This window comes from Corynebacterium sp. ES2730-CONJ, assembly GCF_024834055.1.
Classification (GTDB): domain Bacteria; phylum Actinomycetota; class Actinomycetes; order Mycobacteriales; family Mycobacteriaceae; genus Corynebacterium.
The window spans coordinates 1-56,443 of the sequence record NZ_JANUXZ010000003.1; the positions used below are offsets into that span (position 1 = coordinate 1).

Genomic DNA, 56,443 nt, shown 5'->3' on the forward strand with positions numbered 1-56,443 from the left:
GCGCTGATGGTACTGCAAACGGGAGTTTGTGGGAGAGTAAGTCACCGCCGACCTAAAACTTAAGATGGTGGGGAGGGGTTGTGTGTAGGCTGTGTGCTTGTGCGCATCCCCTCCCCCTTTTTTTTGTCTCATATACCCGTAATCGGTTCCGGGTTGCTTACCATTTCTGGCGCAGGACTATTTTGTCCTTGAAATAGGCTAGAAGATTCCAGATGGTTAGTGTCGATACGGGCAGGATGCGGAGTAACTAACTCGCGGTTATTGTAGTCACCATTTTGCCGACTCCTAGGGGCCCAGGAGTAATAGATCCAGGGAATAAACGCCTAATTGCTCGGTGGAGAGTATACTCTCTACCGGCTCGGGATATAGAGCTGTGCAGCCGGCTTTAGATCTCAAGGGAGTTAATCGACAGCTATAATAAATGGTCCAAAAACTTCCTGTATTCTCCAGCATGGCGCCGTCAGCTCGGGGGGCTTGGGATCCGGATAATTTGGTAGACCTAGATCTAGCGGCTTGATGCTGTACCTAGTTCAAGTGGTCCCGATTCTTTCCTGCAACTAATACCTAAGCGGGGGGCACCCATATCTCCAATAGGGTGGCTATGAAAGCTCTAACTCGAGCAAATTTCTCGGGGTAGCTTGAACGTCTTCAAGACGGTGAAGATTTTCTTCCAAGACTCTCCATTGTTCCTCAGGGATTGCTGCTCTAGCGCGCGCAATTACCTCCCGGTCCGGTGTCCCCCATGTAATAGGCACAGGGGAGACTTCGCCCCATGCATCCTTTGCGTATACATCTTTGCGTCCACTCACCGCTACCGCAGGAACTTTCTCACCGATCTTTCGGGTGTGGTCCCCCAATCCAGTAACGGTGCGCGTAGCTAATGCCCATTGTGGTGGCTGGGTATCGAGTGCGCTTAAATTAACGAGGGCTAAAAGGACGCAGTCACGTGGATTAACCTCCGCGATCATAGCGGCGCACAGTTCGTAGCTATTATAAAGTTTCTCGGCGCTGCCAATAGCTCTAGGTAGAACGAAAACGAGCACTGCGTTCATAGCCGCTAGAGCACCTAAAACGATCTTGGCCACGACTGCGTAACCACCAAGATTTATATAGTCAACCACGAATATTAGGCTTATCAGGAGTACGACGGCTAATAGAGCCGCTTTGATTAATCGCGATCCATCGCGCAGCAGCTCGTTATGTTTGCGGGCATACTGTTCGTCGACGCTAAACGAGAATTTTTGCATCTTTATCCTTCTTTCCGTGGTGCAATCTGAGGCAAGAGCTCATCGAGGTCTTGAAGATCGACTATCCGGTAGGCGTAGCCTTGTTCTGCTAAGAAGCGTTGCCGATTCGCCGCGTACTCGGCGTCAATACTGTCACGACTGACAACTGTATAGAAGTGCACCGATTGCTTGTTTGCCTTAGGTCTGAGCAACCGCCCTAAACGCTGCGCCTCTTCTTGACGGGATCCGAAGGTACCCGAGACCTGAATCGCCACCTGGGCGGCAGGAAGGTCGATAGAGAAATTCGCAACTTTGCTCACCACAAGTGTTGGCACTTTCCCTTCGCGAAATTGCTGGAATAGTTCCTCTCGTCGGCTCGTGCGGGTACGCCCGTCAATGAGCGGCGCTCCGAGTTTCTCACTGAGCTCCTCAAGCTGCTCGACGAAAGCGCCGATAATTAAGGCTGGATCCCCAGCGTGGAAATCAAGAATTTTTCGCACCGCTGAGGTTTTGCTCTCCGAGCACGCTGCGAGGCGGTAGCGCTCCCTAGTTTCGGCGATAGCGTAGCTCATCTTCTCATCGTGCGTCATGGTACTTCTGACCTCAATGCACTCTGCGCTCGCGATGAACCCCTGCATTTCAAGGTCTTTCCAAGGGGCATCATAGCGCTTGGGTCCGATCAGTGAAAAGACATCGCTCTCGCGCCCGTCTTCTCTAATTAGTGTTGCTGTGAGGCCGAGGCGACGCCGTGATTGCAGATTGGAAGTCATACGGAAAACCGGGGCAGGAAGCAGGTGGACCTCATCGTAGATGATGAGGCCCCAGTCTCGGCTATCGAAGAGTTCGAGAGCCCGATACTCGCCCTTGGATTTGCGTGTCACCACCTGGTACGTGGCTATGGTGACGGGTCGAATCTCTTTCTTTTCCCCGGAATACTCACCGATCTCCGCCTCAGTAAGAGAGGTCTTCGCCAGCAGCTCGTCGCGCCATTGCCTCCCTGCAAGGGTGTTAGTGACCAAAATAAGGGTGGTCACTTGCGCCTTAGCCATAGCCGCGGCACCTACGATGGTTTTCCCCGAACCACAAGGTAACACTACGACACCTGAGCCCCCGTTATAAAAGGCGGCTGCGGCCATCTTCTGATAATCGCGGATATTCCAATCGCCGGTCTGTAGCGTGATGGGGTGACTTTCCCCGTCTATATATCCGGCAAGATCTTCGGCCGGCCACCCGATTTTAATGAGCTCTTGCTTCAAGCGCCCGCGCTCGGAAGGGTGGACGGCAATAGTTTCTGAATCAATACGGCTCCCCAGCATTGGTGCGATATTCTTATGCCGCGTGATCTCCGTCAGCACGCTAAGATCTTCAGACTCAAGTATGAGACCGTGAGCGGGATGATCGAGGATCCGCACGCGCCCGTAACGAGCCATTGTTTCAGCTATATCGATCAGGAGTGCTTGAGGGATCGGAAAACGCGAGTAGCTATCGAGGACGTCGATAAGCTGCTCAGCGTCGAATCCTGCGGCACGGGCATTCCACAGGGCAAGGGGCGTTATGCGATAGGTGTGGATATGTTCAGGGGCGCGCTCGAGTTCGGCGAATGGGGCAAGGGCAGCCCGAGCAACATCGGCGTTAGGGTGGTCAATTTCGAGTAGAACTGTTTTGTCTGACTGGACAATAAGGGGGCCCGATCCGTTAGTCATCCGTTTTTCCTTCGCTGTGTATGATCTGCGCTGCACTGAGGCGATGAGCGGGGATACGAATTAGCTCCCCGGTAACTTTCTCAATGGCTGAGATATGACCCGCGGTCATCGCAATGGGGCTCATTTCTTGAGAGTGCTGGATACCTGCAGCATCGACATAGCTAAGTATAAGGTCTAATTTATGGCGAATCGCTTTGTGAACCACGCTTATTGATGCCTCCCCGGACCCGATAGAGTGCGAGGGCGGAGAAGCCTTCAGTGCCTGGAGTGCTTTGAGGATGGAATCCTCACTGAGACTAGGTGTTGATCGTGGAGCCGGAGGGGTTTCCTGGCGTTCACGCTGAGGCCTGATATCGACGCTTAAACCGTGGTAATCCTCGGCTACGGCGTGGTAGCCATCCGCCCGTAAGGCTGCAATAACGTGGGCTAGCGGCGCTGACGATACCGCGACTGTGGGTGCTATCTGCCTGAGGCTGAGCCTTTTGATACTTGGGCTGGCAATAATCTGAGAAAGGAGCACAGCATCGTCGATGCGGAGATAACTGGTGGCCACCCCGCCACGGATCTGCCCATGGGTGCGGGAAATATCATCGATGAGAAATTCGATTACTGAGGGTAGCTCCCCGACAAGGTGAGTCGTGAAGAAATTCCTGATATCAGCGGCGCTGCGCCCAGCGTCGAAGCCTCGACGCAGAGAGGATTCCGAGATTCTATATACACTAGCAAGCCCTGGGGATTCGAGGTCAGCATAAAGGTTAATAGAGCGGTGCACCGTTGATTCGAGAGGACCCGGGGCGAGCAAAGTGAGATCGCTATTAGGAATGAGATAGCTGATTTCCTGAGGCGTGAGCGCGACAAGGAGCTCAGCGAAGTTCTTGTCAATGCTGCGAAGCGCAGGAGCAGCGAAGTAGAATCCGTCACTGTGGATGAGAGCCCCCATCGAAAGGCCTTCGTTAATGAGCTCATCGATAAACTGATCATCGTAGGCAAGCTGTTGATAAGGATGGCGAAAAGTTAATTCCGCTGAGATATGTGCTCGAGTTAATCCGGTATCGCCAAAGAGCTTAAAAAATTGCCGTCGTAATGGGGGAAGCTTTTCATCCCAAGTTTCTTCGCTATTGAGGCGGATTGATTGTCCCTTATCATCTTTAGTGCCTGCTATCCAGTGTTGCAAGGCCCCTGCCCGCCACCAGCCCTGCCAGATCATCTCCCACTGAGTGGCCAAGGGCGATTCGAGGAATTCTGCGCAGCGCTCGGTATTGGCCAATTCCAAACCACCCTCCTCGTTGTGGTGGGTGACAACAAGGCGTGCCCCAAAAAGAAGAGCCACGACGGTATTCACAATGCCTTGACTCGTGTGGAGGATGTGAGTCAGTTGTTGTTCACCGCGTACTCCTAATCCGCGATTTTTTAATAGCGCAACGGGTGTGGTGTCTAGGTACTCCACTGTATGGCGACATAATCGTACGATATCAAGAGCGGTTGCAACCGCCTGTTCCGCTAGCTGAGAGTCGAGTTTAGGCTGTGAGTGACTGTTGGGGGAGCTTAGGGGTATAAACCGGTGACCTGCGAGAATCTGGCGCACATAGGTAGGCAAAGCCACTGTAGTATCATCTCGCCGCACCAATAGACCGTCGGCGATTAGGCGGGGTATTGGTTTGGATTGATCGGCATGAGGGTGCGCATCGCGGGTTGTTCCCGTAGCCTGCGGAGCCGCGAGGGCTGTGAGGATCTTCAGCGATATGTGATCAAGAGCCGACACTTTAAGAGCCGTTGTCGCGAAATCATCGCTATCTTTTTCTGCCAGAACGCGAACCACAGGGTGAAGATAGTCAGCCACGGACTCCGCTAGGGCTATGCCGTTAGCAGTGGGGATTACTAAAAGATAGCTGCTGAGGGTATCAATGAGCTCAGAGAGAGACCAAGACCCTTCGATATAAGGGCTTAGTAAGTTTTTCATATCCTCTTCGGGTACCGCGTGAAGATCGCCTCCTAAAGTATCCAAAGCCTCGAGAACTGCGATCTCGCGCGCGTTGAGCTGGAAGAGTGCGCGCACAATACTCTGTTTAAGTCTCAAACGGCCAGCCAGAGAATGAATATGTGGGGGTGTCGGAAAGAGAATATCGGGGCGGTTGGAAAAAAGAACACTCAACTCATCATCGTCGAGGGAGGTGAGATACTCTTCAAGAGATGGTGGTGTGGGGGTGGCAGAATTCATGGTGAAATCCAATTGTAGCTGTTGAAAAGGTGCGGTTTTGGTGAAGATTTGCCAAAATGAGAAGTATGTCAAATATGGAGAAAAAAGGTTATGTTGATCCAGGTTGGCCCACCGAGGTTCCAGGCGGCGGCCACTATGTAACGGATATTATCGCGAAATTTGCTGGTGCCAACAGTCCGTTCGGCGATATTGAGTTTCCTGTTCCAGCCGAGCAGACCGGCTACGTTCATCCTTATACGCGTATCAACAAATAGTATTTCCCAGCAGAAAAGGGCCCGACCGCTCAATAAGCAGTCGTGCCCTTTTTTTGTGGCTACATCGAGCTCCTAGAAGATGGAGTGAATGAGCTCACGGTTAGCGCTATAGAAGGCGTTGAGGTCTACGCGGAAGGAGTAGTAGAGAGCTTCGATCTGCGGGGGAACAGTGAGACCAAATTCTGCGAGGCGAGCCACGATGAGGTTATAGAGTGCGTCAACTGGTAAGGATTCCGCGTTTTGGCCGTCGCGCTCAGCCGCGAATTCTGCTTGGGCTACAGCTTCTTGGACTACAGCTGGAGCATCCGCCACGATAGTGCGGGGGGTAGGAGCTGCGTTGAGTCCTAGGCGAGACGAGCAGGAGGGCCACGCACCCCAGCCTTGGCCGGCGAGCACGCGCTCAGCGACCGCGATTTGCTGCTCACGGGTTGCTTGGTAGGCGTAGGGGGCGAACTCGCCGCCACCATAACCACTCCAGGTCGATGGGGAGAATTGCAGCCCCCCGTGGTAACCGTTGCCGGTATTAATGGACCAATTGCCTCCAGCTTCGCATTGGGCTAGTCGATCCCAGTCGGAGTCAGGAGCAGCATTGGCTGCGGGAGCGAAGATGACGGTGGTTGCTCCTACTACTGCGGCTCCAGCGGCTAATTTCTTCAGCGGTGTAGCGGTCTTGCGGGCATGTTTCGCCATGAGTTTCTGGGTATCCTCTCAGTGGCCACCGGTTGTGGGGAGAAAGCGGTTAGCTTACTCCTGATACTGGCTGTTGATTTTCGAGCCAGTACTTCCCTTGGTGTGCTTGCAATGTCATTAAAGTGGTCATGATCCCCAATGAGGATCAGCTGTCTTTTTGGTCCTCTGAGCGTAGATTTCTCTCCATAAGGCATTTCGATGATCCAAGCAAAGACCAAGGGAGTGGTGGAGATCATCGAAGAATTGATGAGTATACATCGTACTTATGTTTGGAAAAACCAGAGCTGCAAAGGTTCTGGTCAATCAGCCTAGCGTATTTATAACGAAATTGTCACGTTTTACTGTTTACTTTTTCTCGTAGGTGGCCTCGGGTGGACTATCGTGGCTTGTAGGCAGCACTTTTCGGGTAAGTCGTGGCGAGAGTTAGGTAGTCGCAATATTTGTTGCTGATTCGTTATCTTGGGGCCACTACAGCTCTCTCCTTTAGGGGGTTAGCGTCAGGCTTCAGCCTTCGCTAGAATAGTATCTTTCGTCTATCTATTTTGACCCTCGCAGATTAGACTGAAGAACCAGTGTCCCGCGGAGGCGGCTGAGCTTAAAAAATTTAGGAAGGAATGAGTGTCATGCCTATTGGCAAGATCAAATGGTACGACCCCGAACGAGGTTTTGGCTTTGTATCCAACCCGGGATCTGAAGACGTTTTCGTTAGCCAAGCTGTTCTTCCAGATGGCGTCACTGAACTTCACCGCGGTCAGCGAATCGAATTCGATTTTGCATCTGGCAAAAAGGGCCCGCAAGCCCTCCGCGTCGCTATTATTGATCCACCTCGCGTACACGCAAAGCCGCAGCGCGTTGAGCGTAAGCACTCCGCCGAGGAGCTGGGATCCGTGGTCGCTGATCTCGTGAATCTCCTTGACGGTAAGGTGTTGCCGCAATTAACTGCGGGTCACTATCCTGACCGTAAAGAGGGCAAGCGTATTGCTGAGATTCTGCGAGCTGTCGCTGCTGAGCTCGATATCTAGCATTGAGATCTAATCTCACAGAGCCCGTCTGATCTTTAGGAGGCGGGCTTTTTCGTTGCGCCAACAGACCAAACCACGCTCAGCGGAGTTTCAGCTCCGTCGGCGTCGCGGCCGATGAGTACGGATTTAATCTCCACTACTAATAGCTCGGCATCACTATTGGTTGTGGGGATTTCGATATGCTTCTTTTCGTAGGGGCCGAAGTAGAATTCACTGTTGTGGGCTGGGTCGTCGTAGATACTCAAGACTGTCCAGTCATGGTCGTATATATCTCGAGGTACGTCAACAACCAGCTCGTTAGCGGCGCTAAGATCTTTGAGAGTGGGGCTGTCTTCTCGGCAGGGCTCTCCAAGTTCGCATACGCTATACGGGGGAACTTCGAAGCGCTCGCTTCCCAGTTGAGCCTGTATTTTGAGGTCCTCCGGCGCAGTACCGGGGCGGTTATTCCACCAATTTTGAAAGGCTATTGAGGTGATGAGAACCACGAGAACCGCCACACCAAGCCCCGCTACCTGAACAATGGTTTTTTTCGTCTTTGGGCGCATATTTTTTAAATCCTCCTAGGCTGGCTCACTGCTAAACCGGACCTCATAAAGGTCGGGCCACTGCTTACCCGTGATATAAAAGCGATCAGTGCCGGGGATATTAGCAATACCATTGAGAACATGATCGGTATCGCCGCTGGTGCGATTTGGAACCGTCGAGGCATCGATAATGGCGACCACTCGCTTATGGTCGAGATCAATTTTATAAATATCAGTACTTAAATAGATGTTTGCATAGACATATCGAGTTCCGGACTCCTTTGTGCAGGCGAGCTCGTTGAGCATACTTACCGGCTCACCATCGCGAGTAATGGAAATACGATCGCGCTCTGCGAAGCTCTCTCCGTCGAGAATTCTGAGAGTGTCACTTCCGTCGCTCATCACCATATAGTCCTCGTAGGAGCACAAACCCCACCCCTCGCCGGGGTAACGCACTGTATGAGTAACGTCGAGACTTTCTGCGTTGCGGGCAAAGGCAATTCCGCTTTGCCACGTGAGTTGCCATACCGTATCGCCAAATCGTGTGGCGCCCTCGCCAAAAAGCTCTGGGTCGAGCGGCTGATTATGAGTACTGACGCCGTCGAGTGTGTAGTAGTAAATTCGGGATCGATTGTACTGTCCGCCGCTAACCAGGAGGCGATCACCATCAACCTCCAGCCCCTGGGTGTAGGTGGTGGAGTCGAATGGATAGGTATGAAGAATTTCAACGTGCTGATACTCGATGGGGGCAGCAGAATACGGGGCGCAGGCCCCCGAGCTTAGCGCTGCAAAGACACTTATACTCGCGAAGGCACCGCGCCAATAAGAACTACTCGTCATAGCTATTATCATGCCCCACCACGGCTCGATTTGCGCAGACTTGCTCGGCTATAGGCCATAATAGAGGTGTGTCACGTAAAAGAACCCCTCCGCTGTTATTGAGTGCTAGAGCAGTATCGATCGCCCGTCGCGCCCTTGAGGAACTGGACGAAGGCGAGGTAGGAAGCCATATTGGGGTTGCGGCTCTTGGCAATAATAGTGCCACGCATTGTTTCGAAGCTGCCGTCCCTGGGTATCCTGGGTGGGAATGGAATGTGGTGGTTGCTGCCGCACCTGGTAGCCGTTGGGTAACTATCTCCGAACTTGGTCTCGTCAGTGGAGGGGAGGCTCTTAAAGCCCCTGAATGGGTTCCCTACCACGATCGAGTGCAGCCCGGCGATCTTGGCCCTGGGGATCTCATGCCTCCAGCTCCCTCAGATCCCCGCTTAAGCGATAATGATACGGAATCGGTTCTCTTAACCGGTCAGGCTATTGCGCCAGGACAGCGAAAGCTTGCTGCGATAGAACTGGAGACCATGAAGCAACGCTGGCACAAAGGAGAGTGGGGACCGGACACTGAATATGCACAAAAAGCCCCGCACCCGTGCAGGAGCTGCGCATTCTATCTGCCGTTCGCTCACCCATTAGGGCCTGATTTCGGGGTATGCGCTAATGAATACTCAGCGCACGATCAGGTGGTGGCCAAAGACTATGGATGCGGTGCGCACTCGGGAGTGGAAACCCCACAAACTCAAAAGCGGGTAGAGACACCCGCTTTCGACGACGAATCCCTCGTCGAGGTGGAGGTGCGCACGTAGGCGGTGGGGTGATGTGAAAGAGCACTCCGGCCGGAGCCGGTATAACCCTTATGTAATATATCTCACATTCTCTCCTGATCATTTGTTAACAATGCAGCTTAAATGGGATTGTTTAAGACGTGCACTCCTCAAAAGTGATTTTTCACATAGTGAGAGTGCAATCGATAGTTACCTAGCCCAACCATTCTGGAGAGAATATGGCCGAAACCGCTGTGGGGCAGAATGCCTCCACACTAGATCGCTTTTTTCACATCACGGAGCGGGGTTCCTCAATCAGCACAGAGATCCGCGCTGGCGTCGTCACCTTCTTCGCGATGGCGTATATCATCATCTTAAACCCCCTCATTATCGGTACCATTGCCGATTCTGAGGGGCTTACTCTTGGAGTACCCCAAGTAGCAGCCGCTACGGCTCTCGCCGCAGGCGTTATGACCATCGCCTTCGGTTTGATCGCTCGGTATCCTTTCGGCATCGCTACCGGTCTGGGCATTAACACCCTAGTGGCGGTAACCATGGTCAGCGTAGAGGGCCTCAGTTGGCCAGAGGCTATGGGGCTGGTTGTCCTGGACGGTATTATCATCGTCCTGCTTGCCGTATCTGGCTTCCGCATGGCAGTTTTCAACGCCATCCCGGCATCGATCAAGGCAGCTATGGGTGTAGGTATTGGTATGTTCATCGCCATGATCGGACTCGTCGACGCTGGTTTCGTTCGCCGTATACCAGATGCCGCAGGCACGACAGTTCCCGTCACTCTCGGCTCCGGGGGATCGATTGCCTCGTGGCCCACCTTTGTTTTCGTGATCGGCCTCGTTCTGTGTGGAATTCTGGTGGTACGCCAGGTTCGCGGCGGGCTCTTCATCGGAATCGTTGCCACCACACTTGTCGCAATGGTTGTCGAAGCTCTCACGCATGCCGGCCCATCCTTTGTCGACGGGCAACCCGTAGCAACTGGCTGGTCGTTGGCAGTCCCTACTCTGCCCGAAACTATCGGTGGACTTCCAGATCTTTCCATCATCGGCAATATTTCCCTCTTCGGAGCCTTTACTCGAGTCGGCGCGCTGGCGGCCACACTGCTTCTCTTTACCCTTGTGCTGGCCAACTTTTTCGACGCAATGGGGACCATGACAGCACTAGGCAAGCAGGCTCAACTTACCGATGAAAAAGGAAATCTTCCTAACCTACGAGCGGCACTGATCGTGGAAGGCGCAGGTGCCATCGTTGGCGGTGGAGCCTCAGCCTCCTCCAATACGGTTTATATCGATTCCGCAGCAGGCATTGCCGATGGTGCCCGAACTGGTTTAGCAAATATAGTCACCGGCATTCTCTTTCTCTTGGCTATGTTCCTCACCCCGCTCTACGCCATTGTTCCTATCGAAGCGGCAGCCCCAGTGTTGGTCGTGGTGGGTGCGCTTATGATCGCACAGGTTCGCGATATCGATTTCTCCCAATTCCATATCGCGCTACCGGCCTTCCTCACTATTGTCATCATGCCTTTTACCTATTCCATCGCTAACGGAATCGGGGTGGGCTTCATTGCGTATGTCATCATGGCAGCCGCAGCAGGAAAAGCAAAGAGTGTGCATTGGATCATGTGGCTCGTTTCGGCCCTGTTCCTTATCTACTTTGCAGCGGAACCACTGTTGCAGATCGTTGGCTAAAACCCTTTATTAAAGCCGCCTACCACATAAGTGGTAGGCGGCTTTTATCTTTTCGAGAGAGTAACCTCAATGGCTATGACTTATGTGAACATCATCCCTATTGACTCTGCTGTCGATGAGCGGGTAGCCGATTTTCGAGATCTCAAACATTCCGATAAACGCCCCGATATTCCGGGGGCCAAGGGCCTCGTCATAGCCGAGGGACCCTTGGTGATAGAAAGGCTCTTGCGCTCCCGATTTCCAGTTCGGAGCCTAATAGGGTTCCCATCGAAGGTGGACAATTTCCTCGCCCAAGATCATATCCCTGAACTCGTCAAAGATATTCCTATTTATGCAATCGAGCGCGATGATCTCGCTGAATTAGCGGGGTACGATATGCACCGCGGTCTCCTTGCCTCCGCCGACCGACCCAGCCCACTTGCCGTATCGGACGTTATTGAGCATGCGCGCACACTCGTCATCTTGGAAGGCGTCGGCGATCACGAGAATATTGGATCAATTTTTCGCAACTCGGCGGGGATGGGGGTCGATGGGGTGCTCTTTGGCAATGGATGCGCAGACCCGCTATACCGCCGCGTGGTGAGGGTATCGATGGGACACGTCCTGCGTACCCCGTTCGCCCACTTCGGGGGACGCTATACCAACTGGCAATGGGGACTAGAGCAGTTGAGAGAACAAGGTTTTCACCTCGTCTCCCTGACCCCAGACCCGCAGGCTGCGCATATAGCCACCGCGCTTTATGATTCACATGCTCAGCCCTATGAAAAGATTGCACTCTTAGTGGGAGCTGAAGGCCCAGGCTTAACGGAACATGCCATGCGGGCAACAGATATTCGAGCTCGTATTCCCATGGCGCCGGGTACTGATAGTCTTAACCTGGCCACTGCAGCCGCCATTGCACTCTACGAGAGAGTCCGCTCTCAAGCCTTTTCGTCGGGCTCTTCAGATTGTTGAGCTTTTAAGGATGAGAAAAAATTCTTTATCGATGGCGTGAGCCGATCGGAGTAGCGCAGCTTCTCTCCGAGGTTTTCCACAAACGCGTCGTAGAGTAAATGAGCACGCACGGCCGATTTCTGCGCCCAGCTGAATGAGCCACGAGCAGCTTGACCGAGTCTTAGCGTTAGGTCGTCGTCAAGCTCTGCTTCCTCGTCGGGATCTTCGTAATCATCGTAATCTCGATAAACCTCGCCGATCCCCAATTTTGCGGTGGACTGTTGCGCGATTTCGCCGATTGTTGGCTTTCGTGGAGCCGGAGGAGGTTCTGGGCGCCCATCGGTGGCATAACCCACCACGTTGATATTGGGGGCGGAGACTGGGTCGAACCCGAGCCACGCTCTCTGCGCAGCTAATGCCAAATCGAGAGGAGCAAAGGGGAGTAGGATCCCACCCTGACCGGAGCTGAATTCTCCCGCCCAATATGGACTTTCGAAGGGCTCTACGAGACCGCTATCTTCAATAATGCGGTCGGGCTCGGCACTAAATGCCCGCTTGAGCGTTGTGCCATGCCAGTGTGCGAAACCGGCATAACCTGATGCGGTATCGGTGGCGATTACAAATATATCCGCAGCAGGTATTGCTGCGATCAAACGTGGGTCTACATTTTCCAATCGATCTAGATGAGCCACGAGAGTCTGCATAAGACCCAATCCTGGGAAGGCCGCAATATAAAACTCATCGCGAGAGGGATGCGTTGAATGGTTTAGGCTAAAAGATCCGATTGGGGTTATAGGTAGTGTGGGATAAATTTGGGCGAGCAGTTTTCTTCCGAACCCACGATCAGCACGCGGTGAGGCGCTAATGACCTTTTCTGGATTGGCGCTCGTGACGTACCACAAGGTCAGTACCACGTCGCGGGAAAGCCTTTTTACGGTCATTTGCGGGGGCGCTTGGTATTCGTGCGAACTCCCAACAGCACATCTTCCCAGTGCGGCGTTACTGCTTTCCGACGTCGTTTCTCTGGCTTTTCCCCATCAGGATGCTGCAGCAATTCATCTCCACTGAGTTCCTCGAAGGTATCAGTTTTCTCCAGATCTTCTTGGGAAGTCTCAGCCGGACGCAACGAACTCACGGGACTCAAGGAGCGGACTGGCTGAGAAAAACTCGGATTGATGAGGTCTGCTGCGAGCCCATTGCGTGCAACAGCGGTGGCAGGAGAGGAGGAATGACGCAGATAACTCCACTCAGCAATATTGCTGACTAAGCCGGATTGCCACGTCAACGTGACGACCCACTGGGCGGCAGCATCGCGATAAGTATCCCACGTTGCCTGAGATAGATCCATATCGCGGGCGGCGAAAGCAGTAGCAAGGACCTCCCACAGCGTGAGTTTGGCAGGGCCATCGTCGCGGACGGGGTAGGCTTGCTTGGCCATGTCGGCTAGGCGTTTGCGCTCACCAATGATGGGATGTGCATAGGGCTCGATGCGAGAGGGAGAAACGCCGTTTAGCTCAGCAACCTCTTCGATCGTGGCGCCAGCGCGGATGCGATCTTGGATCTCTCTCGGGCGCATTTTTAGCGGTGAAGATGTCCGTAGGTCGACCCCGCGGGAAGGCTTCTCAGCCTTGTCATCGTTGTCAGGGAGCTCTTTTTTTATTTTCTCGCTGGGCTGCACAGTTGCGAGGAGGGAATCAGTGACCGCCAGAAAAAACTGCTCGTCCGTTTCCTTATCGGTAAATACCAATGAGGTGGGAGTCGATTCCGACTCATTGAAGAAGAGTTCTTTCATAGTTGCGGCTCTCCAATCGGTGATGTATCCGAGTTGAGGATCGGGGGAAAGTCCCCGTTCCTCAACTCAACATACTGAGGTGCGTATCCACCCAATCTTATCGCATCCCACCTCCTGTATTGGAGTTCCACGCAGGAGCTGAGTGCCACAAAGATTAGCGATGATCCAAGATATGATCGATCGCTTGGGTGAGAAGGTGAATATCTGCCGCATCAATAGCTGGGAATAATCCCACACGAAGCTGGTTGCGGCCTAGCTTCCGGTAAGGTTCCACATCGACAATGCCGTGTGCGCGCAGGATTTTCGCCAACGCTGCAGCATCGACGCTGTCGTCGAAGTCAATCGTGCCTACCACAAGGGAGCGGTGTGAAGGCTCACTGACGAAAGGTTGGGCATGAGGGTGGTTCTCGGCCCACGCGTATAACGTATCTGAATTGCGGCGGGTGCGTTCCACCATAGCATCGAGTCCGCCCAGCTCATTCATCCATTTTACCTGTTCAGCGAGCATGATAAGGGTGGCCACCGCCGGGGTATTATACGTCTGGTTCTTGCGGGAATTGTTCACTGCAGTCTTGAGATTGAGGAACTCAGGGATATAGCGACCCGACTTGGCAATCTCCTCAACGCGATCGAGTGCGCGAGGACTCATGATGGCTATCCACAACCCGCCATCCGCAGCGAAGCACTTCTGAGGGGAGAAATAATAAACATCAACCGCGTTCAAATCGGCTGGTAGACCGCCAGCACCTGAGGTGGCATCGATAACAGTCAGAGCATCTTCGGGGGCCGCGGGGCGATGGGTGGGAATCATAGCGCCCGTGGAGGTCTCGTTATGCGCCCATGCGATGACATCGCATCCGTCAAAGTCATGAGAGCCCGGTGTGGGGATCTTGCCTGGCTCAGCAGAGATAATGGCGGGCTGATCAAGCCACGGGGCTTGGGCGGCTGCGGTCGCGAATTTAGAGGAGAACTCACCGCATACCAAGTGTCCTGATTTTTTTCGTATGAGACCGAAGGTGGCGGCATCCCAAAAGGCAGTCGCTCCACCTAAGCCAAGAATGACTTCATGGCCTTCGGGGAGATTGAATAGTTGGCTTAGGCCGGTGCGGATACTCCCGACAATGTCTTTGATCGCAGATTGGCGGTGCGAAGTACCCAGAACGGTGCGGGCTCCAGCTGCCACGGCATCAACCTGCGCGGGCCGCACCTTTGACGGCCCACAGCCGAAGCGCCCATCGTGAGGAAGAAGGTGTGCGGGGATTCTAGGTGTCTCACTCATATTTCTGCTTTCTAGTTTCGGGTAGATACTCGCGGGTGGATACTCATGGAGTAGAAATTCCAGATTACCGATATTCGTGCCCTAGTGGGGTATAAGTGAGGAAAATCTTCCAGCCATAACCGTTACCTTAACGGGGGTAGTTAGAGGACGTTGATCTTCCCTTTTTGCCTAGTTTTAGTGAAATAAAGGGGGTAAAGGTAGTTCATATCACAATTTTTGCTAAAATGTGCACCAGGCCACTTTTTAATATTTTGGCGTCACTCACAGCTCGATAAACCCGCCTGCGCCTAGGATTAGAGGGTGGAGTGGTTTGAGGTTGTGGCTCCATAGAAGAAGTGCTCGCTATATTTGAACTAGAATATTGGGAAACGGCAATCCGCTCTGCAAGGCATGTAGGTGAAGATCCTTTTCAACCAAAAGAATCAATCTAATCTCTTGTGGAATTGGCACGTTGTAAGAACTCGTGTGACTTATTTGGCCAGCCTCCTGCTGCTCACGAAGTCTCTGCGAGGGTCGCGAAGTGTGAGGGTGGAGCTAACGAGCCGGGAACCACAACGAGTTTTCATGAAAGGGAAGCTATGACTACCAACAAAGATAAGGCCGTTCTTCAATATCCAGGCGGAGAATATGAACTTGACATCATTCGCTCTCATGAGGGTAATGACGGCATCGCGCTGGGCAACCTGCTCGCTGACACTGGTTTTGTTACCTACGATCCAGGTTATGTATCCACTGGGTCAACGGAATCGAAGATTACCTATATCGACGGCGCAGAGGGAATTCTTCGTTATCGCGGCTACAATATTGCTGACCTCGCTGAGAATGCCAATTTCAGTGAAGTTTCCTATCTACTGATCAAAGGGAAGCTCCCGAATCAAGAGGAGCTCGACGCTTTCGAAAATGAAATTCGTCATCACACGCTCTTGGACGAGGACTTTAAAGACCAGTTCTCCATCTTCCCGCGCAACGCGCACCCCATGTCGGTGCTCGCATCCTCGGTGAATATTCTCTCGACGTACTACCAGGATCAATTGGATCCACTGGATGAGAGGCAACTTGATATGGCCACAGTGAGGCTGCTGGCCAAAGTGCCTATGCTGGCAGCCCAGGCGTATCGTGCATCCAAGGGCGCACCGTTTATGTACCCGGACAACTCCCTCAATACCCGCGAAAACTTCCTGCGGATGATGTTTGGCTATCCAACTGAGCCTTATGAGGTTGATCCGGTGATGGCTCGTGCTCTGGACAAGCTGTTGATTCTGCACGCCGATCACGAGCAGAACTGCTCCACATCGACGGTTCGGATGATCGGATCTGCTCAAGCCAATATGTTTGTTGCCATTGCTGGTGGCATTAATGCCCTTTCTGGCCCCCTTCATGGAGGTGCTAACCAGGCGGTATTGGAGATGCTCGAAGAAATCGACGCCCAAGGTGGAGACGCAACAGACTTCATGAACCGGGTGAAGAATAAGGAGCAAGGCGTTCGCTTGATGGGGTTCGGACACCGCGTCTACCGCAACTACGATCCACGCGCCGCTATTGTTAAGGATGCTGCCCACGAGATTCTCGAGCATTTGGGCGGTGACCACCTGCTCGATCTAGCAATGAAGTTAGAAGAGATTGCACTGAAGGATGATTATTTTATTCAGCGCAAGCTGTACCCGAATGTTGACTTCTATACGGGTCTAATCTACCGAGCCATGGGATTTAATACCGATTTCTTTACGGTTCTTTTTGCAATCGGCCGGTTGCCTGGCTGGATTGCTCAGTATCGGGAGCAATTGGCCACCTCAACAAAGATTAATCGACCACGCCAAATATACACTGGCGAGGTGAATCGCACGCTTCCACCTATCTCCGAGCGCTGAGAAATTACTGGATAATTAAGGTCTCGCTGGACTTTACCGCTAGAATAAGCGGGAAAGGTTCCAGTGGGGCCTTAATTTATCAACTAAGACCTCATATGACGTAGAACCAAAACCCATCGACAGTAGTCGTGCTTGAAGGAGATACAGCTTCCATGGAAAAACCAGTTATTGAAGTCCCCGCAGGTGCAGCCCCTGAAGATCTTGTCATCACTGACCTTCTTGAAGGTGATGGAGCAGAAGCCCAGCCTGGTGGCATGGTTGAAGTGCACTATGTGGGCGTAGATTTTGAAACCGGCCAGGAGTTCGATTCCTCCTGGGACCGCGGACAATCCATTGAATTCCCCTTAAGCGGCTTGATAGCTGGATGGCAAGAGGGAATACCCGGAATGAAGGTGGGAGGTCGGCGCCAACTCGTTATTCCCCCAGAGGCTGCGTACGGCCCTGCTGGAGGCGGCCATCCACTTGCGGGACGTACCCTTGTCTTTGTGATTGATTTGCTAGACGCCCGCTAAATCGAATTCTTCAAACCCGCATCGCTAAAGCTGATGCGGGTTTTTTGTACGCAAAGGAAGAGTAGCTTAACAAAATTGTCGATTCCAGAACAGTGGTTTATTTAGGGTGCGGGGGTAGCTAAAATCTTGCATAAAGCGAGGAGGTCGGGGGTAGTAGATAAAAAAGATAGTGAAAATAATTCAGGATCTGCGGCTATTGGGGGGAAGTTTGGGTAGGTTAGGAAGCGAAGATATATTCATGTGACTGGCAACACATGGTGTTGCTGTTGTGGCTTATTTCTAAAAATTTACCTAGACGTCAAGCCGCACATCGCCAGAGTTTTAGCACACGCGAAATTCTCAAATATTCCGGCTCCGCGTAGTAAAAGCTCAGCCTTAGGCCCCAATCGACCGAAAATAATATAGCTCCGCAGTCAAAAGACCCACCTCGGTATTTGCACGCGAAGCTGTGATGCGAAAGAGAGTGCACCATGAATGCTCAGCCCATGCCTAGGCGGCGCGAGCCCACCGCCCAAGAATTTGTAGAGATGCAAAAAGACCGCCAATTCCTGGAACTCAAGTCGACCTATCGATCCTTTACTTTCCCTATGTCGCTTGCGTTCTTTGTGTGGTACATCGCCTATGTCCTAACCGCTACGTATGCGCCGAGCTTTATGGCCACCCCCGTGTACGGGAATGTGAATATCGGAGTGATTTTCGGATTTGCTCAGTTTATTACCACCTTCGTAATCACGTGGGTGTATATCCGTTATGCCAATAGGAATATTGAGCCCCAGGCTGCAGCAATCCGTTCACGTATGGAGGGTTAAAAAATGAAGATATTATATGTAGCTGAAACCGTTTCAACCGGAAACCCCGTGCTCAACATCTCCGTCTTTATCATCTTCATTGTTATAACCATGGGGGTGGTGTTAAAAGCTGGGCGGTCTACAAAGGAGGCCTCCGACTTCTATACCGGTGGTGGATCCTTCTCTGGACGACAAAATGGACTCGCAATTGCGGGTGACTATCTTTCTGCTGCCTCCTTCTTAGGTATCGTCGGTGCGATAGCGCTCAATGGATATGATGGATTCCTCTATTCTGTCGGCTTCTTTGTTGCATGGTTGGTCGCCCTTCTACTGGTGGCTGAACCCTTAAGGAATGTGGGTCGTTTCACGATGGCCGATGTGCTCTCCTTCCGTCTCCGCCAGAAGCCAGTACGGGTGGCAGCGGCATTTGGCACCCTATTCGTTTCCCTGTTTTATCTGATCGCTCAAATGGCCGGAGCGGGATCCTTGGTATCAGTCTTGCTTGATGTCCACGACTTTGGAAAACAGGCGATAGTAGTCGCAGCGGTGGGAGTAGTCATGATTTTGTACGTGCTCATTGGAGGCATGAAGGGCACCACCTACGTGCAAATGATCAAAGCTGTTCTTCTAATTATTGGCGTGGGCAGCATGTCGATTTTGGTTTTTATCTCCATCAAGGGTGGTCTCTCCGCCGTTATGGACATGGCGGTAGAAACCCATCGTGTGTCAGACACCCTCGCCCAAAAAGGTTACGAAGCGTCACAGATTCTGGAACCAGGGTTAAAATTCGGCCAGACTGCGACCTCACGTCTTGATTTTGTTTCCCTCGGACTATCTCTAGTCCTGGGTACAGCCGGTCTCCCGCACGTGCTCATGCGCTTTTACACCGTTCCTACCGCAACGGAGGCACGGCGCTCAGTTACGTGGGCTATCATCCTCATCGGCGCCTTCTACCTGATGACGTTGGTTCTTGGATACGGTGCTGCCGCTCTGGTGGGACCGGACCGGATCCTTGCCGCACCTGGGGGAGCCAATTCAGCCGCTCCGTTACTTGCTTTGGCACTCGCTGGCCCGTTCTTCATGGCGATTATTTCGGCAGTAGCCTTTGCAACCGTCCTAGCTGTTGTCGCGGGACTCGCAATTACCGCCTCGGCATCAATCGCCCACGATATCTACAATGGGGTACTTCGCAATGGAGAAGCCACGGAAGAAGAGCAAGTACGGGTATCGCGCATAACAGTTGTCATCATTGGCGCGGTTTCGATAGCTCTGGGTATCCTTGCCATGGGGCAAAATGTAGCTTTCCTAGTCTCTCTTGCATTCGCAGTTGCCGCCTCGGCAAACCTACCCACCATATTGCTCTCGCTGTACTGGAAGAAATTCAATACCACAGGTGCTGTAGCCTCTATGTACACAGGTTTAGCTCTGGCCGTCTTGCTTATAGTCTTCTCACCAGCAGTCTCGGGATCGGCGAATTCCATGCTGGGGGAGAACGTCAACTTTGCATACTTCCCGCTCAACAGTCCAGGTATAGTATCGATTCCTTTGGCCTTCTTAGCCGGCATTATTGGAACTTTTATGGGCAAACCAGATAACCTCGATCACCTTCAGGCGGAGATGGAAGTCCGCTCTCTAACTGGCGTCGGAGTCGAAGCGGCGGTCGATCACTAGTATCGCGGTAGAGCCTTAAGGCTCCAAAAATAACCCTGTTAAGGCTTTAATCACGGCCGTTTGTATGTGCTCATATACCGTCAATAGAATGAAGAAATGCTCTTAACCTCTGCTAGCAGGAAGGGCTTCGGTATATGGCCACACCGGGTCATAGGCCCGCTACTCATAGTCGGACTATGCCTCGGGGCTTGCACCCGCGAACCTGCAGATCAACCCTCCTTAACCCGACGTCAACACGAAGGGCGATGGCTTGATCTCAAAGGGTTTCAGGTCCCTCAGCTGGGAGATCCAGTAAAAGATAATTTCAGCGCTCAAATTACCTATGTCAATATCGCCGAAGGCGGTCATATCGGGACTGTGAATGAGCGCGCACCCCGTCCCGCTCTCAGTCTGATCAAGCTCTATATCGCTCAATATATTTTCGAGCGTGGCGATACAAGCGATTTCCCCCGGGCTAGGTCAATGGTTAGAACTTCCGATGACGATCTAGCCACGGATCTGTATGAAAAATATCCGCAATCCATCGATTGGGTGATTAAAAAATACGGTCTCGAATCAACCCAAGCGAATACTCAGTGGGGATATTCGCTGACGAGTACTTTCGACGTTGCCTACTTCCTTGCCCAGGTGCTCATTAATAATCCGCAGGCGCCGGTGCTGCGAGCGATGCGAGACACGGCAGCGACCGCTAAGGACGGAACGAGTCAAAACTTTGGTACCGCTATTTTTCCGGGAGTGGAAGGAACTAAGTTTGCGTGGTCTAATGAAAAAGACATCCACGCCTCCGCATCTTTTGGAACTGACTTTGTGGTCGTGGCCAGCAGTTACGGTGATGCGGACAAGCTGACCAAGCTCGTCCGCATGCAGCTTATCGATGCTCCGTTAGCGACATCGACTAGCTCGACAGCCGCACAATTTGAAGAGCCTGATTGATCTGATCCCCATGTGGCAATGGGAAGCGATCTGCACCTGGAATGTGCGAGCTTAAACCAGCAAGAGCGTGTCCCAGATCAGCGCGAGGTGGCGCCGGTGGTTGGGGGAGAAGGATTCCGCGGTCGCCCGGTCGCCACTGACCCCAGTCGCGAGCATAAACATTGTTGACATCAACGAGAATTCCGTCCACAGTACGTTGTTGACCGGCCTTTTGGTGGATGGTTGTGAGGGGATGGATACGTCCCTGGGAGCCCCAGTCGTGCTGCCAGTAGAAGGATCCGAGTCCATCGCGACTGGCCCACTCAATAGTGTTGTAATTGCCATAAATGCCCATGCTGTAGCCCCCTAATAAGAGAGCTTCTTGGAAAGCTCGAAGGTAGGGGCGAATGAGCTGATCGTACTCTGCCCATGTGGGGTTATCGTCGATGGCTACGTAGATGGGGCGACCAGTCGGTCCCCCTGCAGCCTTGTGCAAAGCGATAGCCTGCGGCGCGTGGATTGCCGCGCCGTATGCTCCCTGGCGCCAATCCGCTGTGGGGCCTTTGCCAAATTGATAGACGGAAGCGGTGCTGAGACCGTTCGCTGCAAAATCACGAGTCTCTCTTAGGCCAACGGGTTTGCCTAGCATCCAGAGTGCATCGGGGCGTGGGCGGGAGACATAGCGGACAGCGCCCGCAGCACCGCTGGCTTTTACAGCAGCTGCCGAGGGAACGCCAGCAGAATAGTCGAGAACGGTTGCTTGGATGGGTCCCAAAGCAAATGCTTGGGGTGAAAAGCCTATGCTGATGGCGGCGCTGAGAGCGAGAGCCTTGACGAGGCGGGTGTTAAAGAAAGACATATTGCTCCTTATCAGTGATGCTAATAGATCACACTGGTTCAAGACTTTAACACTTTCAACGCTTAAAAAACTACCCTGTTTGTTCCTGTTGCGAGTTGGATTTATCCAACAGGTGAGCCAGTAGAGGGAAAAGTAGCACTGTGATGCTACCTGCCGCCACCAGAATTGAAGCGTTGGCAGAGCTTATGATCTCAGAGGTTGTCGCCACATCGGTGACGGCCACAATAATGGGTAGCGCGGTCGCGCCATATAAGCTGAGCTGGATTTTCTCTCGAGTTGTCTCGAGCCCGGAGCCAGTATTGGAGAAAATCTCGCGAAGTAAAATTGGTAGCCCGCGCGCGATATAGATGACCGGAATGAGAATCGCTAGACGCATGGGGTTGTCGACGACGGCGGCAGTGTCGATTGCCATACCCGAGCACACGAAGAAAACGGGAATTAATAGACCGTACCCAACGACATCGAGACGCTGTTCAAGAGCGTTGCGATATTTTTTCGGCACCAACTGACGCAGGATGAAACCAGCTGCAAACGCGCCCAAAACTACGTCGAGTTGGAAAGCGGCTGCGACCGCCATCAATATGGCGAGCATCCAAATTACCACGCGCAATACCATCTGATTCGTTGCGCTCGCTGAGCTAATCATAGCTCTGCCCACCCATGGAACTAGATTCCTTACTGTCGCTGGAATTGCGGCGATGAGCACCGCAATCGCGAAGAATGAAAGCAGTACCGTGGCGGTTAGCCAGGTGGTGCGGGTAGAAAGCAGCAGAGCCATAGCGAAAATAGGGAAGATCTCGCCGATAGCGCCATGCACTAGCAGCGACTTGCCTACATTAGTATCCAGCATGTCCTGTTGTTTCATGATGGGCAAGAGCGTGCCTACGGCCGTCGATGTCACTGCGATTGCGAGCACCGTTGCGGTAGCCGATGTGCCATAATCTAAAATATAATTAGCGCCTATATAAGATAGAGCGATACATGCGAGCCATGTAACAGAGGCCGTGAATCCTTCACGGCTGCGCACAGTTGACACCTTGATCTCGTATCCAGCCAGTAGGAAGAGCATTCCTAGGCCCAGATCTTTAAGTAAAGAAACTCCACCTTCAATATCAGCGAGGTGAAGGGCATGAGGGCCAATGAGAGCTCCCAAACCAATAAGCAAAACCACAGCTGGAATACGCTTTCCAGTTAGCCAAGACAATATTGGGGCTAAGGAGGCCGCAGCCATGATCCACGCGAAGGAGACAAGCGTGCTGGTTTCCACGGAGCCGGCGGCCAGGAGGACGGGTTCTGAATCACCCAGAAAATTCTGCATTGCATTGATTTTAATGTGATCACCGGAGAAATCTCATAATAAGAATCAAGCCAATTTCTCAGGCACGGGTGAATATTCCTAAGGCTGGATGGTGCTACAGACAGCGCACCCAGTCAAGGGCAATGTGAGCTTCGTGCTTCTAGCGGTATTGGATGTCATCTCTTCCATTGTTAATTTCGCATTGCCACCTGTACCCCTGCGTTCTCGGAAGCTGCGATAAAGGGGGGAGGAAATTAAGCAAAGTCACAAGACGGCAAAGATTATGGCTACGCCCTTAGGACTCCGTGATCCTAGCCGAATGAGCACGGCAGATATGAGGGCCGACGATAGGGGTGCATTCTGCACATCGAGTCCACACCAACGGACCCACGCGGTTAACACGAATCGAATTCTCCAAGCGTCAAAGCCTCATAGTTAAGGAATGACTCAGGATAAGACAGGTTGCGATTGTTGTTCACGCATAAAGGAGATGACGGAAGCGGGGTCCATGAGATAGATACTAAAAATCCGGCTATCGTTTGGAGCTCACTCACTAGGGATCGCTCTTAGGAATAAAAAAGTGCCCCAGAGAGGAATCGAACCTCCGACACCGGCTTTAGGAGAGCCGTGCTCTATCCACTGAGCTACTAGGGCAGCGGTAGGGTCAAAGCCCACCATCTAGGTAGCGTACCCGAATACTAAGAAGTGGCCATAATTAGTACCCCTAGCAGCAAAAATATCTCTCCATTCCAGCCGGTGGCTATCTGGCCTATGCTTTTGCTTAGCCATAGAACCGTATAGAATCACCACTACTAACTAGTGCAGACGAAGTGTGAGGAAGGTTTAGATATGTCCAGCGAGGCGATTTTTCGCGATGTTACAGGAATTAGCGTATCAGCATCAATGATCGAGGAGGATGGCCACCAGTATCTCGCCCTTGATCTGATCGACGACGAGGGACATCCGCTCTCTCGTTTGCTCACCCTCAACCGGTATGACGCTAAACAGATGTCAATGGCATGTGAGCACTATTTACGTCAACAGATATCGGCTGATTTTACCGTCCTATCAGGGCACTTCACCTCTAGTGAACGTGAGAGCTTTGTGGATCCAGTGGACCCAGTGGATCCACAAGATGAGAATTAGATAAATGCGGACAGTTCTCGTGATCGGCATCGGTGCCGGCGACCCAGATTTTCTCACCCTACAGGCTAGCGCAGCTCTCAAACGCGCCCGAGCTGTTTTTGCTCTCGATAAAGGCGATACTAAGGCCGATCTCTTAGAGCTTCGGCATCGTATCATCGATCGCCATGCTCCACAAACACCGATCTATTCCGTGGAAGATCCTCCCCGAGATCGCAACCCTAAGAATTATGATGCCGAGGTACGCTCCTGGCACAGCGCTCGAGCGCACCTGTTGGCCTCAAGTATTCGAGACAATTCAGACAAGGACGATACGATCGCCTTTCTTGTCTGGGGGGATCCCTCTCTTTATGATTCCACCTTGCGCATTATCGAGAAAATGCGGGAGCTCGAGGGGCTAGAGATGGCAGTTGATGTTATTCCTGGCATTACTGCTATCCAAGTGCTGACCGCACGCCATGGACTGCTTCTCAATCGTATTGGTGAAGCTATTCATATCACTACCGGCCGCAACCTCAAAGATACCCGAGAGATAGAGCGCCGCAATTGTGTGGTTATGCTGGACGGCCACGCAGCTTGGCTGGAGAATTTTAGCCCTCAGACCTATATGTGGTGGGGCGCCTATCTGGGCACCGATAAGGAGGTACTGCGCCACGGGTATGTTTCAGAGATCGGTCACGAGGTGCGCGATCTCAAGCAAGATCTCCGTCAGCGCCACGGCTGGATTTTGGATATCTATCTCCTGCGAGAGCTATAAGGCGCTGAGCTCCTTATAGCGGCGCGCCACTTGACCGGCCGGAGGATTGGTGGCGTGGGATCCGTCAGAATACAGCACGGTGGGCACTACCCGATTGCCGCTATTGACGGATTCCACCCACGCTGCGGCTGTGGCATCAGCATCGACATCAACCGTGGTGTAGGGGATATTCTTGTGGTCCAAATCGGCCAGCAAGCGCTGACAGAACGGGCACCACGAGGTGGCATAGATGGTGATGGGGGTTGAACTCATGAATCAAATCCTTAGTCGCTGAAGATTTCTGTTGCTATTCTATCCCAGGTTTGAAAACAATAACTCTGGCCTGAACGGGAGATGGTCCAATCGGTGTGATCGGTGAGTCTAAAATCTTGGGGGATCTCAGGGGCTAGAACGGCTTTTTCACCAACTTCGATATCGGCGTCGATAAGTGTCCGAACAATGCGACCCACCAGGGGGAGTGTTTGCCGGTAAATCTCCCCACCCCCGATGATCCAGCCACGATCGGGTAGCTGAGCTAGATCATGTATCACCCTGGCACCCTGCGACCACGCGCCGGGTTCGCGAGAGGAAATAATAATATTTTCCCGATGAGGTAGGGGACGCACGCTCAACGATTCCCACGTCTTGCGCCCCATAATGACAGTGTGGTTAAGTGTCTGTTCTTTAAAGAACCGCATATCCTCTGGCACATGCCACGGCATGGTAAGGCCATCGCCGATTATACGGTTGAGATTTTGCGCCCAAATAGCTCCTAGCATCTCTACACCGCCACCTGAGCCTTAATTACAGGGTGCGGATCGTAGCCTTCGAAAGCAATATCGTCGAAGGTGTAGGAGAATATATCTGGTGCCGTGCGTAATTTGAGCTGGGGATAAGGGCGGGGATCTCTGGATAATTGCAGGGCTACCTGCTCACGGTGATTATCGTAAATATGGCAGTCGCCACCGGTCCAGATAAATTCCCCGACGTCAAGACCAGCTTGCTGGGCAAATATGTGAGTAAGTAGAGAATAGGAAGCGATATTAAAGGGAACCCCGAGAAACATATCGGCACTACGCTGGTAAAGCTGGCAGGAAAGCTTGTTATCTGCCACGTACAGCTGGAATAAGAGATGACAGGGGGGCAGAGCCATATTGTCGAGCTCGGAAACATTCCACGCCGAGACAATATTGCGGCGGGAATCGGGGTTATTTTTCAATGTGGTGAGAGCTTGAGAGATCTGATCGATATGAGCCCCATTGGGGGTCGGCCAACTGCGCCACTGCACCCCATAGATGGGGCCTAGGTCCCCATTCTCATCGGCCCATTCGTTCCAGATGCGAATATTATTGTCCTGTAACCATCGCACATTTGATGAACCCTGCAAGAACCACAGTAATTCGCCAACAACTGAATGCACGTGCACTTTCTTGGTAGTAATAAGCGGAAACGATTGCGCTAAGTCAAAGCGCATTTGTTGTCCAAATAAGCTCGTCGTTCCCGTACCTGTGCGATCGTCTTTATGAGATCCATCTGAGAGAATTTTCCGCAGGAGATCCTCATAGGGGGTGGCAATAGTAGACACGGTGAACGCTCCTTTATCTCCGAGTTGTATTTATGCTCAGTGCACCATCGTACGTTTTTAAACCCGCCACACACCGAGTGAATCAAAGGTCTCGGGGTGCAGCGGGCTAAAGTCTAGAGGTGCATCTTAATAAGATCCGTGCTCATCTCGAAACTCAGTAGCCAGCTTAATGATCTCTTCCGCTAACTCTGGGCGGCAGATGAGAATATCTGGCATATAGGTATCTTTGTTGTTATAGGTTAATTCACTGCCATCGAGGCGCGAGCAATGCAGACCTGCGGCTTTACACACACCAACTGGGGCTGCGGAATCCCACTCGTACTGGCCGCCGGCGTGGATATAGGCATCATAATCACCCAGCAGAACGTGCATAGCCTTGGCACCAGCCGAACCTAAGGAGACCGAGGAGAAACCGAGGCTCTTTGTTACATGCTGGGCTACTGCGGGTGGGCGGTTGTGTGAAATTGCGATACGCTTGGACATCGGGCCGGTAACGGCACGGGCTTCGTCGGAATGGAAGACCACGCCAAGGTCGGGGAGACCAACTGCGGCATGAGTGGGAATCCCGTTCTCAACCAGTGCGATATGCACAGCCCAATCCTGACGTCCGGTGGCATATTCTTTAGTGCCATCGAGCGGATCGATGATCCAAACGCGCTCTTTACCTAAGCGCTCTGGGTTATCGGCTGCTTCTTCAGAAAGGAATCCGTCGTGTGGGCGGTGCTGGGCGAGAACGCGGGCGATCCAGTTTTGGGCAAGATCGTCGCCAGCATCGCCTAGGGCACGATCCCGCAGAACATCATCTGTGCGCACGCCTTTAAGGATATCGCCGGTGCCTTTGGCGATTCGGTAGGTCAACGTAGCATCATCAAATTGAGCAGTCATAGTTAACTAGTCTAGAGGGTCAGCGAAAAATTGAACATTATTGACAATGATCTCTCAGTGGATTCTGAGAAAGTTTTCGAGCGTTTTCAACCAGCTGTGCGCACCTGGTTCACCGATGTATTCGCCTCACCTACCTCTGTGCAGAATGCCTCATGGAAGGCCATTTCTGCTGGTGAAAATGCCCTCGTGGTTGCTCCAACCGGCTCAGGTAAAACGCTAGCAGCCTTCTTATGGTCACTTAACGAGCTTTCTACGACCTCAGGTCAAACCACACTAGCTGTGGCAAATAACACTTTCGACCCAGCGTCGGAATCAGATAAAGACGCAGGTGTAGGCGTTAAGGTCCTCTATATCTCTCCACTGAAAGCGCTCGGAGTCGATGTCGAGCGCAACCTGCGCGCCCCTCTTATCGGAATCGCGCGCACCGCAGCCAATCTCGGACTCGCGCACCCTACTATTACCGTTGGTGTTCGCTCGGGCGACACCCCAGCCGCCGAACGCGCAGCTCAATTACGTAACCCACCAGATATTCTTATTACCACCCCAGAGTCTGCCTACTTGATGCTGACGTCCAAGGCGCGAGGCATCCTCACAACAGTGCGCACCGTGATTATTGACGAGATTCACGCCATAGCGGGTTCCAAACGCGGGGTGCATTTGGCCCTCAGCTTAGAACGCCTCGAGCGCCTGATTGCAGCCGAGGGCACGAACCGGAGCGGACTCCAGCGCATCGGGCTTTCAGCAACCGTGCGGCCGATTGAGACAGTAGCCCAATTTCTAGGCGGCGATCGTCCTGTGCAGATTATTAACCCCCCAGCGACTAAGAGCTTTGATCTCGTGGTCCGCGTGCCCGTGGAGGATATGTCGGATTTGCCCACACTCGATCAATCTCTCACAGCTAATGACGAACTGATCGACGATTCTTTAGGGCTCAGTAGCAATACCGACGAAACTATGATGATCGGCGGGGATCAGCGCACTGGCTCCATCTGGCCACATATAGAAGCCATGCTCTACGACGAGGTCATGGACCACCGATCCACGATCATCTTTGTCAATTCCAGACGCAGCGCCGAAAAGCTCGCCGCGAGGCTCAACGAACTCTATGTCACAGAGCATTCGCCCGAGGTGCTTGAGACCCCAGCACAAAGTACGATTCCGGCCCAGGTGATGCCGAGTAAGGATGCGATCAAAGATGCGGGGTTGGTGATCGCCCGAGCACACCACGGCTCGGTGAGCAAAGACGAGCGCGCCACCACCGAAACCATGCTCAAAGAAGGAGCACTCCGCGCCGTGGTGTCCACCAGCTCACTCGAACTAGGCATTGATATGGGAGCAGTGGACTTAGTCATTCAGGTCGAAGCTCCGCCATCGGTGGCATCAGGGCTGCAACGAGTAGGGCGCGCCGGGCACGTGGTGGGAGCTGTTTCACACGGCTCTTTCTACCCCAAACATCGCTCGGATCTCGTGCAAACAGCAGTGACTGTTAAAAGGATGCGGGGCGGCCGTATTGAGGCACTGCATATCCCGCGCAACCCCCTCGATGTGTTGGTTCAACAGACTGTCGCCCAGGTGGCGGTCGAGGATATCGATGTCGAGGAATGGTATGCGACTGTTATACGCGCTTTTCCCTACCGCACGCTGCCGCGTGAGGTCTACGATGCCGTGCTCGACTTAGCCAGTGGAGTCTACCCTTCCACTGATTTTGCGGAACTGAAACCCCGCATAGTCTACGATCGCATCACTGGCACGTTATCTGCCAGACCTGGGGCCCAGCGTGTTGCGGTGACCAGTGGCGGCACGATTCCCGATCGGGGCTTATTCGGGGTCTATCTCGTAGGCGGCGAGGTCGGCGCACGCCGTGTGGGTGAACTCGATGAGGAGATGGTATATGAATCTCGGGTTGGTGATGTATTCACTCTTGGAGCGTCGAGCTGGAGAATTGAAGAGATCACTCGCGACCAGGTATTGGTTAGTCCCGCACCAGGGCATTCGGGGCGCCTGCCGTTTTGGGTGGGCGATCAGCTCGGTCGCCCAGCGGAATTAGGAAAAGCGGTCGGCGCTTTCCGACGCGAGATCTTTTCTACACCACATGCTCTCGAGGAGATTGCCACCCTCGACCATAATGCCCGCGAGAATATCGTTCGTTTTCTCCAGGAACAGCACGAAGCGACAGGGGTCATCCCCGATGAGCGCACCTTTGTTCTGGAACGTTTCCGCGACGACCTCGGAGACTGGCGGGTCGTTTTACATACGCCGTTCGGTCGCGGCGTTAATGCCGCGTGGGCGTTAGCTGTGGGCTCGGAGATTGCGCAGCGCACAGGAATAGATGCGCAAGCAGTGAGCTCGGACGATGGGATTGTGCTGCGGTTGCCGGATGCTGATGTGGAACCTGGGGCTGAACTATTCCTCATTGACCCCGATGCAATCGAGCATATTGTGACCGAGCAGGTTGGCAATTCGGCGCTCTTTGCCTCGCGTTTTCGCGAATGTGCCGCCCGTGCGCTGTTATTGCCGAGACGTCATCCGGGCAAGCGCGCACCACTATGGCAGCAGCGGCAGCGGGCCGCCCAGTTACTCGATGTGGCTCGGAAATATCCGACTTTCCCCATCATCTTGGAGGCAGTACGCGAATGCTTGCAAGATGTTTATGATCTACCGAGTCTGGTAGGCGTTCTCGAAGACCTCAAGCTCAAGAAAACCCGCATTGTTGAGATCACAACTGAGCAGCCCTCGCCATTCGCGGCCTCGATTCTTTTTAGTTATACCGGTGCCTTTGTCTACGAGGGCGATAGCCCCTTAGCTGAAAAACGAGCAGCCGCCTTGGCCCTCGACCCAGCCCTCTTAGCCAAACTCATGGGCACAGTGGAATTGCGGGAGCTCCTTGAACCTGAGATTATCGCCGAAGTAGACGCCCAGCTGCGTCGTATTAGCACGGATCGCCAGGCCCGCAACCCCGAGGAACTTATAGATGCCTTGCGCATTTTAGGGCCTATTGCTGATCTGAATGAGCATATTAGCTTTGATACCAGCACGGCTGAACTCCTCAAACAATTCCCCAACAGGATCATGCAGGTACGCATTAACGGCCTCGACCATCTGGCCCAGGTAGCCGACGCGGCTGTTTTACGCGATGGTCTTGGCGTCCCCGTACCGAGAGGGGTGGGAGCACAGATTGAGCCAGTGACTGATGCTCTTGACCAATTAGTAGCCAGGTGGGCTCGCACCCGCGGACCATTTGTGCTCTCAGATCTCCAAAACGCATTCGGTCTGGCTGCGAGCGTCGCTTTTGCTTCCTTAGAAAAACTCATGGAATCTAAGGCAATTATCGCTGGCCATTACCGTAAGGGAATTGAGGCGGAAGAGTATATTGCCAGTGAAGTGCTCCGCATAATTCGGAGTAAATCGCTGGCGAAATTGCGCAGCCAAACCGCCCCCGTGTCACCTTCTGCCTTTGCCCGGTTTCTCTCGTCGTGGCATCAAGTGGCTGCCGTGGGCAGCGAGCCTGAACTCTATGGTGTGGATGGGGTGTACAGCGTTATCGAGCAGCTCGCCGGCGTCCGGTTGCCGGCGAGTGCCTGGGAGGAGTGGATCTTCCCCAACCGCGTGCGAAACTACAACCCGGCGGACCTTGATGAACTGACCTATAACGGTGAGGTACTCATCATCGGCCAAGGTAAGGCCGGGGCCGGAGATCCATGGCTGACCTTGGTTCCAGCTGCCTACGCAGATTCTCTGATCACCGACCCCAGCGATTATTCGTTGACTGATTTACAAGAAAGTGTATTAACTCAACTGGGCACTTCTGGCAGTCATCTCTACCAGGAGCTCAGATCGGATGCCCTTGATAAGGACCTGAGGGAGGCGCTATGGGGTCTCTTTGAATTGGGGCTGGTGTCTCCCGATAGTTTTCGCCCTATTCGCGCCCGCCTGGCAGGGGGAAAGAATACCGCGCATAGGGCCAAGCGCACCCCGAACCGAAGCAGGGGGCGCTTTCGAGGAATGCGCAGTCAAGTCCCCACTCACACCACGCCTCCCGATATGGTGGGACGGTGGGGGCGCACGACAGCCGCCTCCACGGATGCCACGTCGCGGGCCTTCACGCTCGGTGAAACACTACTGGATCGCTATGGAGTGGTAACTCGTGGTAGTGCGATGGGTGAAGATATCGTTGGTGGCTTCGCCTTGGTGTACAAGGTTCTCAAGCAGTTCGAAGAATCTGGCAAAGCGATGCGCGGGCACTTAATTGAAGGTATGGGCGCTACTCAATTTTCAACACCGGCGATTATCGACCGTTTGCGTGGTTATGACGATAGTGCCGATATTTCAGGATGGCCGTCGGGTGCGAAGAACCCTGAGGTTGTGGTTCTTGCCGCAGCCGATCCTGCCAATCCTTATGGGGCCGCTATCGCCTGGCCAGAACGGGGTTTAACGCGGGCTGCTGGATCCCTTGTTGTGCTCATCGATGGCCTCCTCGCGGCTTATATGACTCGAGGAGGAAAGAACCTCATCCTGATGGACACCCCCGAGCCAGCTTATGATTTGGTCATTAATGCCCTCGGAGAAAAGGTGCGTTCCCGGCTGGTTATCGAGAAAGTCAACGGAGATTCAGCTTTGGAGTCGCCTCTCCTTAAATCGCTGAAAGAGGCTGGTTTATCCATCAACCCACGGGGACTGGTCTTGATGCACCAGCCTACCCCGCGCCGCAATACACGAGGGCGACCAGGGCGGAGTTTAGACGATGCATCTGCTGATCTCAGCTTCGATGACTAGTGATCGCTAAGATGAGCCCTATGCGTACTATCCTCAATATCATTTGGGTCCTCTGCGGAGGCCTGTGGTTAGCATTGGGCTATTTTTTAGCGGGAATTATCGCTTTCCTTTTCGTAATTACCGCCCCAATTGGGGTGGCTAGCTTCCGTATGGCCAGCTATGCGCTCTGGCCTTTCGGCCGAGTCGTGGAACCCCAAGCAACAAACGGCTTGAGCGATGTAGCCAATATCCTCTGGTTCCTAGTAGCAGGCTGGTGGCTGGCCCTCAACCATATTATGACCGCTGCAGCGCAAGCAGTCACCATTGTGGGGATCCCACTAGCTATAGCTAATATCAAGATGATTCCGGTGAGTCTGTTCCCGTTCGGGAAACGAATTGTCGCCGCTGATCAGTCCTCCCAACCGCGCGGTATTCTTTAATGCCCGAGGGTGATTCCGTCTTCCGATTAGCCCGACGCCTGCAATTTATGAGCGGACGGGAAGTTATCTCTAGCGATATTCGGGTTCCCCGATTCGCCCTTGCGGATTTCAGTGGTCGACAATGCGAGAAGGTGTGGCCCTATGGCAAGCACCTGTTTATGGCTTTCGGTCCAGATATTCTGCAGACCCACCTCAAAATGGAGGGAACATGGTCGGTTCACCGCTTAGGCGATCGATGGCGAAAGCCAGCTTTTACCGCCCGCGTGGTACTCAGACTGGCAGATCCCCCCAACGATCCCATCGAAATAGTGGGCCATTCTTTAGGACTGGTCAGAGTAATCAAGGCGAGTGAATATGACGAAGCGATTGGTTATTTGGGACCTGACGTTCTAGCCCCTGAGTTTGATGCCGCCGAGGCTAAAAGACGCCTCCTTTTAAGGCCGGATCGAACGATCGGGGCAGCTCTGATGGATCAGAAAAATCTAGCTGGAGTAGGTAATGAGTACCGAGCCGAGATTCTTTTCCTGGCTGGTTTGCACCCGTTACGCCGTGTTGGAGATGTTGATATCGATCAAGTGTTAGCAATCACTCGACGGTTGATGTGGTCCAACAGGCTATCGACCACCCGCGTGAGTACAGGGGTTAAAATCCCCGGCCAAACCTCCTATGTCTTCGGTCGTAATCGTAAGCCGTGTCGACGGTGTGGCACGCTGATCGAAAAAGGGAAATTGGGTGGCAAGGACGCGCACGGGGAAGAAGGGGAGCTCGAACGCATTATTTGGTGGTGCTCTCAGTGCCAACCTAATACATAGCAAAACCGGCCCAATAAGAGGGCCGGTTATGCTAAGTCATGGTTTTAGCGATGGTTGCGATACCAGGTAATGAGCTGATCGGTGGAGCTATCTCCAGAATCTACAGTTTTCTCGCCAGAGACTGCTGGAGCCAGGTCATTAGCCTGCTGCTTGCCTAGTTCTACACCCCACTGGTCGAAGGAATTGATATCCCAGATGACTCCTTGAACAAAAGTGATGTGTTCATAAAGGGCAATCAAGGCACCGAGTACCTGTGGGGTCAATTCCTTAGCCAAAATAGTGGTGGTGGGGCGATTGCCCGGCATCACCTTGTGATTGACCAATTCGCTCTTAACACCTTCGGCGGCGATTTCTTCGGCGGTCTTGCCAAAAGCTAGAACCTTGGTTTGAGCAAAGAAATTGCTCATCAGAAGGTCATGCATGGAGCCAGATCCACTAGCGGTAGGAAGATCTTCCTTGGGGCGGGCGAATCCAATGAAATCAGCAGGGATCAGTTTGGTTCCCTGGTGAATCAGCTGATAAAAAGCGTGCTGGCCGTTGGTGCCGGGTTCACCCCAGTAAATCTCACCGGTCGAGGTAGTCACAGCGGTGCCGTCATGGCGCACAGACTTACCGTTGGATTCCATGGTGAGCTGTTGCAAATAAGCAGGGAAGCGCCCTAGGTCTTCAGAATAAGGTAGGACCGCGTGGGTCTCCGCACCGAAGAAATTATTATATAGAACTCCCAAAAGGCCCATTAGAACAGGAATATTTTCTTCCAAGCTGGCGGTGCGGAAGTGCTTATCCATGGCATTAAAGCCCTCGAGGAAGCGCATAAAATCGCGGGGGCCGATAACAGCCATCAGGGCCAGACCGATGGCAGAATCGACAGAGTACCGGCCTCCGACCCATTCCCAGAAGCCGAACATATTCTTGGTATCAATACCGAATTCGGCAACCTTCTCAGCATTCGTGGAAACCGCAACGAAATGCTTGGCCACTGCTTCTTCGGCGCCGAGCTTTTCTACCAGCCACCGCTTTGCAGCATGAGCATTCGCTAGGGTTTCCTGGGTGGTGAAGGTTTTCGAGGCCACGATAAAGAGAGTGGACTCAGGATCGAGATCATCGAGCGCCGCAATCATATCGGCAGGATCAACATTGGAAACAAATGTGGCATTGATACCGGCAGTGGCATAGCTGCGCAGTGCTTTGGTGGCCATGGCTGGACCCAGATCGGAGCCGCCAATACCGATATTGACTACGGTTTTGATGGTGTGTCCGGTGTAACCTAACCAGCTACCCGAGCGCAGAGAGGTTGCGAAGTCGCGCATCCGGCTGAGGACCTCGTGCACATCGGCGGCGATATTCTGGCCGTCAACCTTGAGGCTTTCTTCCACAGGTAGGCGCAGGGCGGTGTGGAGAACGGCGCGGTCTTCGGTGTTATTGATGTGTTCGCCGGTGAACATCTCCTCGATACGTCCGGAGAGATTGGCGGCTTCAGCGACCTTGATCAGGGCTGCGAGGGCCTGGTCATTGATCAGGTTTTTCGACAAATCGACGTGTAATCCTGCGGCTTCGAAGCTGAGGCGGGAAGCGCGCTCACTGTCAGCGCTAAAAAGCTCGCGCAAAGTGGTCTGCTCGAGTTCTTTATGGGCAACGCTGAGTTCTTTCCACGCTGGGGAGCTAGTGATATCAAGGGACATGAGAATATCTCCATTCATGACGATTACTGGTTTCGCACAATGCGAAAGATCCTAAAAGTCTACGGTAGTCGATAATGATATTAAGTAGTGACCTCGAGGGAGCTCAAGGTGGTCAACACCATAGTTGAGGCTAGGTGGATTTTGTGCCGAGCTTCCCGCGACCCATGCGCAATAAGATCTGCGCTAAGCTCGGGCCTTCATCGCCCAATTCGGCGTGAAACTGATTGATAATTGCCAGTTCGCGGGTGTGAACGAGACGCGTGCCGCCAGCGGACATCCGCGTGCGTCCAATCGCCTTGGAAATCTCAGTGCGACGCTTCACCGCATCAAGGATCAGACGGTCGAGACGATTAATCTCTTCGCGGTACAGCTGGATCTCGCGATCCGTGAGGGGATCGTCGGTGCCTGAGGGAAACCGAACCTCGAAGTGGGGATCAGAATCGTTCATGGTTACCTATTGTGCCACGCTAGAAGGCAAGAAGGTAGAGGGAGAACATCTTGTGTCCTTTTGGCGTTGTACATTAGAGGCACTATGAATGACAATCACTCGCCATTTTCCCCCTCCCGCCGCCATCGTGACATATCCAACCCCAGTCACCCGGTGCGAGATGAGCCAGATCTGCTTACCGGTTTAAATCCGCAACAAGAGGCCGCGGTGAAACATCAGGGATCCCCACTGCTGATCGTGGCCGGTGCTGGTTCTGGCAAGACCGCGGTGCTGACGAAGCGCATCGCCTATCTCATGCGGTATCGCGATGTCCATCCCGGCCAGATTCTTGCCATTACCTTTACCAACAAAGCCGCAGCCGAAATGCGAGAGCGTGTCACTGAGCTCGTTGGCACGGTGGCTCAACGTATGTGGGTGTCTACCTTTCACTCGACGTGTGTGCGCATTCTGCGCGAGCAGTCACATTTGGTGGCGGGGCTAAACGCAAATTTCACCATCTATGATGCAGACGATTCGAAACGGCTGATCGGCATGATAGCCAAAGATCTGCAGCTGGATTTAAAGCGTTTTAGCCCCCGTATGCTCGCCGCCCATATATCGCAGTGGAAAAATGAACTAATCACACCTGAACGGGCACTCGCGGACGCAGAGGCAATTAAAAATCCCTTTAATACCACTGTAGCCGAGGTTTTTGCGGAATATCACAGGCGGTTGCGCAGTTCCAATGCACTCGACTTCGATGATCTCATCGGTGAAGTGGTGCGTATCTTCACCGAGTATCCCGACGTGGCTGCGTTTTACAGGCGCCGATTTCGGCACGTGCTGATCGACGAGTACCAAGATACTAACCACGCGCAGTACCGCATGATCGCGTTGCTGGTGGGCACTGGTGACGATGCCTCAGAATTGTGCGTGGTAGGTGATAGTGACCAGTCGATTTATGCTTTCCGTGGGGCAACAATTCGCAATATCGAGGAATTTGAGCGAGATTATCCCCAAGCAAGCACGATCCTCCTAGAGCAGAACTACCGCTCCACCCAGACCATTCTTTCAGCCGCTAATGCACTAATCGCCCAGAATGACAATCGGCGCGAGAAGAAATTATGGACCGATCTTGGAGACGGTGACCAGATCACGGGCTATGTAGCTGATAATGAGCACGATGAAGCGCGCTTTGTGGCTGCTGAAATTGATAAGCTCACCGATCGCGGACGCAATTACTCCGATATGGCTGTGATGTATCGTACTAATAACTCCTCGCGCGCCCTGGAAGATATCTTTATTCGAACGGGCATTCCCTATAAGGTGGTTGGCGGTACGCGGTTCTATGAACGTAAGGAAATCCGCGATATTATCGCCTACCTCAAGGTTATCGATAATCCGGACGATGAAGTATCCCTGCGCCGCGTGATCAACACTCCACGGCGCGGGATCGGGGATCGGGCTATTGCGATGCTTACTATGCATGCAGAAAGCACTGGAGTCTCTTTCTCCCACGCGCTCAAAGACGCCGTCGAGGGAAGAATCGCCCTGATGACCTCGCGGGTGCACAAAGCTCTTGCAGGCTTCGTGGAGTTGATCGAGCATCTGCGCACATTCGCACAAGGAGCGGTTGACGATGTCACCCAGCTTCCCAATATTGGCGATATTATCGCCGAGATTCTCGAAACCACAGGGTATCAGGCGGAACTGGAAGCTTCGAGTGATCCTCAGGATGGGGCGCGCTTGGATAACCTCAATGAACTGGTATCCGTGGCCCGCGAATTTTCCTCGGAGGCTGCCAATCTTTTGGCCTATGAACGGATGGGAACCGATGAGGAACTAGAAGAAGAGATAGGAAGCGTAAAGGCCTTCTTGGAGAAGGTATCTTTGGTGGCTGATGCCGATCAGATCCCGGAGCACGAACAAGGTGTGGTCACATTGATGACCTTACATACCGCCAAAGGCCTAGAGTTCCCGGTGGTTTTCCTCATCGGGTGGGAAGATGGGCAATTTCCGCATATGCGCGCTCTCGGGGATCCACGGGAACTCTCAGAGGAGCGTCGATTAGCTTATGTCGGTATTACACGAGCGCGGGAGCAGCTCTATATTTCGCGCGCTATGATTCGATCTTCCTGGGGTAATGCGGTGAGTAACCCGCCGTCTCGATTCATTGGCGAAATTCCGGAAGATCTTATTCACTTCCAGCGGGTGGAACCTGAGAGATCTGAATGGTCAGGTGGGTCGAGTGCCCCGTATATTCCTCCGCAGCGCTCAACGCGGCAGCGGCCCTTGGGTGGGCCGAAGACGCAAGCACGTGACCTTCATCTCGAGGTCGGTGATCGTGTGAATCACGCTAAATATGGGCTCGGAACTGTGATGGAGGTAGGCGGAAGTGCCGCACATACCACCGTGATGATCGATTTTGGTTCTTCCGGAAAAGTTCGTCTGATGCTCATTGGCGGACTTCCGTTGGAGAAGCTATAGGGATATGGGGGCCATATCTCATGGCCCCTATTTCTAATCCTGTCGGTACTTCACCAGATCGCGCGGACGGCCGAGGAAGGCCCCCAGCAGCCCCGCCACGGCGGGAAGCACTAGAAGGAAGAGAATGACGATCGGCCACGAACCTTGGTATAGCCCCCGGCCACCCAAAGAGATGAGTTCGCCGTTGATATCATATTCGCTACTGTCGAGTAAAATATAACCGAGCCCATGTCCTAAGATCAGGGCTGGAATAGTAGCCAATAATGTGGTGATAATTCCATAAAAGGCGCTGATTGCGCTGAGCAGCTTCGGCGCGGCGCCGAGAGTGAATAGTTGTTCGTTCTGCTGCCTCATTGTTGGCGCTGCCAGAATGATCATCAGAGCTACAATCACAATGAATAATGCCGCTAGGTAGAGGTACTCTGCCTGGAATTGCGATTCTGGGAAGTAGGAGGTGTAGTAATAATCGTCGACCATTTCGGAGATCTTGTTGAGTATCTTCGATGAGGGAATCTCGGGGAAGTTGACCGCGTAGGTTGAGGTGTCGAACTTGATGGTCTGATTCTGCTGGATGAGCGCTTGGGCAGCCTGTGGGCTCAGGATCCACCCATTATAGAATTCGGGCAGAACAGCCGCGAAGGGGAGTTGGGCTCGTCCAATGGTATGGACTCCCTCGTCTTGGGGAAGTTCACTCAGAATAAAGTCTGCCGTGGCGCCCTCGTGGACGATGGCGCTACTTCCCAAGACTCCACCTGCTGCAAGAACGTCAGCGGCGCGGGCACGTTGCTCTGGACTTAAGGTAAAGAGGTCCAGGATTCCGTTATCGGCCTCTCCTAATACTATTGTTGAGATGCCTGATTGCAGATTCACAGTGGGATTTAATATCTTATGTCGACAGTGCCGAGCCGCCTCAGGAGAATCAGTAGGCGATTGACCTTGATAGGAGAAATGAGACCAATCGTGAGCGCGGCAGCCATCTGCAATCTCCAGGGAGAAATCTGACCAGTCCGAGGTCGTCAGGGTTGGCAGTGGGGTAATAGTGGCGCCGGCGACAACTTTTTCGATATTTTCATCGCGGGCGGATAAGGCGCTGGCGATATCCGGAGATGTTTTCTCGGTAGCACTCCCAATGGTGACAAGTGTTTCCGAGAATGTTTTAGCCTCGACGACGCGCCACGGACTAGAGTAGCCGAGGCCGGCGACTGTGAGGAAGGTTGTTATTGTTGCAATGGCCAAAAGCGCCATCACGATGGAGCTCGAGCGCAGGGCTTGCCTTCTCACGAGCCGAGCTGCCAGACGTGCGGATAGTGGTTTTCTGATCAGCCCCGCAAGGTAGATCAACCCCGGAACGCAGCCGATGAGACCGAGTATTCCTCCCACTGTGAGCAAGAACTGGATGGCTGCAAGGGCCATGACAGTGTCCCCACTGGAATAGGCTACGGCCTCGGAAGAGTGCGGTAAGGAATGCAGGGCGATAGCACCAATAATGCTCAGCAGGAGCAGCACAGGACCGATGGTCATCCACTTGTGCCAGCGCAGAATCTGGTCGGAGCGATTCAGGGTAACCCCAGCGATAGGGGACCCGCGACTAGCCAGGAGGGCGGGCACATATGCGGCTCCTATACCCCCAGCTACAGCGGTAACGAACACTAATAGCTGAAGCAGCGGGGCAAAATCTAAGCTGAAATCAGGAAAGAGGTACGTCCACCGAAAAAAGAAGGTACCCAATCCGATGACCAGCCCCAGGGTGGCGCCGATAAGAGCGGTGACGAGGCCGTAGCTTAAAACCGCGAGGCGAATATGGCGTCGGGAAGCGCCCTGGGTGCGCATCTGGGCGTAGACCTCGGCCTGTTTCGTGGCCGCAATAGCAAAAACAGGAGTGATCACACTCATCATGATCAGCAAGAGAATGAGGATAAAAGTGAATGATATGAACAACCACATCACAGACTCTGCTGCGTAGGAAGAATTAAAGTCCTTCAAGTCAAAACCTGGATAGAGTTCTTCGTCAGGGATATCCGAAGCCGATTCCATGACAGCTTCCGATTGCACCACCATGCCGCGGGCATTGGCCTGCTTCACGGTGGACCAGCTCGGGGTTTCGGCATCCCTGAGGACCCACTGGGTGTTGGCTGATTGGGCCACGTCGTCGACAGAGAGCAGGGAGCCGATGAGCACGAAGCTGTCCCAGCCTGGCGATATGGATTTTACTGTGAGGGTGGTTGTGGCTGCACGGGTGCTATCAATGAGCCGATTTTCCGTCACCCTCAGCGTATCTCCTGGCCGCAGCCCTAACCGTCCCGCTGATCCTTCGCCAATGATAATCTCTCCTGGGTTTAATGAAGGCGCCCGTTCGAGGGCCTGATTATCAGGGATATGCGTGATCTGGAGTGTAGTATTTCTGCCGTCGATAGTAGCGAGAGCCTCTGCTGTGGCAACGGGCTCGAGCTGAGCGCGTGCACCAAAGATCCGAGCTTCTGAGCGGGGATCTGTGCGGGCATCGGACTCGTTAGAGCATTCGTAGTTATACCCGGTGATATCTTGTTTACACTGGCCTCCGAGAGACTCTACGACAGTTGTGTCGGCGCGAAGATCCGAGAGGCTCATACGCGACTGGTCCATGGCGATATTAAAGCTCACCACCGCTACGGGGATAGTAACGAGCAATATACCAGCAATACTTCTCCATAGGTGCGCTCTTAAGTCTCGAAGCGTGGGCCTAAGACTGGCTATATACGCGCTCATTAGAACTCCTTCACTGAGATTTTGCCGTCACGGACATGGACAATGCGGTCAGTCCAGGCCGCTAAACGAGGTTCGTGGGTCACCAGAATTCCTGCGGCACCGCGATCAACTCGATCTCGGAGGACTTTCATTACCTCTTCGCTGCTGGAGGTGTCCAAAGCCCCTGTGGGCTCATCAGCAAGCACGATACTTCGAGGACCAATGAGGGCTCGAGCAATGGCGACGCGCTGCGCTTGCCCACCGGAGATCTCCCCTGGGTATCGGTCGAAGGTGTCCGAAAGTCCCACTTCCTCCAAAGCCGCGGCGATATCGTCGGTGAGGCTGGCAAAGGAAGCACCCTCAAGCTCTAGAGGGAGCGCAATATTCTCGGCTACTGTCAGCGTTGGTATGAGGTTATAGCGCTGGAAAACTACTCCGATGTGTTGGCGACGCAGTCGGGCAGCATAAGCATCATTCATATTGGAGGTATCAACACCATCAATAAGAACCCGCCCTGATGTAGGTTGTTGTAATAAACCCGCAACATTGAGCAAGGTGGATTTCCCTGATCCGGATGGTCCCATGACGGCGACAAGCTCGCCTTGACCCACTGTGAGATCGATATGATCGAGGGCCACGACGCGCCGGGCGCCGGAGCCGAATACGCAAGAGATGCCGTTGAGTTCGATGGGGTACATTACCGTTCTCCTTGGTGGGTGGGGCAGGGGTGGAGGGATTCGATGCGATCGAGCCAGCGAGCCTGAGCTTCGAGAGTGTAGATGCGGTGTTCGATCAGCAGACGTCGCGGGAGGCGTTGGTGGGGTAGCTCTCGAGCCTGCTTATTTAAGATGCGAAGCTGGCCTAAAATTTCGGAGCGCTGATTATCGAGTAGATCGATGAGGTCGATGGATGGGTCGGCAATAGCGAGGTAGATCTTTGTTTCTAATTCATCTCTTTCGCTTAACGGGGTAGATACTGGGCGCCTAAACCACTCGCGGACGAGTTCAGCGCCTTGTTCGGTGATGAGGTAACTTTCCGATTGGTGTCCGTTGGCGCCAGTGATGGGGCCAGCTGCAGTGATGAGCTGATCTCGTTCGAGCCTCTTGAGGGTCTGGGTTACTTGCCCCATATTGAGGGTTTGAGTGTGGTCGGTCAGTTCGAGGAATTGCGCTTGCAATTGACTGGGTGTGAGGCGTTGTCTGAGCAGTAGCGCAAGGAGTGCTTGCTTGATAGCCATGGTGCTGCCTTCTCCTAAGAATAGAGGTTACTGAGTAACTAACTTTGAGGTTACCGAGTAACTTAAGAGTAGGGCAAGTGACTGTGGGTTAAGACACAAAAATCCCCCAACCTCTTCAGAGGTGGGGGGTGATCTAGTGAGCCAACTTAAGCGACGAAAACGCCACGTTCAGCTAGCCACGGCACCGGGTCGATAGGACCTTGACCCGCAGGGTGAACCTCGAAATGAAGATGAGATCCAGTTGACCAACCACGAGAGCCCATGCCAGCAATACGCTGGCCAGCATCTACATGCTGACCAACAACGACCTCGACGGTCTCCATATGGCCATAAACGGTGATCGTTCCATCGTCATGCAGTACTCGAACCCAGTTGCCAAAACCTGATGCGGGACCAGCGTCAATAACAGTACCTGACATGGCAGCAACGATGGGAGTCCCCATAGCATTCGCGATATCGATACCGTTGTGCATGGTTCCCCATCGCGCACCAAAACCTGAGGTGAATAAACCCTCAGCAGGCTTTACAACAATATTTTTAGGGGTCCTAGCAAGATGATCAGCCTCTTCGACCTGAGCGGAGAAAGCGATAGCTTTGATCAGTTGGTCGGTGAGGTTAAAAGCCGGCTTGAATTCCGCAAACTCCAGAATTTGAGGAGCAGCAAGATCTGCGGCCGGGACATCATTAGCGGCGAGCTTAATAGCGGGCGAGCCGGACTGGGGTGCTGCGGCTAAGGCGGCGCCAGTGGCGCCCGCAGAGGAAGCGATGCCAGTAGCAGCTGCAACGAAAGCTACTCTCCCGCGGACTGGGTTGATCTGCTTGCGGTGCTTGCCCCCACTCCGAGTTCGTGGCTGATGCATGAAGCTAACTTCCCTTTGCTTGTTGGAAACCTGACGGACAATAAAATTTGCGTATTGTCCTCTATGAACACGCATTATCGCTGGTGTTACATCTTAATCACGATTGTAACCAGTTTGTTATGTACTGCGATATAACACTAGCTGTTAGCGAGGCGATAGGCAAGCCAATTGCGAAGAAAAAATACTTCTTATCAATCGTGATACCCCTCATCTTATTGCTGGTGGTTCACACAGTGCCTATCGATTGCTCGCCTACTCTTAGACATATTCTTCTAGTGCCTTAATAAGTATATGGACTGCAGCTGACGCATGCCCCACATTCTTTGAGGTTGTGCTTAGGAGATAGGTTGAGCGGGGTCCTTCTCTTATCCCCAAAATTCCCGCGGTGACGCGTGAGCAGTGGCTACCGGGTAAGGGTAGGAGAGTAAGCTTAATCTCTTCCGATTTCACAAACTTGCCACCACAGCCAGTATTCACTCCATATTGCCGCGTTTAAGAGATTCCCTAGTTCGAGGCAGATAGATATCCTCGGCACCACCCGTACGGGAGGTTTGGACTTGTGAGGGTGTGCGCATTCGAGGTGTAGATTGATTTAAATTTTTCAGGGGTGGCCGCGTCTTTCTGGCTGATCCCCACAGGTGATGGCAGACTGGAAAGAATGAGCAAAAAGACCGGCCCGAGTGTCGAACCGCAGCGTATTCGTCGCCCGCGAACAGCGGTGAGATCAACCGCTCCCGCTTCACGCACGAGCACGTCGAAGAAGAAAAGTGCCAGGATCTCTTCCACGGACAAGATTCCAGCTGATCTGAGTATAAAAGCTAAAATTCGTCATATCCTCTTTACCTTGACGGTTCCCATAGCAGTTATTCTGGGTGTGATAATTTCTGGCGCCCTGCTTATTTTACTTCTCACTGAAACCTCCATGGCGGCTCTACCTGCCACGATTGCGTTGGGTTGGTTAGCTTTTAATGCTGCGCCCCTCAGCGGTGAGGATGTGGTGATCTCCTACGTACCCCTCGCGCCTCCTCTCCTCTTCGCTTGTGTTCAGGCTCGAACGGTCTACCGTTTGATCAAGGACCGCGTCAGCCTTTATGATCTCGCGGTTATTGCCTGTGCGGTCCTTGGTATACCCACTGCCTTGACGCTGATCGCCGCCGGGATGCTCTTTGATGCTTCCGTCGTTTTCCCAGTTGCGGTGCCACCGTTGCTGCACGCAGTGGGGGCTACAGTCCTTCTGCATCTGCTTGCTCTGGTTGTGGGAATGGGCCCACGGTTGTGGCGCGCCCTGATAAAGCGAGCAGGTCTGTCGCCGAACCTGATTGACGGAGCAGTAGCCGCAGTCCGTTTTATTGCTTATTGCCTTGCGGCAAGCTTAATGGTCCTTCTTATATCCTTAGGCTTCCACTATCACGTGCTATCCGAGCTTGTGCAGGTATATTCACCGTGGGGCATCGTAGGAGCGAGTATTCTCAGCCTCCTGTATGTGCCGAATTTTATGATCGCTACTTTAGCTTTGCTCTCTGGTTCAGAAGCGATTATCGGCCAGGCAACTATCAGCCTCTTTGGGATTAATCTGGTGGCCCTACCACCGCTACCGCTTATGGCCGCGATTCCTCAGTCTGCTCATAGTGTCGCACCTAGTCTATTAGCTATACCTGCTGGTGTAGCAATTTATGTCGCTGTAAAGGCGCGGTTGAACGCTCTAGAATCTGCCGTAGCTGTGAGCGTGGCTACTGTACTCAATGCGGCCCTTATTTACTTCGGACGGGGCGAATTGGGTGTTTATGGGCTGACAGGTCCACACGTCATCGCGATAGTTCTCGTTCCCACGATATTCACCACTGCACTATTTTGTACGTGGGCCACCGCCACTGTCCAAGCCTCGCGGCGCACCGACAATGAATCCTCGATATCTAATGAACCAGATCCTAGCGACACGGGGAATCACCCTGAGGCAGCCACTGGTGAGACGGAAGAAGATACCAGTCAACCTGAGCTAGCAGGATCGCCAGAAGTCGCGGGAGCTTTAGATTCCCAAGAGACCGGAGAGATCGCAAACGTATCAGAGCCGGTAGAGCCCGACAAAACTGATAGCGAACCAGAATTAGAGGAGAAGGATGAGGAGGGCGTAATTGAGGTCGGGCCATTAGATTCTGAAGAGGTCGCTGAAGAATCCGAGCCGGTAAAACCAGAGGCAAATCTAGAGGAACCAATCGCCTTCGGGCCCGAACGCTCCGAAGCTGACCTTGAAGACATAGCTTTTGAATCAGCTCAAGAAGAAAAAGAGACAGAAAACTAGGAAAACCTTATATCAGCACGGCTAGGATATCCCTGTGATCAGCTTCGAATCTTCTCAGCCGCTCAAAATTGTGGTGCTCGCCTCAGGGGCGGGCACCCTTTTGCAATCCATCCTTGATAACCAGGGTTTATACCACGTAGTAGGGGTGGTGTGCGATATCACGTGTCCCGCGTTGTCGCGCAGTGAAAAGGCTGGTATTCCCAGCAGCATCGTGCCGCTGGGAATGAATCGAGATCAGTGGAATGCGGATTTAGCGGTCACTATCGCCCAGTATGAGCCAGACCTCATCGTATCCGCTGGATTCATGAAGATACTTGGTGCCCCATTTCTTGATCACTATGCAGGGCGTACCATCAACACCCACCCCGCTCTACTGCCCGCTTTTCCTGGGGCTCATGCGGTGCGGGATGCCTTAGATTACGGTGTGAAAATCACAGGATCTACCGTGCACTTTATTGATGAAGGGGTGGACACCGGTGAGATCATCGCTCAAGAGCCCGTGGCGGTCTTGAGCGGGGACTCTGAGGCGGAACTACATGAACGAATCAAAGACGTAGAGCGCAGGCTCATCGTCGACGTTCTCAATTCTTTTGCCCGAAAATTTCGGGAGGACCAGCACACAGAGAGGTTTTCTTCCATCCATGAGTGAAGATCGCAAAAAGATTAGCCGTGCGCTCATTAGCGTCTACGATAAAACAGGGCTCGCTGAACTCGCCCAAGCCCTTGACAGCGCTGGAGTGGAAATTGTTTCCACTGGTTCAACCGCGAAATATATAGCTGGACTCGGCATCGGAGTAACCGCAGTGGATCACCTGACGGGTTTTCCAGAATGCCTGGAAGGGCGGGTCAAAACTCTACATCCCAACGTGCACGCCGGCATTTTAGCCGATACCCGAAAAGCCCATCATCTCAACCAGTTGGCAGAGCTCAACATCGCCCCTTTCCAGTTGGTTGTTGTTAACTTGTACCCCTTTAAGGAGACCGTCGCCTCGGGTGCCGATGAGGATTCGTGTGTCGAGCACATCGATATTGGGGGCCCCACAATGGTGAGGGCAGCCGCTAAAAATCACTCCTCGGTCGCCGTGGTGGTATCCCCGGCTCGCTATAGCGATATTGAGCATGCCCTTCAAATAGGAGGCTTTAGCATTAAGCAGCGCCAGAGCTTAGCCGCCGAAGCTTTCCGGCACACTGCCTCATATGATCTCGCTGTAGCGACGTGGATGGCCGAAAACGAGACTGATTCTCAATTCCCAGAATTTTTAGGGCTCGAGTACCAGCTCAGCACCACTCTGCGTTACGGAGAGAACCCACATCAAGAAGCCGCCCTCTATAGCTCGGGCACGGGACTCGCTAGTGCACAGCAGCTGAGCGGTAAAGAAATGAGTTATAACAACTTTACCGACGCTGACGCCGCCTGGCGGGCCGCGTGGGATCACGAGCGCAGCTGCGTGGCCATCATTAAACATGCCAATCCTTGCGGCATCGCGGTCTCGGATGAATCGATAGCGCACGCTCACCAACTAGCCCATGACTGTGATCCACTGTCCGCATTTGGTGGAGTTATTGCAGCCAATCGCGAAGTCACAGCTGACATGGCGCGCCGTATCGCTGAGATCTTTACTGAAGTGATCATCGCACCCAGCTATGAGGCTGAAGCGATCGAGATCCTCGAAGCTAAGAAAAACCTTCGCATCCTGCGCGCCGAACCACCTCTCGTTGGGGGAGTAGAGCGCCGTGAGATAGCAGGCGGCCTCCTAGTCCAATCGCGAGATATAATTGATGCCCATGGGGATAACCCCAAGAATTGGACCCTCGTTGCTGGTACTCCCAGCGACCCAGCGGAATTAGAAGACCTTAACTTCGCCTGGCGGGCAGTACGCTCGGTGAAGTCCAACGCCATCCTTCTTGCAGCGAACGGCGCCACAGTGGGGGTAGGCATGGGGCAGGTTAATCGGGTAGATGCCGCAAAATTAGCAGTCGAACGCGCTAATAGTCTCGCTGGAGATATCGAACGGGCTCGCGGTGCTGTGGCGGCATCAGACGCCTTCTTCCCCTTCCCTGATGGCTTCGAAATTTTGGCGGACGCCGGTATTAAAGCGGTCGTGCAACCCGGTGGTTCGATTCGTGACACCGATGTTATCGAGGCCGCTAAACGCGCGGGAGTGACGATGTATCTTACGGGAACCCGACACTTCGCTCATTAGGAATTGGTGATCGTGGTGGTGGTTTTGCTCGCACTAGAAGAAAGCCGCCACCCGATCGACTATTTTTAAAGCTATGACTATTACCCTTCCTGGCCCTGCCATTCTATTTGCACCCGCAGGCCGAGTTGATATCATCCCCAAGGCAGCCCGTATAGCCGATATGGTCATTCTCGACCTCGAGGACGGTGCCGGTGATATCGACCGTGACTTGGCTTATGAAAATATCCGAGCATGCGGTCTGGATCCGGCTTCTACCATTGTGCGCACGATTGGTCCCGACAGTCAGTTCTTTGAACAAGATGTGGCTTTCGTAAAAACGACTCCTTATTCCACGGTGATCGTGCCTAAAATAGGTTCCAATATTCCAGCAGTCCTAGAGGGCCTCGATGTGATTGCGATGATCGAGACTCCTCAAGCAGTGGTCAACCTGCCAGCGATCGCCGCGCATCCGAGCATTGTGGGCCTTTTGTGGGGAGCCGAAGACCTAACCGTGCAACTGGGAGGTACTCACTCGCGCCGTGGACCCGACGAGGTGTACCCGCACACCTATCGCGACACGATGCGGTTGACTCGAGCCATGATGCATATGCAAGCCGCGGCTCACGGCAAGATCAGTATCGATGCAGTTTACGGGGACTTCACCGATGATGAAGGTCTGCGGGCGGAGGCAACCGATGCAGCTCGCTCTGGCTTCGCCGCCAGTGCGTGTATACACCCGCGCCAAGTCGAGGTGATTCGCAAGGCTTACGCCCCCGAGCCCAGCCACTATCAGTGGGCAGAAAAAGTTGTAGCTAAAGCAGCGAACTACCCGGGAGCTTTCCAATTAGATGGTGAAATGATCGATGCTCCACTTATCCAGCAAGCACATCGGATTATTGCGCGGCATAAGTACGCAAAAGATCAAGAGTAACGTCGACCCGGTCTTCTGGCAGAGGGGAATTTAAAACGGCGAGAGCTGCGTCGGCGAGCATGCACGCCGTTTCCGGCAGGCAGGTGGAACTGAGCTGATATGGGGTCGAGCCGTCATTATCGCGCATTTCGCTCACCGAGGTGGCTAAAAGAAAAGGTACGTGAGCGCGAGGATCGTCTGGGCCCACAATTTCAGCCGCGGTTGCGCGGAAGAATTCCCGCAACCGGCGACGCTGATCATGATAGGTGGCAAATTCTTCGGAGCTCACTACTGGCAGTTGGTATAGTTTACCGACATTCCACCGAGTAGATAGTAGCAGGCGACATTCTGAGGCTGTCAGCGCCCACAGCCGCATTGGGGCGGGTAAGGTAGCGTTTTCGAAATGCGCAGCGAGCGCCATCGACGGTTCTACCGTGGAGTTAAGTAAGGTTAGAAATATCTCAGTCTTAGAAGGAAAGTGGTAGTACAGACTCGCTTGCCTAATACCCACCGCATCAGCTATCTGGTGGGTGGACGTAGTGGCAAAGCCTTGGGTGGTGAATAACTCCGCGGCTGCATCCAAGATCTCTTCGCGGGCGGTAGCGCCACGCCGACGAGGACTGTTTTTGCGGGGACGCCCCACTGCTCCAGCCATCCTTATACCTCTTTCTGTGCAGGAAGCGCGGACTCTAGGGAAGAAAATACATCCGAAACCATACGTGTCGACGCTCCATAAGTACTGCGCTGAATGGCAGGCAAAGAAGCGGCGGTGGTTTCGTGGCCATGTACTCGATCAGTGAAGCGTCTAAATTGCAAGCCTAGTCCAGATTCCCACGCGGTGCGCAGATAGTCTGCCTGCGCAGCCTCGAGCGTTCCCGCCAGCACTGCCGAGTTTAATCGCGCGGGAGTAGAGAACTCTTGTGATTTCGCGGCCACTCCAGCCCATCTAGCGAGCGCAATAATAGGATAGAGCAGCGATTGGCGAATATCGATATGAGCCTTAAGATCTGGCAATCCCGAGTTCATCCTAACGGCTGGCGGTCGGTAAGTAAATGCCTCTTTAAGCAGCTCAACGGCTGCATTTTCTTGGTTAACGACGTGTGCTAATAGCCACGTGCCAGCGTCGGCAAAGACGGCGAACCCACGACCATCAGTGCCTTTCAGTTCCATGAGCCACTTTTCCTTGCTCCGCGCTTCGAATCCAAAGTGGGTGCGTTCAGTCAGGAGTCCTACTTGCCCAATAAGCTCGATCAGTGGCTGGGTATCAACCGCGGTACCGCCGACGGTTAGCCACTTAATGGGTGAACTAGGCAGTGCGTCGCCACGGCCGACCGCTCCGGTGAGTACTAGATCCGCACCCCCAGTCAGGTCCTTGATACCTTCCGAGTGGAGTACATCGGTAATAAGTCGTGAAAACCAAATGACCAGCTCTTGGGGCCTAGCCTCATGCTCAATTGCGTTGCGGATGAGATCCTGAGACTCAAGGAGAATACCGCGAGCGGTGGCAGCATTCTGGCACTGCGGCGCCTGGGAGGCGAGTTCAAGAAGAGAATCATGCAACACAGTTTTCCAGCTTTCCCCGTTGTAAAAAAATAACCACATTAGTTTAGCGCACAAATCCAGTAATGACTCGCTGTGCACAACAAAGCGCTCCACCAGATATAAGGTGGAGCGCTTAGGGCTGTCGTTGCAACTCTCTACGAAGAGAGAGGCGTTAATCGTCCCAGACTTAGCGGCTGGTGAACGGCAGGAGAGCCATCTCGCGAGCGTTCTTCACAGCGGTTGCGACCTGACGCTGTTGCTGTGGGGTAAGACCAGTCACGCGACGTGAACGGATCTTGTGGCGATCTGAGATGAATAGACGAAGGGTGTTAATGTCCTTGTAGTCTACCTTCTCAATGCCCTGAGCCTTGAGAGGGTTTTTCTTCGGGCGGCGGGATTGTTCCATCCGCGCCTTCTTCATATTAGTGCGCTTCATTAGATACTCCCTGAATTACCAGCTGGACTTACGAACGCCTGGCAGCTCACCGCGGTGAGCCATCTGGCGCATACGGACACGGGACAGGCCAAACTTGCGGAGGTAACCGCGAGGACGGCCATCGTGCGAGTCGCGATTGCGGACACGAACTGGGGAGGCATCGCGAGGTTGACGGTTCAGTTCGAACTGTGCATCCAGACGATCCTCGTCAGAGGTATTGGGATTCTTAATGATTGCCTTGAGCTCGTTACGACGCTCCGCATAGCGGGCGACGATTTCCTTGCGCTGCTCGTTCTTGGCGATCTTGGACTTCTTAGCCATAGATTATCGCTCCTCGCGGAATTCGACGTGCTTGCGGACAACCGGATCGTATTTTTTCAAGGTAATGCGATCAGGATTGTTGCGCTTATTCTTACGAGTGACATAGGTATAACCAGTGCCAGCCGTAGACTTCAGCTTGATAATTGGACGGATGTCATTACGTGCCATGTGTTAGACCTTCTCTCCCCGGGCGCGGATCTGTGCAACCACGGACTCAATGCCGTCGCGATCGATGATCTTCAGACCCTTGGTGGAAACATTCAAAACAATGGTACGGCCCTCAGAGGGCAGGTAGAACCTACGACGCTGCACGTTGGGGTTCCAACGGCGGGAAGTGCGTCGGTGCGAGTGAGAGACAGACTTGCCGAAACTCGGCGTGCGTCCCGTAACCTGGCAAATAGCCGACATGGGTAAAACTTTCTCCTAGCCGCCCTTCGTTCACACCTGCGCTAACAAGGTACTAAGGGCGTTAACGAACAATTTCGACAACAGCAAGGGACAACCATACCGAAAAACTCAATAAATTCCTAATCCCAATCCTCGATGACCCCGAAAAGTAGTCTGATGGACGTAAAGGAGTAGCACATTAGTGGTTGCAGTCATGCGGACCACCTCGTACTACCCGATGCCGCATGAGAAGTTTCACTGTAAAAGTGGCTAAGAAGATTTCCTTTTCCACCCTTGCTGCTGGTAGTATTTCCGAGGTTGCTATCACGCCACCGCATAGGTGGTGGGCTTATATGTGGTAGAAGCATGACAACTAACCGTAAACGAAACCCAACTCAGGCACGATCACTCCATATAGTATGTAGGGGCGAGACGACCTGAAGTTTCAATCCTGAGGGAATCGGAGAATTATGAAGAAGGACATCCACCCGGACTACCATCCGGTCGTGTTCCAGGATGCTGGTACTGGCTTCCAGTTCCTGACTCGTTCCACCGCTCATAGCGACCGCAAGGTCACGTGGGAGGACGGTAACGAATATCCGTTGATCGTCGTAGACGTCACAAGCGAATCGCACCCATTCTGGACCGGTGCTCAGCGCGTGATGGATACCGCTGGTCGTGTTGAGAAGTTCCAGCGTCGTTTCGGTGGCATGGCCCGCCGCACTAAGAAGTCCTAAGGAGGGAAGAAAAAATGGCAGTTCCAAAGCGTCGTATGTCGCGTGCTAATACCCACGCCCGCCGTTCCCAGTGGAAGGCTGATAACGTGGCCCTCCAGGAAGTCACGATCGATGGTCGCACTGTGCGTATCCCTCGTCGTCTGGTTAGGGCAGCTAAACTAGGCTTGGTCGACGTCGAGCAGTTCTAGATTTATTAATATAGAACCTAGCCCCATGGTGCGGATAAAATCTGCGCACCATGGGGCTAGGTTTTTCTTAATCTAGCAAAAGTGCTGTAGAAGTGATCCGAGTAACTTAAGATGGGCATAATGAACTCCTGATCGTCAGGAGGTAGAACAGTAGGGCTTTTTATATTATGAAAATCTTAGTCGTCGACGATGAGCAAGCAGTGAGAGAGTCACTCAGGCGCTCATTATCGTTTAATGGATACACCGTTACTACAGCCAAAGATGGTGAGACGGCGATCAGCATGATCGACAGCGAGGACCCAGATCTGGTGATCTTGGATGTCATGATGCCCAATATGGATGGGCTGGAAGTGTGTCGCTTCCTGCGCGGTTCTGGGGATGACCGTCCTATCCTCGTCCTAACCGCCCGTGATGGCGTTTCCGATCGCGTCGCCGGACTCGATGCTGGCGCAGATGACTATCTTCCAAAACCATTCGCCCTCGAAGAACTACTAGCAAGGGTCCGATCTCTGCTGCGCCGTGCTGCTGCCGAATCAACCACTCCTGCTGCCAGCGGCGAGTTAGTATTCGCCGATCTGGTTCTCAACCCCGAAACCCGTGATGTCACTAGAGGCCGCCGCCGTGTAAGTCTCACGCGTACCGAGTTTGCTCTCTTACAGTATTTACTCGCTAATCCCAAAAAGGTACTCAGTCGCAGCCAAATCCTCGAGCAGGTCTGGGGCTACGATTTTCCAACCTCGGGTAATGCCTTGGAAGTTTATATTGGTTACCTACGCCGCAAGACCGAGAGGGGAGGGGCGACCCGTCTCATCCACACGGTGCGCGGCGTGGGTTATGTTCTACGCGATACGGCACCGTGATCCTCAGACGTCCCAGTTTTGGCCCCGCCGCGCCGGTGGGGCCAGCGGAGGATGCGCTCCTTAAAGACGACCTGTTCGGCTCCTCCAATTCTTTGCGGTGGAGGGTAACAATCTTTACCACCTATATGGTGGCGATCGTCATCTTCGTGGTATTAATCCTCAGTTACTTATCGGCTTCGAGGGCGATTACTAATGCAGTCGACCAAGACCTGCGTGCCAAGGCGGAATCTATGATGGTTCTGAGCGAGTCCCCTCAATTCGCCTTAAATGCTCGATCAGAGATTGATTATTTCAAGGTCCGCAACCCTGACTATTTTGCCACTGTGCAGCGCTCCGACTGGGTCTATTCCGTTGGCGATGAACTCCCGCTTCCGGTCATTCGAGCCACCGACCGATCTAAAGTAGAAACTATTGACGGAAAACGCATCTATCTGCTTATCGATGACCAGCGCACTATGGTGATGATAGCCCGCGACTTTGGTGGCGTTCAGTCGCTCTTAGCTGCTCTAGGTTTTGTTTTACTGATTATCGCAGGCCTGGGTATCGTACTCGCAGTGGCAATAGGTTTATTTGTTGCTAGGGCAGGATTACGGCCTTTGGTAGCACTGCAAGCTGCTGTAGAAGAAGTCACCAAAACCAAAAAACTCGAGCCGATTCCGGTCTCAGGCACAGTAGAATTAGCCCAACTGACCACTTCCTTCAACGAGATGCTTCGAGCATTGGAAGAGTCCCGCAAACAACAAGCAGAACTCATCGCTGATGCGGGTCATGAACTTAAAACACCGTTGACTTCTATGCGAACCAATATTGAATTGCTCATGATGATGGAAAAACAAGGCGGGATAAGTGCCAGTGATCGCGCTGAGATGGAATCCGATGTGCTGGCGCAGATGGAAGAATTGACCACCCTTATCGAGACCTTGGGAGATCTAGCACGCGAAGATTCATCCTCCCTAGAACTGCAAGTGGTCGAGTTAGCCGACTCCGTTGACGAGGCCTTTGAAAAAGTGCGCCGCAGGCGCCCCGATATTCAATTCATAGCGAATCTCAGTCCTTGGTATTTATGGGGAGATCTCCAAGGGATAGATCGAGCCATCCTCAACTTGATTGATAATGCGGCGAAATTCTCTCCCCCGGGGGCCCCTGTCAAGGTAAATATGGAGCAACTCTCTTCAGATCTCTTGGAGCTATCTGTTGCTGACTCGGGACCTGGAATTGCCCCAAGGGAGAGGCACAAAGTATTCGGGCGATTCTACCGGTCAATTGAGGCTCGAGCGGTACCTGGGTCCGGCTTAGGGCTATCGATTGTGGCCAAGGTGATTGCGCGCCATCACGGCACTATAGAAGTCCTAGATTCCGAGGACGGCGGCACACTAATGCGAGTGACCATTCCGGGATCAACGGACCCCGACGCAGTCGGCGGAACACAAAGAAGATAAGCTAGATTCACAGACTCTTTTTAAAATCATTCCAGCCTCCCTTAACAAACGTGGAGCATCATGACTGATATGAACGATAATAATCAATGGATCCATCCCGAGCGCGATCCTCGCTTTGAGCAGGTTGTTAACCCCTACGCCCAGCCAATCGTTGCACAGCAGACACCAGATCCCCAGTCTTTAGCCACCCCAAAGCGCACCATCGGTGTTCGCAGTGCTATAGCTCTAGCACTAGCAGCGGCCGTCGGTTCAGGTACTTTGACCGGCATTTATGCCACCCAACTATCAACCAATAACCAGTCCCAAGGTCAAGTCATTGCTGCATTAAATGCTCCAGTTAGTCACGGGGTCACACCTGACATGCCAACCGGGGGAGTTCAGGAAGTGGCAGCCAAGGTGCTACCGGCGGTGGTTTCGTTGAAGGTCAGCGACTCCACGGGAGTGTCAGAAGGGTCAGGTTCAGTCCTGTCACCCGACGGCTATATCCTGACAAATAACCACGTTGTGGAGGGAACTGCGGGTGATCCCCACCGCACGCTGATCACGGTTGTGTTCAACGATGGACGTCGCATGCAAGCTCGCTTTGTAGCCGGGGATCCCAATACCGATGTAGCTGTTGTAAAAATCGATGACGTCCAGGATCTTCCCGTTATGAGCTTCGGCGACTCCTCATCGATCCAAGTAGGACAACCTGTCGTCGCAGTCGGTGCCCCCCTCGGATTGTCTTCGACAGTAACAACGGGGGTGATCTCGGCAATTAATCGACCCGTACGAGCCAGCAGCAGGGACCTCGGCCAGTCCTCCCTCATCGACGCTATCCAAACCGATGCTGCGATCAACCCCGGAAACTCAGGTGGACCACTCGTGGATATGAACGGAAATCAGATAGGTATCAATTCTATGATTGCCTCGATTCCGCACAACGGTGACAGTGCTGGATCGATTGGATTGGGCTTCGCCATTCCCGCCAATTTTGCCAAACGAGTAGCGCAGCAATTAATTGAGAGCGGGGAAGCTAAGCAGCCCATGATCGGAATTCGATTAGGCAACGACCCCCGCATCGTTGGTGCTGTCATCGCTGATACCACTTCAGGGAGCCCAGGTGAAACTGCGGGCCTACGCCCAGGCGACGTAGTAGTAGGATTTGGTGATCGCCGCATTGACAGTGCTGACGCTCTTATAGCGGCCGTGCGATCTGCTGACTTCGGCCAGACCATAACTCTCAAACTAACGGATCTCAGGGGTGAAAATCCGCGGGAGGTAGAGGTTCGACTTTCCGACGAGTAGGTTAATAAGAAACCGAGCGACCGCCTAATTTTCAAGGAGAAACTGAGCATAATATGGGTTCCAAAAACCATTTAAATTTGCCCCGAGATCTATCAAAGCTGAGTGATATCCGAGAACCTGACGATGATCTCTTCTTCGCCCAAGAACAAGCTGAGCATAAGAAGGGGTTGCGCCGCGCTCTGGCAGTTTTGGTCACTGATAGTCGTGATGACCGCGAATGTGAAGCAACCTGCACACTCGTCGCTGAATTGCTGGCTGAGGGCGGATTCGTGGTGGATGGCTCTATTAGGGTTCCCGCAAAGGCCTCGCAGATTCGCAACGGTATCGAGGCAGGAGTCATCGGTGGAGCTGACCTAGTGGTGACAATAGGGGGAACAGGTGTGGGCCCGCGCGATAAGACCTTGAGGGCCACCAAAGCGGTTCTCGATCAGGAAGTGCCAGGGATTGCTCAGGCTTTACGCTTTTCAGGTATGCTGTGCAACGCTTTAGACGCTTGCACGTCGAGGGGAACGTCTGGTGTCTCGGGTTCTACCGTGGTGGTCAATCTTGCGGGATCTCGGACCGCAATTCGTGATGGGATGGCCACGATGATCCCGCTGGTTCATCACCTAGTTGATCAGCTGCGTCCACCAGTAACCAATGGCTAAGCGGCGCGTCTTTCGACAAAGCCTCGCTCAGAACTACGATCGCGAGGCTGACCGAGTCGAACCAACGGAGGTTCTACACGAACAGTGCGATCACTATTCACGGGAGCATTATCTTCATCAACGACCGCCGCACTACGGGGAGTAGAACCACTCGAAGTGGGAGCTTAGCTTTTTTCGTGAAACGGATAAATTCTTCCCCATGGAAAAATCCAATGCTTGGCATTTAGTTATGCAAGCGGCGGCTTTCACCATCGTGGTAGGTGCCTGCAGTTCATCTGATGAACCTCATGGGGCGAGCGCATCGTTACTACAGGACTCCGAAAAAGAGCCTGCACCTTCCACGACGCTGATTGACTATTTGCGTAACAGTAGCGGCATTGACCAATCAAACGGCATCAGCTTGGCTAATACCGGCACCCGGGACCTGCCGAGACAAAAACGTCGAGCGCTATCCCAATGTTTTTGATATGACTATTTGATTACGGGTAGCTGGACGGTTGATTTGTCAGATGGAGGTGTGCTGAGCTCTTATATGGACATACCTGATAAGTCAGTTAGGGATGCGACTTAGTGCCACGCTCTTGGCTGAGCAAA

The 56,443-nt window shown here is 53.2% G+C and carries 55 protein-coding genes and 1 tRNA gene (1 of these 56 cut by a window edge); 27 read left to right on the top strand and 29 right to left on the bottom strand.

Annotated features, from left to right (window positions below):
* Window positions 1-599 precede the first annotated feature (599 nt).
* From NXS13_RS04030 to NXS13_RS04040, 3 genes are read right to left on the bottom strand one after another with little or no spacing between them, the layout of a single operon-like run.
* A complete protein-coding gene (locus tag NXS13_RS04030) occupies window positions 600-1,247 on the bottom strand; it encodes a DUF3239 domain-containing protein (protein ID WP_259289416.1) in 648 nt (215 codons plus the stop codon).
* Between the two features lie 2 nt (window positions 1,248-1,249).
* Window positions 1,250-2,929 (bottom strand): DNA repair helicase XPB, encoded by a 1,680-nt coding sequence (locus NXS13_RS04035; RefSeq protein WP_259078427.1) that lies wholly within the window; start codon window positions 2,927-2,929, stop codon window positions 1,250-1,252.
* A complete protein-coding gene (locus tag NXS13_RS04040; protein WP_259289417.1) occupies window positions 2,922-5,147 on the bottom strand; it encodes a helicase-associated domain-containing protein in 2,226 nt (741 codons plus the stop codon). The genes NXS13_RS04035 and NXS13_RS04040 overlap by 8 nt, the downstream gene beginning before the upstream one ends.
* A gap of 65 nt (window positions 5,148-5,212) precedes the next feature.
* On the opposite strand from NXS13_RS04040, the gene NXS13_RS04045 reads away from it, so the two are divergent.
* A complete protein-coding gene (locus tag NXS13_RS04045; RefSeq protein ID WP_259078423.1) occupies window positions 5,213-5,401 on the top strand; it encodes a hypothetical protein in 189 nt (62 codons plus the stop codon).
* Window positions 5,402-5,473: 72 nt separating this feature from the next.
* Here NXS13_RS04045 and NXS13_RS04050 read toward each other — a convergent pair whose 3' ends face one another.
* Entirely contained in the window at window positions 5,474-6,091 is a 618-nt protein-coding gene (locus tag NXS13_RS04050; protein WP_259078422.1) for a resuscitation-promoting factor Rpf1 domain-containing protein, read from the bottom strand.
* Between the two features lie 623 nt (window positions 6,092-6,714).
* Here NXS13_RS04050 and NXS13_RS04055 point away from each other — a divergent pair.
* Complete coding sequence (locus NXS13_RS04055) at window positions 6,715-7,113, top strand: cold-shock protein (RefSeq protein ID WP_259078420.1); 399 nt, start codon at window positions 6,715-6,717, stop codon at window positions 7,111-7,113.
* A gap of 35 nt (window positions 7,114-7,148) precedes the next feature.
* Here the strand turns inward: NXS13_RS04055 and NXS13_RS04060 are convergent, their stop codons facing one another.
* Window positions 7,149-7,658 carry a DUF2771 domain-containing protein gene (locus NXS13_RS04060; protein ID WP_259078418.1) on the bottom strand — a complete coding sequence of 170 codons (510 nt, stop codon included), beginning with the start codon at window positions 7,656-7,658 and terminating at the stop codon, window positions 7,149-7,151.
* Window positions 7,659-7,673: 15 nt separating this feature from the next.
* Entirely contained in the window at window positions 7,674-8,477 is an 804-nt protein-coding gene (locus NXS13_RS04065; protein ID WP_259078417.1) for a glutaminyl-peptide cyclotransferase, read from the bottom strand.
* Between the two features lie 68 nt (window positions 8,478-8,545).
* Between NXS13_RS04065 and NXS13_RS04070 the strand changes: the two genes are divergently transcribed.
* From NXS13_RS04070 to NXS13_RS04080, 3 genes are all read left to right on the top strand, one after another.
* Entirely contained in the window at window positions 8,546-9,274 is a 729-nt protein-coding gene (locus NXS13_RS04070) for a DUF3027 domain-containing protein (RefSeq protein WP_259078415.1), read from the top strand.
* A gap of 197 nt (window positions 9,275-9,471) precedes the next feature.
* On the top strand, window positions 9,472-10,932 hold the full coding sequence (locus NXS13_RS04075) for an NCS2 family permease (RefSeq protein ID WP_259078413.1): 1,461 nt from the start codon (window positions 9,472-9,474) through the stop codon (window positions 10,930-10,932).
* A 69-nt stretch (window positions 10,933-11,001) separates the two neighbouring features.
* A complete protein-coding gene (locus NXS13_RS04080; RefSeq protein WP_259078411.1) occupies window positions 11,002-11,886 on the top strand; it encodes an RNA methyltransferase in 885 nt (294 codons plus the stop codon).
* Here the strand turns inward: NXS13_RS04080 and NXS13_RS04085 are convergent.
* The 3 genes from NXS13_RS04085 to serC all read right to left on the bottom strand — a co-directional run bounded on the left by NXS13_RS04085 (window position 11,853) and on the right by serC (window position 14,936).
* Window positions 11,853-12,779: a DUF6928 family protein gene (locus tag NXS13_RS04085; RefSeq protein WP_259289418.1), complete on the bottom strand. Its 927-nt coding sequence runs from the start codon at window positions 12,777-12,779 to the stop codon at window positions 11,853-11,855. The genes NXS13_RS04080 and NXS13_RS04085 overlap by 34 nt on opposite strands.
* Before the next feature lie 23 nt (window positions 12,780-12,802).
* Window positions 12,803-13,657, bottom strand: a complete 855-nt coding sequence (gene sepH / locus NXS13_RS04090; protein WP_259078407.1) for a septation protein SepH — start codon at window positions 13,655-13,657, stop codon at window positions 12,803-12,805.
* A gap of 154 nt (window positions 13,658-13,811) precedes the next feature.
* On the bottom strand, window positions 13,812-14,936 hold the full coding sequence (gene serC, locus NXS13_RS04095; RefSeq protein WP_259078405.1) for a phosphoserine transaminase: 1,125 nt from the start codon (window positions 14,934-14,936) through the stop codon (window positions 13,812-13,814).
* Between the two features lie 578 nt (window positions 14,937-15,514).
* On the opposite strand from serC, the gene NXS13_RS04100 reads away from it, so the two are divergent.
* From NXS13_RS04100 to NXS13_RS04120, 5 genes are all read left to right on the top strand, one after another.
* The gene (locus NXS13_RS04100) at window positions 15,515-16,804 is read left to right on the top strand and encodes a citrate synthase (RefSeq protein WP_259158196.1); all 1,290 of its coding nucleotides are present in this window, start codon (window positions 15,515-15,517) and stop codon (window positions 16,802-16,804) included.
* A gap of 152 nt (window positions 16,805-16,956) precedes the next feature.
* Complete coding sequence (gene fkpA, locus NXS13_RS04105) at window positions 16,957-17,316, top strand: FKBP-type peptidyl-prolyl cis-trans isomerase FkpA (RefSeq protein WP_259078400.1); 360 nt, start codon at window positions 16,957-16,959, stop codon at window positions 17,314-17,316.
* A gap of 470 nt (window positions 17,317-17,786) precedes the next feature.
* Window positions 17,787-18,125 (top strand): DUF485 domain-containing protein, encoded by a 339-nt coding sequence (locus NXS13_RS04110; RefSeq protein WP_259158198.1) that lies wholly within the window; start codon window positions 17,787-17,789, stop codon window positions 18,123-18,125.
* Between the two features lie 3 nt (window positions 18,126-18,128).
* Window positions 18,129-19,775, top strand: a complete 1,647-nt coding sequence (locus NXS13_RS04115) for a cation acetate symporter (protein ID WP_259078392.1) — start codon at window positions 18,129-18,131, stop codon at window positions 19,773-19,775.
* Between the two features lie 96 nt (window positions 19,776-19,871).
* Entirely contained in the window at window positions 19,872-20,708 is an 837-nt protein-coding gene (locus tag NXS13_RS04120; RefSeq protein WP_259078390.1) for a hypothetical protein, read from the top strand.
* Here NXS13_RS04120 and NXS13_RS04125 read toward each other — a convergent pair.
* From NXS13_RS04125 to NXS13_RS04135, 3 genes are all read right to left on the bottom strand, one after another.
* Window positions 20,671-21,546 carry a DUF1906 domain-containing protein gene (locus NXS13_RS04125; protein ID WP_259078388.1) on the bottom strand — a complete coding sequence of 292 codons (876 nt, stop codon included), beginning with the start codon at window positions 21,544-21,546 and terminating at the stop codon, window positions 20,671-20,673. The genes NXS13_RS04120 and NXS13_RS04125 overlap by 38 nt on opposite strands.
* A 70-nt stretch (window positions 21,547-21,616) precedes the next feature.
* A complete protein-coding gene (locus tag NXS13_RS04130) occupies window positions 21,617-22,864 on the bottom strand; it encodes a cation:proton antiporter (RefSeq protein ID WP_396124744.1) in 1,248 nt (415 codons plus the stop codon).
* Window positions 22,865-23,424: 560 nt separating this feature from the next.
* Window positions 23,425-23,497: transfer RNA gene (locus tag NXS13_RS04135), tRNA-Arg, on the bottom strand.
* Between the two features lie 195 nt (window positions 23,498-23,692).
* Between NXS13_RS04135 and NXS13_RS04140 the strand changes: the two genes are divergently transcribed.
* Together NXS13_RS04140 and cobF are read left to right on the top strand one after the other, a co-directional pair.
* Complete coding sequence (locus tag NXS13_RS04140) at window positions 23,693-23,989, top strand: hypothetical protein (RefSeq protein WP_259078386.1); 297 nt, start codon at window positions 23,693-23,695, stop codon at window positions 23,987-23,989.
* A 4-nt stretch (window positions 23,990-23,993) separates the two neighbouring features.
* Window positions 23,994-24,743 (top strand): precorrin-6A synthase (deacetylating), encoded by a 750-nt coding sequence (gene cobF / locus NXS13_RS04145; protein ID WP_259289419.1) that lies wholly within the window; start codon window positions 23,994-23,996, stop codon window positions 24,741-24,743.
* On the opposite strand, the gene NXS13_RS04150 is transcribed toward cobF, so the two are convergent.
* The 4 genes from NXS13_RS04150 to NXS13_RS04165 all read right to left on the bottom strand — a co-directional run bounded on the left by NXS13_RS04150 (window position 24,738) and on the right by NXS13_RS04165 (window position 27,192).
* Window positions 24,738-24,995, bottom strand: a complete 258-nt coding sequence (locus NXS13_RS04150) for a mycoredoxin (RefSeq protein ID WP_259078383.1) — start codon at window positions 24,993-24,995, stop codon at window positions 24,738-24,740. The two genes, cobF and NXS13_RS04150, sit on opposite strands and share 6 nt — an antisense overlap.
* Window positions 24,996-25,006: 11 nt before the next feature.
* On the bottom strand, window positions 25,007-25,501 hold the full coding sequence (locus NXS13_RS04155) for a dihydrofolate reductase (protein WP_259289420.1): 495 nt from the start codon (window positions 25,499-25,501) through the stop codon (window positions 25,007-25,009).
* Window positions 25,502-25,503: 2 nt separating this feature from the next.
* Window positions 25,504-26,307, bottom strand: a complete 804-nt coding sequence (locus tag NXS13_RS04160) for a thymidylate synthase (RefSeq protein ID WP_259078381.1) — start codon at window positions 26,305-26,307, stop codon at window positions 25,504-25,506.
* 126 nt (window positions 26,308-26,433) lie between these two features.
* Window positions 26,434-27,192, bottom strand: coding sequence for a 3'(2'),5'-bisphosphate nucleotidase CysQ (locus tag NXS13_RS04165; protein ID WP_259078379.1), 759 nt, complete (start codon window positions 27,190-27,192; stop codon window positions 26,434-26,436).
* Window positions 27,193-27,249: 57 nt separating this feature from the next.
* On the opposite strand from NXS13_RS04165, the gene NXS13_RS04170 reads away from it, so the two are divergent.
* Genes NXS13_RS04170 through NXS13_RS04180 form a run of 3 tightly spaced genes read left to right on the top strand, consistent with a single transcriptional unit; the run spans window position 27,250 to window position 33,196 of the window.
* Window positions 27,250-31,965, top strand: a complete 4,716-nt coding sequence (locus NXS13_RS04170) for an ATP-dependent helicase (RefSeq protein ID WP_259289421.1) — start codon at window positions 27,250-27,252, stop codon at window positions 31,963-31,965.
* Window positions 31,966-31,985: 20 nt separating this feature from the next.
* Window positions 31,986-32,384 (top strand): YccF domain-containing protein, encoded by a 399-nt coding sequence (locus tag NXS13_RS04175; protein ID WP_259078376.1) that lies wholly within the window; start codon window positions 31,986-31,988, stop codon window positions 32,382-32,384.
* Entirely contained in the window at window positions 32,384-33,196 is an 813-nt protein-coding gene (locus NXS13_RS04180; RefSeq protein ID WP_259078374.1) for a DNA-formamidopyrimidine glycosylase family protein, read from the top strand. The genes NXS13_RS04175 and NXS13_RS04180 overlap by 1 nt, the downstream gene beginning before the upstream one ends.
* Before the next feature lie 44 nt (window positions 33,197-33,240).
* On the opposite strand, the gene pgi is transcribed toward NXS13_RS04180, so the two are convergent.
* Both pgi and NXS13_RS04190 read right to left on the bottom strand, forming a co-directional pair.
* Window positions 33,241-34,878, bottom strand: coding sequence for a glucose-6-phosphate isomerase (pgi, locus tag NXS13_RS04185; protein WP_259078372.1), 1,638 nt, complete (start codon window positions 34,876-34,878; stop codon window positions 33,241-33,243).
* A gap of 130 nt (window positions 34,879-35,008) precedes the next feature.
* Window positions 35,009-35,326, bottom strand: coding sequence for a chorismate mutase (locus NXS13_RS04190; protein WP_259078370.1), 318 nt, complete (start codon window positions 35,324-35,326; stop codon window positions 35,009-35,011).
* Window positions 35,327-35,410: 84 nt separating this feature from the next.
* Between NXS13_RS04190 and pcrA the strand changes: the two genes are divergently transcribed.
* Window positions 35,411-37,792 (top strand): DNA helicase PcrA, encoded by a 2,382-nt coding sequence (gene pcrA / locus NXS13_RS04195; RefSeq protein WP_259289422.1) that lies wholly within the window; start codon window positions 35,411-35,413, stop codon window positions 37,790-37,792.
* A gap of 33 nt (window positions 37,793-37,825) precedes the next feature.
* Here the strand turns inward: pcrA and NXS13_RS04200 are convergent, their stop codons facing one another.
* From NXS13_RS04200 to NXS13_RS04215, 4 genes are all read right to left on the bottom strand, one after another.
* The gene (locus NXS13_RS04200; RefSeq protein ID WP_259289423.1) at window positions 37,826-40,537 is read right to left on the bottom strand and encodes an ABC transporter permease; all 2,712 of its coding nucleotides are present in this window, start codon (window positions 40,535-40,537) and stop codon (window positions 37,826-37,828) included.
* Window positions 40,537-41,214: an ABC transporter ATP-binding protein gene (locus NXS13_RS04205; protein ID WP_259078366.1), complete on the bottom strand. Its 678-nt coding sequence runs from the start codon at window positions 41,212-41,214 to the stop codon at window positions 40,537-40,539. Before NXS13_RS04205 ends, NXS13_RS04200 begins: the two co-directional genes overlap by 1 nt.
* Window positions 41,214-41,753: a PadR family transcriptional regulator gene (locus tag NXS13_RS04210; RefSeq protein ID WP_259078365.1), complete on the bottom strand. Its 540-nt coding sequence runs from the start codon at window positions 41,751-41,753 to the stop codon at window positions 41,214-41,216. The genes NXS13_RS04205 and NXS13_RS04210 overlap by 1 nt, the downstream gene beginning before the upstream one ends.
* A 146-nt stretch (window positions 41,754-41,899) precedes the next feature.
* Entirely contained in the window at window positions 41,900-42,613 is a 714-nt protein-coding gene (locus NXS13_RS04215; RefSeq protein ID WP_259078364.1) for a M23 family metallopeptidase, read from the bottom strand.
* A gap of 658 nt (window positions 42,614-43,271) precedes the next feature.
* Between NXS13_RS04215 and NXS13_RS04220 the strand changes: the two genes are divergently transcribed.
* The 4 genes from NXS13_RS04220 to NXS13_RS04235 all read left to right on the top strand — a co-directional run bounded on the left by NXS13_RS04220 (window position 43,272) and on the right by NXS13_RS04235 (window position 48,026).
* Entirely contained in the window at window positions 43,272-44,912 is a 1,641-nt protein-coding gene (locus tag NXS13_RS04220) for a DUF6350 family protein (protein WP_259289424.1), read from the top strand.
* A gap of 28 nt (window positions 44,913-44,940) precedes the next feature.
* Window positions 44,941-45,561, top strand: coding sequence for a phosphoribosylglycinamide formyltransferase (gene purN, locus NXS13_RS04225; RefSeq protein ID WP_396124749.1), 621 nt, complete (start codon window positions 44,941-44,943; stop codon window positions 45,559-45,561).
* Complete coding sequence (gene purH / locus NXS13_RS04230) at window positions 45,554-47,116, top strand: bifunctional phosphoribosylaminoimidazolecarboxamide formyltransferase/IMP cyclohydrolase (protein WP_259289425.1); 1,563 nt, start codon at window positions 45,554-45,556, stop codon at window positions 47,114-47,116. Before purN ends, purH begins: the two co-directional genes overlap by 8 nt.
* A 73-nt stretch (window positions 47,117-47,189) precedes the next feature.
* Entirely contained in the window at window positions 47,190-48,026 is an 837-nt protein-coding gene (locus NXS13_RS04235; protein WP_259078358.1) for a CoA ester lyase, read from the top strand.
* Here NXS13_RS04235 and NXS13_RS04240 read toward each other — a convergent pair.
* The 6 genes from NXS13_RS04240 to rpmB all read right to left on the bottom strand — a co-directional run bounded on the left by NXS13_RS04240 (window position 47,989) and on the right by rpmB (window position 50,712).
* Entirely contained in the window at window positions 47,989-48,660 is a 672-nt protein-coding gene (locus tag NXS13_RS04240) for a TetR/AcrR family transcriptional regulator (protein ID WP_259078357.1), read from the bottom strand. The genes NXS13_RS04235 and NXS13_RS04240 overlap by 38 nt on opposite strands.
* Window positions 48,661-48,662: 2 nt before the next feature.
* The gene (locus NXS13_RS04245) at window positions 48,663-49,565 is read right to left on the bottom strand and encodes a putative nucleotidyltransferase substrate binding domain-containing protein (protein WP_259158363.1); all 903 of its coding nucleotides are present in this window, start codon (window positions 49,563-49,565) and stop codon (window positions 48,663-48,665) included.
* 169 nt (window positions 49,566-49,734) lie between these two features.
* Entirely contained in the window at window positions 49,735-49,983 is a 249-nt protein-coding gene (rpsR, locus tag NXS13_RS04250) for a 30S ribosomal protein S18 (RefSeq protein ID WP_259078355.1), read from the bottom strand.
* A gap of 15 nt (window positions 49,984-49,998) precedes the next feature.
* Window positions 49,999-50,304 carry a 30S ribosomal protein S14 gene (gene rpsN, locus NXS13_RS04255; protein WP_259078353.1) on the bottom strand — a complete coding sequence of 102 codons (306 nt, stop codon included), beginning with the start codon at window positions 50,302-50,304 and terminating at the stop codon, window positions 49,999-50,001.
* 3 nt (window positions 50,305-50,307) lie between these two features.
* A complete protein-coding gene (rpmG, locus tag NXS13_RS04260) occupies window positions 50,308-50,472 on the bottom strand; it encodes a 50S ribosomal protein L33 (RefSeq protein ID WP_006063179.1) in 165 nt (54 codons plus the stop codon).
* 3 nt (window positions 50,473-50,475) lie between these two features.
* Window positions 50,476-50,712: a 50S ribosomal protein L28 gene (gene rpmB / locus NXS13_RS04265; RefSeq protein WP_259078350.1), complete on the bottom strand. Its 237-nt coding sequence runs from the start codon at window positions 50,710-50,712 to the stop codon at window positions 50,476-50,478.
* 449 nt (window positions 50,713-51,161) lie between these two features.
* On the opposite strand from rpmB, the gene NXS13_RS04270 reads away from it, so the two are divergent.
* The 7 genes from NXS13_RS04270 (at window position 51,162) to NXS13_RS04300 (ending at window position 56,315) form a co-directional block, all read left to right on the top strand.
* On the top strand, window positions 51,162-51,428 hold the full coding sequence (locus NXS13_RS04270; protein ID WP_259078349.1) for a type B 50S ribosomal protein L31: 267 nt from the start codon (window positions 51,162-51,164) through the stop codon (window positions 51,426-51,428).
* Window positions 51,429-51,442: 14 nt separating this feature from the next.
* Complete coding sequence (gene rpmF / locus NXS13_RS04275; protein WP_259078348.1) at window positions 51,443-51,616, top strand: 50S ribosomal protein L32; 174 nt, start codon at window positions 51,443-51,445, stop codon at window positions 51,614-51,616.
* Between the two features lie 167 nt (window positions 51,617-51,783).
* A complete protein-coding gene (locus NXS13_RS04280; protein ID WP_259078347.1) occupies window positions 51,784-52,476 on the top strand; it encodes a response regulator transcription factor in 693 nt (230 codons plus the stop codon).
* Window positions 52,473-53,915: a HAMP domain-containing sensor histidine kinase gene (locus NXS13_RS04285; RefSeq protein WP_259078346.1), complete on the top strand. Its 1,443-nt coding sequence runs from the start codon at window positions 52,473-52,475 to the stop codon at window positions 53,913-53,915. Before NXS13_RS04280 ends, NXS13_RS04285 begins: the two co-directional genes overlap by 4 nt.
* 60 nt (window positions 53,916-53,975) lie before the next feature.
* A complete protein-coding gene (locus tag NXS13_RS04290) occupies window positions 53,976-55,202 on the top strand; it encodes a S1C family serine protease (RefSeq protein WP_259078345.1) in 1,227 nt (408 codons plus the stop codon).
* Between the two features lie 53 nt (window positions 55,203-55,255).
* The gene (locus tag NXS13_RS04295) at window positions 55,256-55,849 is read left to right on the top strand and encodes a molybdenum cofactor biosynthesis protein B (protein WP_259078344.1); all 594 of its coding nucleotides are present in this window, start codon (window positions 55,256-55,258) and stop codon (window positions 55,847-55,849) included.
* 199 nt (window positions 55,850-56,048) lie between these two features.
* Window positions 56,049-56,315: a hypothetical protein gene (locus NXS13_RS04300; RefSeq protein ID WP_259078342.1), complete on the top strand. Its 267-nt coding sequence runs from the start codon at window positions 56,049-56,051 to the stop codon at window positions 56,313-56,315.
* A gap of 88 nt (window positions 56,316-56,403) precedes the next feature.
* On the opposite strand, the gene mscL is transcribed toward NXS13_RS04300, so the two are convergent.
* On the bottom strand, window positions 56,404-56,443 hold the 3' portion of the coding sequence (gene mscL / locus NXS13_RS04305; RefSeq protein ID WP_259078341.1) for a large conductance mechanosensitive channel protein MscL. The gene runs 377 nt beyond the window's last position; only the last 40 of its 417 coding nucleotides appear in the window; its start codon lies beyond the right edge, outside the window; it ends in the stop codon at window positions 56,404-56,406.

Bases quoted from the DNA above. Each gene is read 5' to 3' on its own strand.
- NXS13_RS04030 (WP_259289416.1), bottom strand. From the start codon at position 1,247: ATGCAAAAATTCTCGTTTAGCGTCGACGAACAGTATGCCCGCAAACAT.
- NXS13_RS04035 (WP_259078427.1), bottom strand. From the start codon at position 2,929: ATGACTAACGGATCGGGCCCCCTTATTGTCCAGTCAGACAAAACAGTT.
- NXS13_RS04040 (WP_259289417.1), bottom strand. From the start codon at position 5,147: ATGAATTCTGCCACCCCCACACCACCATCTCTTGAAGAGTATCTCACC.
- NXS13_RS04045 (WP_259078423.1), top strand. From the start codon at position 5,213: ATGTCAAATATGGAGAAAAAAGGTTATGTTGATCCAGGTTGGCCCACC.
- NXS13_RS04050 (WP_259078422.1), bottom strand. From the start codon at position 6,091: ATGGCGAAACATGCCCGCAAGACCGCTACACCGCTGAAGAAATTAGCC.
- NXS13_RS04055 (WP_259078420.1), top strand. From the start codon at position 6,715: ATGCCTATTGGCAAGATCAAATGGTACGACCCCGAACGAGGTTTTGGC.
- NXS13_RS04060 (WP_259078418.1), bottom strand. From the start codon at position 7,658: ATGCGCCCAAAGACGAAAAAAACCATTGTTCAGGTAGCGGGGCTTGGT.
- NXS13_RS04065 (WP_259078417.1), bottom strand. From the start codon at position 8,477: ATGACGAGTAGTTCTTATTGGCGCGGTGCCTTCGCGAGTATAAGTGTC.
- NXS13_RS04075 (WP_259078413.1), top strand. From the start codon at position 9,472: ATGGCCGAAACCGCTGTGGGGCAGAATGCCTCCACACTAGATCGCTTT.
- NXS13_RS04080 (WP_259078411.1), top strand. From the start codon at position 11,002: ATGGCTATGACTTATGTGAACATCATCCCTATTGACTCTGCTGTCGAT.
- sepH (WP_259078407.1), bottom strand. From the start codon at position 13,657: ATGAAAGAACTCTTCTTCAATGAGTCGGAATCGACTCCCACCTCATTG.
- serC (WP_259078405.1), bottom strand. From the start codon at position 14,936: ATGAGTGAGACACCTAGAATCCCCGCACACCTTCTTCCTCACGATGGG.
- NXS13_RS04100 (WP_259158196.1), top strand. From the start codon at position 15,515: ATGACTACCAACAAAGATAAGGCCGTTCTTCAATATCCAGGCGGAGAA.
- fkpA (WP_259078400.1), top strand. From the start codon at position 16,957: ATGGAAAAACCAGTTATTGAAGTCCCCGCAGGTGCAGCCCCTGAAGAT.
- NXS13_RS04110 (WP_259158198.1), top strand. From the start codon at position 17,787: ATGAATGCTCAGCCCATGCCTAGGCGGCGCGAGCCCACCGCCCAAGAA.
- NXS13_RS04115 (WP_259078392.1), top strand. From the start codon at position 18,129: ATGAAGATATTATATGTAGCTGAAACCGTTTCAACCGGAAACCCCGTG.
- NXS13_RS04120 (WP_259078390.1), top strand. From the start codon at position 19,872: ATGCTCTTAACCTCTGCTAGCAGGAAGGGCTTCGGTATATGGCCACAC.
- NXS13_RS04125 (WP_259078388.1), bottom strand. From the start codon at position 21,546: ATGTCTTTCTTTAACACCCGCCTCGTCAAGGCTCTCGCTCTCAGCGCC.
- NXS13_RS04130 (WP_396124744.1), bottom strand. From the start codon at position 22,864: ATGCAGAATTTTCTGGGTGATTCAGAACCCGTCCTCCTGGCCGCCGGC.
- NXS13_RS04140 (WP_259078386.1), top strand. From the start codon at position 23,693: ATGTCCAGCGAGGCGATTTTTCGCGATGTTACAGGAATTAGCGTATCA.
- cobF (WP_259289419.1), top strand. From the start codon at position 23,994: ATGCGGACAGTTCTCGTGATCGGCATCGGTGCCGGCGACCCAGATTTT.
- NXS13_RS04150 (WP_259078383.1), bottom strand. From the start codon at position 24,995: ATGAGTTCAACCCCCATCACCATCTATGCCACCTCGTGGTGCCCGTTC.
- NXS13_RS04155 (WP_259289420.1), bottom strand. From the start codon at position 25,501: ATGCTAGGAGCTATTTGGGCGCAAAATCTCAACCGTATAATCGGCGAT.
- NXS13_RS04165 (WP_259078379.1), bottom strand. From the start codon at position 27,192: ATGACTGCTCAATTTGATGATGCTACGTTGACCTACCGAATCGCCAAA.
- NXS13_RS04175 (WP_259078376.1), top strand. From the start codon at position 31,986: ATGCGTACTATCCTCAATATCATTTGGGTCCTCTGCGGAGGCCTGTGG.
- NXS13_RS04180 (WP_259078374.1), top strand. From the start codon at position 32,384: ATGCCCGAGGGTGATTCCGTCTTCCGATTAGCCCGACGCCTGCAATTT.
- pgi (WP_259078372.1), bottom strand. From the start codon at position 34,878: ATGTCCCTTGATATCACTAGCTCCCCAGCGTGGAAAGAACTCAGCGTT.
- NXS13_RS04190 (WP_259078370.1), bottom strand. From the start codon at position 35,326: ATGAACGATTCTGATCCCCACTTCGAGGTTCGGTTTCCCTCAGGCACC.
- pcrA (WP_259289422.1), top strand. From the start codon at position 35,411: ATGAATGACAATCACTCGCCATTTTCCCCCTCCCGCCGCCATCGTGAC.
- NXS13_RS04200 (WP_259289423.1), bottom strand. From the start codon at position 40,537: ATGAGCGCGTATATAGCCAGTCTTAGGCCCACGCTTCGAGACTTAAGA.
- NXS13_RS04205 (WP_259078366.1), bottom strand. From the start codon at position 41,214: ATGTACCCCATCGAACTCAACGGCATCTCTTGCGTATTCGGCTCCGGC.
- NXS13_RS04210 (WP_259078365.1), bottom strand. From the start codon at position 41,753: ATGGCTATCAAGCAAGCACTCCTTGCGCTACTGCTCAGACAACGCCTC.
- NXS13_RS04215 (WP_259078364.1), bottom strand. From the start codon at position 42,613: ATGCATCAGCCACGAACTCGGAGTGGGGGCAAGCACCGCAAGCAGATC.
- NXS13_RS04220 (WP_259289424.1), top strand. From the start codon at position 43,272: ATGAGCAAAAAGACCGGCCCGAGTGTCGAACCGCAGCGTATTCGTCGC.
- purH (WP_259289425.1), top strand. From the start codon at position 45,554: ATGAGTGAAGATCGCAAAAAGATTAGCCGTGCGCTCATTAGCGTCTAC.
- NXS13_RS04235 (WP_259078358.1), top strand. From the start codon at position 47,190: ATGACTATTACCCTTCCTGGCCCTGCCATTCTATTTGCACCCGCAGGC.
- NXS13_RS04240 (WP_259078357.1), bottom strand. From the start codon at position 48,660: ATGGCTGGAGCAGTGGGGCGTCCCCGCAAAAACAGTCCTCGTCGGCGT.
- rpsR (WP_259078355.1), bottom strand. From the start codon at position 49,983: ATGAAGCGCACTAATATGAAGAAGGCGCGGATGGAACAATCCCGCCGC.
- rpsN (WP_259078353.1), bottom strand. From the start codon at position 50,304: ATGGCTAAGAAGTCCAAGATCGCCAAGAACGAGCAGCGCAAGGAAATC.
- rpmG (WP_006063179.1), bottom strand. From the start codon at position 50,472: ATGGCACGTAATGACATCCGTCCAATTATCAAGCTGAAGTCTACGGCT.
- rpmB (WP_259078350.1), bottom strand. From the start codon at position 50,712: ATGTCGGCTATTTGCCAGGTTACGGGACGCACGCCGAGTTTCGGCAAG.
- NXS13_RS04270 (WP_259078349.1), top strand. From the start codon at position 51,162: ATGAAGAAGGACATCCACCCGGACTACCATCCGGTCGTGTTCCAGGAT.
- rpmF (WP_259078348.1), top strand. From the start codon at position 51,443: ATGGCAGTTCCAAAGCGTCGTATGTCGCGTGCTAATACCCACGCCCGC.
- NXS13_RS04280 (WP_259078347.1), top strand. From the start codon at position 51,784: ATGAAAATCTTAGTCGTCGACGATGAGCAAGCAGTGAGAGAGTCACTC.
- NXS13_RS04290 (WP_259078345.1), top strand. From the start codon at position 53,976: ATGACTGATATGAACGATAATAATCAATGGATCCATCCCGAGCGCGAT.
- NXS13_RS04295 (WP_259078344.1), top strand. From the start codon at position 55,256: ATGGGTTCCAAAAACCATTTAAATTTGCCCCGAGATCTATCAAAGCTG.
- NXS13_RS04300 (WP_259078342.1), top strand. From the start codon at position 56,049: ATGGAAAAATCCAATGCTTGGCATTTAGTTATGCAAGCGGCGGCTTTC.